Genomic DNA, 57,127 nt, shown 5'->3' with positions numbered 1-57,127 from the left:
TCGTGTCCGGCGAGCATGTCCGCGTGGTGCTCGGTGCCGTCCTTCAGCCGGACGGTGACGTCCTTCGCCTCGCCGTGCGGATACGACCAGTCCAGCTCCACGGTGGCGGGCACCCCGCCGGCCGAGCGCAGCTCCACCCGTGCCTGCCGGTCGACGCCCTCCCCGTCGCGTACGACCTCGGCGGACTCGACCGTCAGCTCGCCGAGGAACAGCCGCACGACGTCGAAGGCGTTGGGGCCGTTGTCGGCGACACAGCCGCCGCCGCAGCGCTCGGGGTCCAGGTACCAGCGGTCCTGGCCGACGTGCTCCTCGATCTTCTCCAGATAGCGCACCGTCACCGACTCCACCGCCGCCGCGTCGGGGAGCGAACGCAGCAGCCCGAGCACGTTGTCGTTGTAGCGCCGGTGGAACGCCGTGAACAGCACCGAGCCGCCGCCGACGGCCAGTTCGGTGAGCGCGCGGCCGTCGGCCAGGTCCAGCGCGAGCGGCTTCTCCACGCAGACCGCGACGCCCGCTTCGAGCGCGTCGCGGCACACCGCCGCGTGCGCGTCGTTGGGGACGTTGACGACGATCGCGTCGAGTTCGGTCTCGGCCAGCATCCGCCGGTGGTCCGGGAAGCAGGGCAGCCCCGCCGCGCGGTGCGGGGCCAGCGCGTCCTCGCGCAGGTCGCAGACCGCGACCAGGTCGAGCGTGGGCAGGCCGGGGAAGGCGTCGAGGTAGAACCGGGAGATGACCCCGAGCCCCACCACGCCTATCCGCAGGGGTTTCATTTTCTGTGTCCTCCTTGGACGCGATTGCCGGTGTCCGGGTGGTGGGTGTCCTCAACCGCCGGACGGGCTGGTTCTGTGTCCTCAGTCGCCGGACGGGCTCTCCTCGAGCGACTTCGGCGCCGTCAGGCCCCGTTCCGCCGCCACCGTCACCAGCTCCTCGAACAGGGCCGCCGACAGCGGGACCCCGCTCTTGCCGTGCTCCGTCGCGCGCTCCGCCTCGAACCAGCCGGGGTAGCGGACCGGACGGTCCTCGTCCACCGCCGGGGAGCCGACCAGTGCGTCGAACATCCCGGCCGTCTGCGCCTCGAAGTCCTCCTGCGGGCGCAGCTCCGCCGGGGCGACGACCAGCACCGTGAAGCCGATGTTGTCGTCCTGGCCGCTGGGGCTGCCGCTGCCGGACCAGGCTTCGGTCGCCGGGCCGAGGCCGGCGCCCGGCAGGAGCGCGCCGAGGACCTCGACGAGCAGGCCGAGCCCGTACCCCTTGAACGCCCCGGTGGCCGGATCGCCGCCCAGCCACTTCAGATAGCCGTCGCCCCGGTCCAGCGCGTGCGGGTCGGTCACCGGCAGGCCGTCCTTGTCCTCCAGCCAGCCCTCCGGGATCGGCTGTCCGGCCCGCGCCGCGCCCCGGACGCGCCCGGTCGGGACGACGGTGGTGCTCATGTCGAGGACGAGCGGCGGGCGCGCCCCGGCGGGCGCGGCGAACGCGAGCGGGTTGGTGCCGAGCAGGGCGGCCTGTCCGCCGGGCGGCCGGATGATGCGCTGCTGACCGCAGTTGGAGACGAGCAGGCAGATCATCCCGCGGTCCGCCGCGCGCTTGGCGTGCGCGCCCGCGCAGCCGAGGTGGGTGGCGTCGCGTACGGAGACGAGCCCGACGCCGTACTGGAGGGCGCGCTCGGCGGCCAGGTCCACGGCCTCGCTCGCCGACCAGAGGCCGAGGGCGCGGTGCGCGTCGAGCAGGACGGCCGCGCCCCGGTCGGCCAGCACCTCGGGCTCGGCGGCCGGGTCGCAGCGCCCGTCCTCGAAGAGCTTCAGATACAGCCGGGTGAGGTTGGTGAGGCCGTGCGAGGTGATGCCGGTCAGGTCGCCGTGGACCAGGGCCTGCGCGGCGGTCAGGGCCCGCTCGGCGGGCAGGCCGTGGTGCCGGAACACGGCGGCGGTGAACTCCACCAGTTCGGTGAGGTCGACGCGCGGTGTCGCGGAGGCGGAGGCGGCGGTCGTGGTCGTCGTGGTCGTCGTGCTCGTCGTCATGAGGTCAGTTCCCCTGGTCCAGCCGATTGCGTGCGAAGGAGATGAGCAGGCGCTCGATGTGCCGCGCGTACCGGTCGAGGTCGGCCAGATCGGCGAACTCACCTTCCGCGTGAGCCTGGTTGGCGCCGAGATCGCCGGGGCCGAAGACCACCGTCGAGGTGTCGGGTACGCCGGCCAGCCAGATCGCGTCACAGGTGAACGCGGGCAGTTCGGCGGGCCACGGCGCGAGTCCCGCCCGGTCCAGCAGCAGTTCACCGACCCACGCGTCGTCGGCGTACAGGGCGGGCAGTCCGCGCTTGAGCCAGTCCAGATGGGTCACGCGGGCGGCGTCGCGGGCGGTGGTGGCGAAGGTCGGGCTGTCGGCGAAGCGTTCGCGGAACCGCTCCACGCCGGTCCGCAGTACGTCGTCCAGCGCGGCTTCCAGCTTGCGCCCGGTGTCCTGGGAGCCGTACGACAGATTGATCAGCAACTGGCCCGTGCCATAGACCTTGTTGTGCATGGAGCCGGTGTTCATGCCGGCGACGCAGACCTGTCCGTCGACCGCGTACGGCGGCAGTTCCGACGCGAGGTGCTGGGCGAGATAGCCCAGTAACACCGTCGCGTTGTGGCCCGCGCCCGGCTCGTCGTCGATGCCGTCGCGGCCGTCGACGCGCAGGCGCGCGGTCATGGAGGCGGTGGCCCTGCTCAGTACGCGGAAGCCGGTCGGCTCGCAGAAGACGTTGAGCCGTCCCACGTACCCCTGCTCGACCAGCGGCTTCGTGCCGAACACCCCCATGGCGCCGCCCTCTTCGCCCGCGACGAGCTGGATCAGCACGCCCACCTCGGTGCCGAGCGCGGGGGAGGCGGCGAGGGCGGCCCGCAGTCCGGCGAGGAGTCCGACGGCGGGGCCCTTGGCGTCGATGGAACCGCGGCCGTGGAACCGCGAACCGCTGAAGGAGACCGGGCCGCCGCCCGCGACGGTGTCCATGTGCACGTTGAACATCACCGTTGCGGCGCGCGGCAGTTCGGGGCCGAGACGCAGGACCATGTTCGGCTGGCAGTCGAGGAATCCGGGCGCGGTGTCGGCCGCCTGGCTCACCGCCCGGGGCACGTCCGAGCCGGTGACGGCGTCGGGGCCGGCGGGGGCGTGGTGGACGACCCGGAAGCCGAGCCGGCCCGCCGCCTCGGCGTACGCGCTCTGCGCCTCCCAGAGCTCCACCGGCTCCTTGCCGCCGGTCTCCAGCGGTCCGGCGGTGCGCAGGGCGAGGAGATGCAGGAGCAGTTCCCGGTCGGACTCGGTCAGCCCGGCGGCGGCGCCCGGATTGGTCCGCCGGGTCGGCAGGTCGTAGGCCGGACGCTGGTCGTAGGTCATGCGGGTCGGTTCCCCTCTCTCTTCCGGCGGCCTGTCAGATGACGCTGTCCGTGACCGTGGCCGGACCCAGCTCGCGCACGAGCTTCTCGAGCCGCTGCCCGTACGCCACGAACTCGTCCACGTAGTCCCCGGACGGGTCCGACCAGCCCTCGTGGGGACGGATGTTGATGTGCGGCTCGATCGAGACGGTGCCGGAGTAGCCCCGGTCGAACAGCAGGCGCAGCGAGTCCGCGACCCGGCAGTCCCCGTCGCCGGGCAGCGAGTAGAACTGCGCGCTCGTGTCGCCCGTGCCGTCCTTCACATGCACGTGGGCGACGTACGGCGCGATGTGCGCGAGATGGTCGTACGCCTCGTAGCCGTACGCGATGCCGTTGCCGACGTCGAAGAGCAGCCGCAGGGCGGGGCTGTCGGCGGCCTCCAGGAGCCGAAGCATGCGCGCCGGGTCGGTGGCGGCCCAGCCGGCGCAGTTCTCGTGCACCAGCACCAGGCCGGCGTCCTCGGCGCGCACGGTGAGCCGTCGTATCCGGTCGAGCACTTCGCGCTCCCAACCGGCTTCCGAGAGACCGGCGTTGGGGTAGGACATGATGCGTACGTAGCGGGTGCCGAGGCGGTCGCAGCGGTCGGCCAGCCGCGCCAGCTCGTCGAGGTCGTCGGTGAACGGCGAGGCGATCGTACGGGCCCAGTTGCCGATCCGGGAGTCGACGCAGGAGACGCCGAGCCCGGCCTCGGCGATCGACCCGGCCACCCGGTCGAAGGCCGGGCCGTCGAGTTCGGCGAGGGGCACACCGTCGACCGAGCGCAGCTCCACGCTGTCCCAGCCGAGCCGCCGTACCGCCTCGATCTGCCGGTCGAGACCCGGGGCGGCCTCGTCGCCGATACCGCTGAGACGGATGTCAGCCCTCATGGTCGGCACCGCCCTGGAGCGCGGGGGAGACACCGGTCAGCGGTGGCCGGACGGGGGCCGTCGAGTCCCCGCGGGCGTTCTGCGCGGCGGCCAACAGACGTGCCTCCTGAAGGAGTTGGACCACCCGTCGCGCGATCGCGTAGTCGTCCATGTCGTCCACGCCGTCCGAAGCGCCACCGCCCGAGCCGCTGCCGCCCGAACCACCGGAGCCCGCATCGCCCACGTCCGCCGCCCGGTACTCCCGGTAGGCGTGGTCCACGTAACTGGTCAGCGCGTCGTCGAAGAGGAGCCGCGGCGTCGCCGCACCGCCGCCCGCGTCGTCGTGGACGGTCAGGCTGGCGTGGTGGTCGACGTCGCTGATCGGGTAGTGGCCGACGACATGGCCGGTGTCGAACCGCAGCCCGACACGGCGTTCGCGGATCGGCGAGGTGAGGTCGGAGGCTATCTCCGTGGTGACGCCGTTGTGGTGCTGGAGCGTCAGCCGGGCGCCGCCCATGTCGGGGATGACGGTGTCGCCGATCCGCATGTCCGTCAGCGCCGCGTCGGTGATCCGTGCGTCCCCCGCGAGACGCAGGGCGACACCGAGCGAGTGCGGCAGCTCCACGTCGAAGGCGGTGGTGTGGTTGTTGGAGCGCAGGGTGCGCGTCCAGCGCGGCTTGAACTGGGTGAAGGAGAGCGAACGCAGCTCGCCCAGCGTGCCGTAGCGCGTCAGCTCCGCCAGTTCCCGGGTCAGCGCGCTGGCCAGCCACGGCGAGACGACCCGCAGCCGCAGACCGCGCACCCGCGCCAGCATGTCGATGGCCTCCAGGCCGGCGATGTCGTCGGCCATCGGCTTCTCGACCACGATGCGCGTGTAGCCGAGATCGGCCAGCTCCTGGAGCGTGGCGAACCGGTCGGCCGGCGGCGTGCACAGATGGACGACCGTGGTGGCGGGGTCCGCCAGCTCCGCCGCGTGGGCCAGTGAGTCCGCCGGCACCAGGCCCTCGGCCAGGGCCTGTTCGCGGATGTCCTGGACGTCCCACACCACGGGCGGGTCCGGTGACCACAGACCGCTTTCGTCCGGCAGGGCGCGCAGCTTGCGCAGCACCGGCCAGTGCAGCCCGAGGCCGGCTCGCCCGCCGCCGACGATGAACGTGTTCAGCATGACGTGACCTTCGCTCTTGAGGAGATCTGGCGTCTGGCGGAAGGGGAACGGGCTGCGGGATCAGTGGTCGCGGTAGGCCACGGACGTGGCCATGTCGGCGAGTTCGCGCTTCCACTCCTCGCTGATGGGAGCCGCCGACAGCGCCTCGTGCGCCTGCACCACCAACTCGTCGATCCGGCGCTCCACTTCTGCGCGTACGCCGCTGCTGGTCAGCGCCTCGGCGAGCGCTGCGCCGTCCCACTCGGCGGCCTGGACCAGCTCGCCCACGCGCGGGTCGCGCAGCGCGGCGAGGCTCACCAGGAGCGTCATCTTGTGCTGTTCGGCGTCCAGACCGACCGGTTTGCCGACCGCGTCGGCGTCGCCGTAGGTGTCGATGAGGTCGTCGCGCAGCTGGAACGCCTCGCCCAGCGCGGTGCCGTACGCCTCGAAGGCGGCGGCCGACGTGGTGTCGCCCGCGATGGCCGCGCCGAGTTCCAGCGGCCGGTGGATGCTGTAGTGACCGGACTTGGCGTTGGCGATGTACCGGGCCAGCTTCGGGTCCGGGAGGGATTCCGCGGCGACCGTCACGTCGAGGTGCTGGCCGATGATCATCTCGCTGACGAGCCGGCCCCAGACCAGCCGGGCCTCGGCGGGCAGATCCTGGATGAGCTGCCCGGCGTAGGAGAAGGCCAGGTCACCCGCGAGTACGGCGATGCCCTCGCCGTAACGGCGGGCCTCGCCCTGCCAGCCCCGAGCCTGGTGCAGCTCGATGTGCCGGACATGGACCGTGGGCTTGCCGCGGCGCAGATGGGAGTCGTCGATGACGTCGTCGTGGATGAGCGCGAACGCGTGCAGCATCTCGATGGCCGCCGCCGCGTCCACCACGCGCGAGTCGGACAGCTCACCGCCCGCCGCCAGGAAGCCGGCCGCGCAGAACGCGGGGCGCAGGCGTTTGCCGCCGGCGCGGATCAGTTCGCCGATGGCGTCGACGGGGACCGCGGCGCGCGCGTCGACCGCCGCCCAGCGGGAGTGCTCCGCGGCGAGCATGGCGTCGAGCCGCTCCTCGGTGCGGTCCAGGACGGCCGCGCGGGACTGCGCGGCGAGCCCTGCGAGGTGCTCGACGGCCGGTGCGGGCGGTGAGACGGTCATGAGCGTTCTCCTGTCGTGTCGGCGGTCGTGCCGGCGATCTGGTCCTCGGGGCGCCGGGCCCGTGTTTTCAGGCGTACGGCTCCGAGGCGTGGGGCTCCGGGCTCGCGGCGCCGGCGCCGGTACCCGAGCGGCGCGAGCCGTACGGCTCCTGTCGGAGGGCTGACGGATCGGGCCGACGGATCAGGCGGACGGATCAGGCGGACGGACGTGCCTGGCCGAGGCCCGACGGCAGCTGGAAGACGATGTCCTCCTTGGTCGTGACGGACAGCTCCACGTCGTGGTAGCCCAACTGGTCCAGTCGCTCCAGCAGTTGGTCGACCAGGAGCTCCGGCGCGCTGGCGCCGGCGCTCACGCCGATCGTCCCCACCCCGTCCAGCCAGCTCACGTCGAGTTCGGTGACGTCCGGCACCAGATAGGCGGCGGTCCCTTCGAGGAGGGCGACCTCCACCATCCGTACCGAGTTGCTGGAGTTGCGCGATCCGACGACCAGGACGAGATCGCTGCGCGCGGCGATCTGCTTCACCGCGACCTGCCGGTTGGTGCTCGCGTAACAGATATCGCCGTCGGCCGGGCTGCGCAGATCGTCGAAGCGCTCGCCCAGCACGGCGACGATGCCCGCCGTCTCGTCCATCGAGAGCGTCGTCTGGGTGAGCACCGCGACCGGGGTGTCACGCGGCAGATCGAGCTGCCGCGCGCTCTCCTCGCTCTCCACGATCACCGTCCGGTCGGGGGCCTCGCCGTACGTGCCCTCGACCTCCTCGTGGTCGGCGTGGCCGACCAGCAGCAGGGTGCGGCCGTCGCGGGCGTAGCGCCGGGCCTCCTGGTGGACCTTCGACACCAGTGGGCAGGTCGCGTCGATGGTGTCGAGCCGGCGGGCCTTCGCGTTCTCGCGGACCTCGGGGGCGACCCCGTGCGCGGAGAACACACAGACCGCGCCGGGCGGCACCTCCGCCTCGGAGTCCACGAAGATCGCGCCGCGCCGCTTCAGCACCCCCACCACGTAGTGGTTGTGCACGATTTCTTTTCGCACATAGACGGGAGCGCCGTGGACCTCCAATGCCTTCTCGACGATTTCTATCGCCCGGCGTACCCCCGCACAGAATCCGCGTGGCTCGGCGAGGATCACTTTCTTGTCGGACACGATGTCGGTCACGACTGGAAACTCCTGTCGGTCCGTGGAATTGGGCTTCACCGTCGACCACAGGGAAGAGGCAAGTCAAGGTTTTTCGGACCGGCAATAAGCAAGGAGCCAGGTAATAGGCAGAGTTCTGCACGCTCTTGCCTGCACTGTCCCCCGCAACTGCCAATGGATTGCCGGGTGATTGCTATCGAAGGGGTGTCGGCGCGCGGTCTACGTTCGATCGGACGTAACGAGCAGAACCGCGGAGTTCCGGACGAGCAGTTCAGACAAGCAGAACCGTGGATTCCGCCCAGCACCGCCGAGACGAGTGGAGTGAAATGGACAGCAAGGCGATGCCGGCTCCGGCGAGCACCGTCCCGTTCTTCACGCAGGCGGAATCCTTCGAGCGTTTGTGGCCCCGGCTCAGCGCGTATCTCGACGAGGTCTGCGAGTCGGGGACGTACTCCAACGGGCCGAAGACCGCCGAGCTGGAGGCCGCGCTGCGCGACTACACCGGTGCCCGGCACGCGATAGCCGTCGGCAACGGCACCGACGCGCTGGTCCTGCTGCTGCGCGCGGCGGGGATCGGCCCCGGCGACGAGGTGATCGTGCCGGCCTTCAGCTTCTTCGCGTCGGCCAGCTCCGTGGCGCTCGTCGGGGCGGTGCCCGTCTTCGCCGACGTCGATCCGCTCACGTACAACATCGACCCGGCCGCCCTCGAAGCGCTGATCACACCGCGCACCAAGGCCGTCATGCCGGTGCATCTGTTCTGCCAGCCCGCCGACATGACCGCGGTGCTCGCCGTCGCCGAACGCCACGGCCTGCTCGTCCTGGAGGACAGCGCCGAGGGCATCGGGATGCGGCTGAACGGACGCCACACCGGTCTGATCGGGGCGGGCGGCGTGCTGTCGTTCTTCCCCACCAAGACGCTCGGCGCGCTCGGCGACGCCGGCATGGTGCTGACCGACGACGACGCGCTCGCCGGCGCCGTCCAGCGGCTGCGCGACCACGGCCGGCCCGCGCTGCCGCCCCCGGCCGCGGCCTCCGGCGGGAAGCCCGCCGCCGCCCCCGCCGCACGCGCCGAGTACGCGCGGCAGGGCGAACTGGCGGGCACCAACAGCAAGATGGACGAACTCCAGGCCGCGGCCCTGCTCACGAAGCTGACCACGCTGGACGACGACATCCGCCGCCGCGCCGTGCTGGCCGACGCGTACACCCGCAGGCTGCGCGGTATCCCCGGCGTCCGCGGGCTGCCGGCGGTCGTGGAACGCGGTGAGCCGGTGGATCCGGTCTTCTACGTCTATCTCATCGAGACCGACCGGCGCGACGCCCTCGTCTCGCACCTCGCCGCCGCGGGCATCGGCACCGAGACGTACTACCCGCTGCCGCTGCACCTCCAGCCGTGCTTCGCCCATCTCGGCCACCAGGAAGGCGACTTCCCGCACGCCGAGGCGGCCAGCCACCGCACCGTGGCCCTGCCGCTCTACCCCGAGCTGACCCTCGCGCAGCTCGGCCGGGTGTGCGACGCCGTCCGCTCCTTCTTCACCGGGAGTACGTCATGACCACCGAGACCTCGCCCGCACAGACCGCCCCGGCGCGCGTCGCCGCGGCCACGTCGAGCCCCGAGACCGTCCCCTACGCGCACACCCGGCTCCCCGACGCGGATCGTGAACTGCTGCGCGAGGTGCTGTACGAGGTCGGAACCGACCCCGAGCAGAAGTTCATACTCGGCCGCCGCACCGCCGAACTGGAGCGGCGGCTGGCCGACCGCGCGGGTGTGCGCGACGTCGTCGCCTGCGCCAGCGGCACCGGCGCCCTCGTCCTCGCCCTGCGGGCCGTCGGGGTCGTCCCCGGTGACGAGGTGATCGTGCCCGCCTTCGGTGCGGAGCCGCTGGCCGCGACGGTGCTCGGTGTCGGCGCGGTGCCGGTCTTCGCCGACGTCGACCCGGTGACGATGGTCATGGACCCGGTCGACGCGGAGAGCCGGGTGACGGACCGCACCCGCGCGGTCGTCCCCGCCCACACCTTCACGACGATGGCCGACATGCCCGCGATCATGGCCTTCGCGCGGCGGCGCGGCATCGCGGTCATCGAGGACGCGGCGGTGGCGCAGGGCGCGACCCTGGGCGGCCGGGCGGCCGGTACCTGGGGGGACATCGGGCTCTACTCGTTCTTCCCGGTCAAGCCGTTCGGGATGCCCGGCGAAGGCGCGGTGGTCCTCTCCGACAACCCCGAACTCGCGACGCTCGTACGGCGGTTGCGCAACCACGGGCAGGACGGTGTGCAGCGCTTCGTGCACCACGAGGTCGGTCTCAACAGCCGCTTCGACGAGGTGCTGGCCGGTTTCCAGCTCGCCCGGCTGGACCGCGCCGACGACATGGTCGCCCGGCGCGCCGCGATCGCCGCGCACTACAACTCACGGTTCGCGGCGCTGCGCGGGAGCGGTCTGCTCGCCCCCACCACCGGCGCCGACGGCCAGTGCCACTACGTCTACGCCGTCCAGACCATCTGCCGGGACTCGCTGGCGGCGCACCTCGCCGCGCACGGCATCGGCAGCCGCGTGTACTACCCGGTGCCGCTGCCCAGGCTGTCCGCCTTCGCCGCGTACGCGGGGGAGGGCGCGGACGGCCGGCGTCCCGGTACGGAACTGGCGAGCGCGCGCCATCTCGCGCTGCCGCTGAATCTCAATCTGACGGACAGTCAGGTCGAGCGTACGGCCGACGTGGTCTGCGCCTTCTTCGACTGACCACCGGCGCGGCCCCCCCCACGCGCGCGCTCGGCCGCTCAAGCCCGACCGCTGTCGCCCGACCCTGACCAACTGACCAATCTTCTCCGACGGGAGCAACCGTGAAAAGCAAGGTCGTCGTTGTCGGGCAGGGGTACGTGGGCCTGCCACTGGCCGTCCGGGCCGCACAGGCCGGCCACCAAGTGGTCGGCTACGACGTGGACACCGACCGCGTCAAACGGCTCGTCAGCGGTGAGTCCTACGTCGAGGACATCCCCGACGCACAGCTCGCCGTCCTGCTCGACCGGGGCACCTACCTGCCCACCACCGACCCCTCGGACCTCGACGGCTTCGACATAGCCGTCGTCACCGTGCCCACCCCGCTGCGGGACGGCGCCCCCGACCTCTCGTACATCGAGTCGGCCGCCCACACCCTCGCCGGCCGGCTGCGCCCCGGCGCGACCGTGGTCCTGGAGTCGACCACCTACCCCGGCACCACCGTCGAACTGCTCGTCCCGCTGCTGGAGGAGGGCTCGGGCCTCGTCGCCGGCCAGGACTTCCACCTCGGCTACAGCCCCGAGCGCATCGACCCCGGCAACCCCACCTGGCGGCTGGAGAACACGCCCAAGGTGGTGTCCGGCATCGACCCGGCGTCGCTCACCGCCGTACAGGCCTTCTACGACACGATCACCAGCAACACCGTGCCGGTACGCACGACCGAGGTCGCCGAGCTGTCCAAACTGATCGAGAACACGTTCAGGCACGTCAACATCGCCCTGGTCAACGAGATGGCGATGTACGCGCACGAACTCGGCGTCGACGTCTGGGAGGCGCTGGACGCCGCCGCCTCCAAGCCCTTCGGCTTCATGCGCTTCACCCCCGGCCCCGGGGTCGGCGGGCACTGTCTGCCGGTCGACCCCGAGTACCTGTCCTGGCGGGTCAGGCGCACGCTCGGCCGCAGCTTCCAGTTCGTCGAACTCGCCAACGAGATCAACGGACACATGCCCGACCACGTGGTCCAGCGGCTGCTGCTCGCCTTCAACGCCCGCCGCAGGCCGCTGGCCGGATCGCGGGTCCTGCTCCTGGGCCTCGCGTACAAGCCGAACACCGGCGACGCGCGCGAGTCGCCCGCGCTGCGCGTGGCGGAGCTGCTGCTCGGTCTCGGCGCCGAGGTACGCGCGGCCGACCCGTACGTGGTCGAGGCGGTCACCGTGAACAGCAGGCTGACCCGCTGCGACTTCACCGAGGAGGAGCTGGCGGCGGCCGACGCGGTGGTGCTGCTGACCGACCACGACGCCTTCGACTACGAACTCGTCGCCCGCGCCTCGGACTTCGTCCTGGACTGCCGGCACCGGCTGGAGACCGGCCCCACCGTCGAAGTCCTCTGAAGCCCTGCGCAGTCCTCCAAGCGGTGATCAGGCGAGCGAGAGACCGGCCGCTAACCAGGCCGTCCAACGGGAGACGGAGACACACGTGAGTGACGGACATCTGGAGGTCTGCATCGTCGGCGCCGGGCCTCGTGGGCTCTCGGTGCTGGAGCGGCTCTGCGTCAACGCGCGCCGGCGCCTGCCGGAAGGCTCCACCCTCACGGTGCACGTCGTGGACCCGCACCGCCCCGGCGCCGGCGGGGTGTGGCGCACCGACCAGTCCCACCATCTGCTGATGAACACCGTCGCCTCCCAGGTCACGCTGTTCACCGACGAGAGCGTGGAGATCGACGGCGAACTCGCCCCCGGCCCCAGCCTGTACGACTGGGCGGTCCGGACGGCGGCGGCGCCGGGGGAGGGGCCCGGAGAGGCGTACGACGACCAGGTGCGTGCCGAGGCCCGCGACCTCACCCCGGACTCCTACCCGACCCGCGCCTTCTACGGCCACTACCTGGAGTGGGTCTTCCGGCACGTCGTCCGCACCGCGCCCGCGCACGTCCGCGTCGTCGTCCACCCGTGGCGGGCGGTCCGGCTGGACGAAGCCCCGGACGGCCCGGACGGCCCGCAGAGCGTGTTCCTCGCCGACGGCTCCCGCGTCGACGGCCTGGACGCGGTCGTCCTGGCCCAGGGCCACCTCCCCGTCCGCGGCGGCCCCGGCGAGCGCGAACTCGCCGACTTCGCGCGGACCCACGCGCTGACCTACGTCCCGCCGGCCAACCCCGCCGACACCGACCTGTCCGCCGTCCGGCCGGGCGAGGCCGTCGCCCTGCGCGGACTCGGGCTCAACTTCTTCGACCATCTGACGCTGTTCACGCTCGGCCGCGGCGGCACGTACACCCGCCGGGACGGCCGGCTCGTCTACGGCCCGTCCGGACGCGAACCACGCCTGTACGCCGCCTCCCGGCGCGGCATCCCGTACCACTCACGGGGCCGCAACCAGAAGGGCGCGCACGGCCGGCACATCCCACGGGTCCTCACCCCCGAGGCGCTGGAGCGGCTGCGCACCGCCGCCCGGCTCGGCGGCGGCCTCGACTTCGGCCGCGACCTGTGGCCGCTGATCGCCAAGGAGGTCGAGACCGTCTACTACACGGCGCTGCTCGCCCGGCGCGTCGGCGAGCACGAGGCCGGCCGGTTCGGCGACCGGTATCTGAAACCGGCCTGGGGATCGGCCGAGGAGTCCGACCTGCTCGACGCGTACGGCATCGGCCCCGAGGCCCACTGGGACTGGAAGCACCTCTCCCTGCCCCACGCCGACCAGGGCTTCCGGAGCGTCGGCGACCACCGCGACTGGCTGCTGGACATTCTGCGCCGGGACCTCGCCGAGTCCGAGGCGGGCAATGTCGAAGGCCCGCTCAAGGCCGCCCTCGACGTGCTGCGGGACCTGCGCAACGAGATCCGGCTGGTGGTCGACCACGGCGGACTCACCGGCCGCTCGCACCGCGACGACCTGGAGCGCTGGTACACCCCGCTGAACGCCTTCCTGTCCATCGGCCCGCCGGCCGCCCGGATCGAGCAGATGATCGCCCTCGTCGAGGCCGGGGTGCTGGACGTCCTCGGCCCCGACATGCGCGTCGGCACCGACCCCGACCAGGGCGTCTTCACCGTCGAGGCACCCGCCGTGCCCGGCTCCGCGACCAGTGTCACCACCCTCGTCGAGGCCCGGCTGCCCGAGCCCGACCTGCGCCGCACGACCGATCCGCTGCTGACGGACCTGCTGGCCGGCGGGCGGTGCCGCCCCTATGCCATAGCGGACCCGGAACTCGGCGCGTACGAGACCGGCGGCCTGGCCGTCACGCCCCGGCCCTACCGGCTGGTCGACACCGAGGGCCGCGCCCACCCCCGGCGCTTCGCCTACGGCGTGCCGACCGAGTCCGTGCACTGGGCGACCGCCGCCGGGGTCCGCCCCGGCGTCAACTCGGTGACCCTGGGCGACTCCGACGCGATCGCCCTGGCCGTCCTGGCCCTGCCCGCCGGCCCGCCCCGGCCTCCGGTGGCGGACCACCAGAAGTCCAGGACCACGTGAAACCATCGCAGCCGAACGCGAGTTGACGAGGATTCAGATATGACGAGCAGTCAGCCCACGGCCGACACGGGACTTTTCTCCCCCGTCCGGTCGGGCACCCCGGCCGAGGCCGCCACCACCGACGCCGCGTGTCTCCAGGCCATGCTCGACACCGAGGCGGCCCTGGCACGGGTGCAGGCCCGGCTCGGCACCGTACCCGAGTCCGCCGCCCGCGCCATCGGCGAGGCCGCGCGGGCCGAGAACTTCGACCTGTACGAGCTGGCGGTCCAGGCGCGCGGCGCCGCCAACCCGGTCGTCCCCCTCGTACGGCGGCTGACCGCGCTGGTCGCCGCCGAGGACGCCGACGCCGCGCACAGCGTCCACCAGGGCTCCACCAGCCAGGACATCCTCGACACCGGTCTCATGCTGGTCGCGGCGCGCACCCTGGACCTCGTCCTGGCCGACCTGGACCGCACCGCCGCCGCGCTGGCCCGCCTCGCCGCCCGGCACCGCGACACCCCCATGGCCGCCCGCACCCTCGGCCAGCACGCCGTCCCGACCACCTTCGGCCTCAAGGCGGCCGGCTGGCTCCAGGGCGTGCTCGACGCACGGGACCGGCTGCGCCGGGTCCGCGAGGACGGGCTGCCGGTCCAACTCGGCGGCGCGGCGGGCACGATGGCGGGATATCTGGAGTACGCGCTCCTGCACGCACCGGACGCCACCGGCGACGGCGGCCAGCGGTACATCCGGGAGCTGCCCGCCGCGCTCGCCACGGAGCTGGGCCTCACCGAACCGCTCGTGCCCTGGCACACCGTCCGTACGCCCCTCGCCGACCTCGGGGCGGCGCTCGCCCTGCTGACGGGCGCCCTCGGCGGTATCGCGGCGGACGTCCAACTCCTGTCCCGCACCGAGTCGGGCGAGCTGGCGGAACCGGCCGCCGAGGGCCGGGGCACGTCCTCCGCCATGCCGCACAAACGCAACCCCGCGCTCTCGGCGCTGATCCGCTCCGCCTCCTACCAGGTGCCCTCCCTCGTCGGCACCCTCATGCAGGTGTCGGTCCACGACGACGAGCGGCCCTCCGGCGCCTGGCACGCCGAATGGCTGCCGCTGCGCGACTGTCTGCGCCTGGCGGGCGGCGCGGCGCACACCGCCGCGGAACTGACCGAGGGTCTGACAGTCCACGAGGACCGGATGCTGGCCAATCTGGACCTGACGGGCGGTCTGGTCGTCTCCGAACGGCTCGCGGCCCTGCTCTCCGTCGAACTCGGCAGGGCAGAGGCCAAGGCGCTGCTCGGCCGGGCGTCGGCGGAGGCCGCCACCTCCGGCAGGCACCTCGCGGACGTCCTGGCAGAAGCCCCCGACCTGGCAGGACGCCGATCGGCCGACGACCTCCGCAAGCTGTCGGATCCGGCGCACTACACGGGGGCGGCGGGCCAGTTGGTCGACCGCGTGCTCGGCCGCTTCCGCCTCGAACGGCCCGCGGACTGACCCGGCAGGTCCGCCGATCAAGGACAGGCGAGTGGCCCGGGACGCCGATCACGGCGCCTGCCGGGCATTTCGGCTCGCTCGTCAAGATCGAGCCCTGTGTAAGGATGAGACCGCCGCCCGGCAATGGGCCGCGCGGCCCATTGCGACTCCCTTTCCCTGGATGGTCTTGGATGCAGAGCTCTCAGCGTCGTATCGTCCGAACCGCGCCTCTTCCCGCCGCAGATGAGTCCGTTTCGCGTCCGCAGCACAGCGACCTCTTCCTGGAGGCGCAGTACACGATCGACCTCCCCCCGCTCGACGAGGAGGAGGAAGCCGACCCCAGCACCGTCACCACCCCCTACCGGGGAAGGCACCCGCATGCCGCCGGGTGAGGACGTCGAGAAGGTCCTCCTCGACGGGCTGACGGTCGACGACCGGGACCCCCAGCAGCCCGTCCTGCTCGACAAGTCCGGCCGCCCCGTCCGGACATGGCGGCAGAACTACCCGTACGACAAGAAGATGCGCCGCCGCGAGTACGAGCGGACGAAGCGCACGCTCCAGATCGAACTGCTCAAGTTGCAGCGCTGGGTGAAGGACACCGGCCAGCGGGTGGTCGTGGTCTGCGAGGGCCGGGACGCGGCGGGCAAGGGCGGCACCATCCAGCGGTTCACCGAGCGGCTCAACCCGCGTGGCGCCCGCGTGGTGGCCCTGGAGAAGCCCACGGAGCGAGAAGCGGGGCAGTGGTACTTCCAGCGGTACGTCGCGCATCTGCCCTCGGCCGGGGAGATCGTCTTCTTCGACCGCTCCTGGTACAACCGGGCCGGCGTCGAGCGGGTGATGGGCTTCTGCACCCCGGCCGAGAACGAGCACTTCCTCCACCAGGCGCCCCAGTTCGAGCGGATGCTCACCGACGACGGCGTCCTGCTGGTCAAGTTCTGGTTCTCGGTCTCGCACGACGAGCAGCGCACCCGCTTCGCGATCCGGCAGATCGATCCCGTACGGCAGTGGAAGCTCTCGCCCACCGACCTCGCGTCGCTCGACCTCTGGGACGCGTACACCGCCGCCAAGGTCGACATGTTCCGGGCCACGGACACCACGTACGCGCCCTGGACCGTGGTCAAGAACAACGACAAGAAGCGGGGACGGCTGGAGGCCATGCGCAGCCTGCTGTGGCGGGTGGACTACGCGCTGAAGGACGAGTCGGTCGTCGGCGAACCCGACCCGCTCATCGTGGGCGCCGCCGACACCCTGCTCGAAGAGGGCGAGGAGAGCACCGACCTGTCCCCGACCCCGCTCGCCTCCCGCCCCCACGGCCCCGGTGACCACCCGCCGAAGCCGGAGCGGAAGGGCTGATCGGCCGGGACCGGCCGGTGATCACCGGGACCGCTCACAGATAGCGGCGGATCGGGACCACGGCCGCCTCCTGGGCCCGCCGCACCAGCGAGCGCCGCTTCCAGCGGCGCGGACAGATCGGCTCGCTCAGCGTCAGATCCTCTTCGAAGTGCTCGTCCAGCGTGGCCGTGAAGGCAGGGTCCAGCACGGCGAGCATGACCTCCTCGTCGTGGTCCAGCGAACGCCGGTTGAAGTTCGTCGACCCGATCAGCGAGGCGATCGAGTCGACGGTGATGATCTTCGCGTGCATCATCGTCGGCCGGTACTGGTGGATCTTCACGCCGCACGCCGTCAACTGCTCGTAGTACCGCTGGCCGGCCAGCAGACAGACCCGCTTGTCCGTGTGCGGCCCCGGCAGCAGGATCTCCACCGAGACCCCGCGCCGGGCCGTCGCGCACAGCAGCTCGATGAAGTACTCGTCCGGCGCGAAGTACGCCGTGGCCAGCCGTACGCGCTCCTCCGCCGACTCCAGCATCACCCGGATCAGGGTCTGCATGTCCTGCCAGCCGAAGCTGGCCGACCCGCGGACCACCTGCACGATCGCGTCGCCGTGGGAGTCCTGCGCGACGAACCGGTCCCGCTCGTCGAACATCTCGTCGTGGCACTCCGCCCAGTTCTGGGTGAACGCGGCGGCGATCCCGTCCACCGCGGCCCCCCGGACCCGTACATGCGTGTCGCGCCACTCGTTCTCGTTCCGCGCGTCGCCGCACCACTCCTCGGCGATGCCCACACCGCCCGTGAACGCGGTCGTCTCGTCCACGACGAGCACCTTGCGGTGGCAGCGGTGATTCTGCTTCAGCGGCGAGAGATACAGCGGCTTGCGGAACCAGGCCACCTGCACCCCGGCCCGTTCCATCGCCGCCAACTGGTCCTTCTCGATCAGCCGGCTGCCGAAGCCGTCGAGCAGCAGTCGCACCCGCACCCCGGCACCGGCCCGCTCGCTCAGCGCCCGCGCGAACTCGTGGGCGATGTCGCCGCGCCAGTAGACGAAGGTCATCATGTCGACGGTGTGCTCGGCGCCACGGATGCTCTCCAGCATCGACGCGAAGATCTCGTCGCCGTTCCGCAGGGGGACCAGGGCGTTGCCCTCGGTCATGGCGATACCGATCAGCCGCTCCAGCCGCCGCCGTATGCGCTGGATCTTCTCGGTCGTGGCCGTCTCGGCCGCGACCTTCCGGGCCGCGACCGGGGCGGCGGGCCGTGCGGCCGTCATCGGGTCACCGTTCTGTGCGTCGGGCAGGACAAGGGGCACCCCTTCCAAGTCGGGTCGGTACCTGTCCCGGATTCCCCCGCCGCGCCCTGTCACGCAGAGTTCGGCGTCACATGTTCAGGTACGGAATCCGTCGGCCGCCCTGAGGAACTTCTCGATCAGGCCCACGTCCTTCACACCCCGGCTGCTCTCCACCCCGCTCGACACGTCGACGCCCCACGGCCGCAGCGCCGTCACGGCGTCCACCACGTTGTCCGGGGAGAGTCCGCCCGACAGCACCCACGCACCCGTGGGCTGTTCCGGCAGCGAGTCCGGGGACCAGCGTTCGCCGGAGCCCGGCCGCGGCGAGTCGATGATCAGCATGTCCTCGCCGTACGCGCCCGCCGTCAGCGGATCGCCCGATTCCGGCGAGGTGGCGCGGATGAGGCGGTATCCGTCGGCGCGCAGCGCGGCGAAAGCCTCGGGCGGTTCGCCGCCGTGCAGCTGGACGGTGTCCGCGCCCGCCTCGGCCGCCGCCCTGCGCACCTCGTCCAGCGGCTCACCGCGGAAGACCGCGACCTTGGCGACACCGGGCGGTACGAGCGCGGCGAGCGGGCGGGCCTCGGCGGGCGACAGCCGGCGGGGGCTCGTCGTCAGGATGAACCCGACGGCGGAGGCCCCGCCTGCCACGGCGGCCTCGACCTCGGCGGGCTTTCGCAGACCGCAGACCTTGACGTACAAGTTGTGCAACAGGAGCTCCTCGCTCGATGGACTCGACTCGAGAGTACGAAGAAAGCGAGACGTACGTGCCGCACACCGCCGCCCTGACCGCACCCGGTGCGCCTTTCGAGGTCGTACGCGCCGAGAACGGCTCGCTCATGTACGCGGACGGGCCGCGCACCCTGCGGGAGTTCGTGGAGACGACGTGGGCGTACGGGGAGCGGCCCTTCCTCGTGGGCGGCGACGGGGCCGTCCTCCTTACGTACGGTGAGTTCTTCGCCGCCGCGACCGCGCTGGCCAACCGCTTCGTGGATGTCCACGGCCTGCGGCCGGGCGACCGCGCGGCCGTCCTGATGGGCGACCGCCCCGACTGGCAGACCGCCTTCTGGGCCACGCAGCTCGCCGGGCTGGTCGCCGTACCGCTCGACGCCGCGTGGAGTAGGGAGGAGGCGGCCCGCGTACTGGACCACTGCGCGCCCCGCGTGCTGCTCGTGGACGACGAGCGGCTGCCGGACGTCGCGGGGCGGGCGGGGGAGCGGATGGTGGTCTTCGGCTCCGGGGGCTCTGGGAGCTCCGGGGGCTCCGGGGGGTCCGCGCGGGCGGCGGCTTCGGTCGGGCTGATGGAGCGGTACGAGGAGCTGCCCGCCCCCGATCCGTACGCGGCCCCGCCCGACATCGAGATCCGCGCCGAGGACGGCGCCACGATCCTCTACACGTCACCGGCGGATCCCCTCCGGGGGGCCGTCGCCACTCAGCTCGCGCAGGCGGGGGCCGCGATGGACGCCCGTTTCCGCGCGGCGGCGGACGCGCTCGGACGCGGCGAGCTGCCGGGTCTCGGCCCGGCCCCCGTCACGCGGCTGACGAGCCCCTTCTCCGGCCCCGCCGCGCTGTTCGACGTGTACGGCGCCATGGCGGCGGGCGGCACGCTCGTCCTGGACGGGGCGGAGCGGCCGGAGCGGCCGTGGAGATGGTCGGCCGACGTGGCCGAAGGGACTCCCGCCGTGGAGTCGCGCGTGTCGGAGGAGACCGGCGAGCTCTGGCTGCGGGGTCAGTCGCTCCCGTACGCCTACTGGCGCGACGAGGAGGCCACCGCCGAGGCGTTCACGCCCGACGGCTGGTTCAGGACCGGCTGATGCGGACGCGGTACCCGCCGTCGCCGTCCGTGCCGAGCACCGCGACGCTGACACCGCTGTCCCGGTCCCGGAACGTCTCACCGGGCCCGTACGGCGCGTCGGACAGCTCCGCGTGCACGTTGGGACGCCGCGTACAGCCTCCGCTGCGCTCCTCGCTGTCGGAGACGGTCACCGGACCGCGCCCCGTGTCGACGTCGGTCTCGATCCGGTAGATCAGCACGCCGGGCTTGCAGACGGCCTCGTCGTTGCCCGCGCGGGTGCGGACCTCGACGGCGAAACCGGACTCCTCGGAGACCGGCACGAACGCCAGTTTGTGACCGCCCTCGGTGGCCAGCGGAGTGAGGTCGTGCTCGCTCTCGCCGGGCGCGGACGCGCAGCTGATCTGGGCGTTGTCGAGCCAGCCGAGCTTCCACTTGTGCCAGCCCAGCAGATCGTTGTTGGCCCCCCAGTCCTCGGACATGATGTCCCAGTGCCCGACCGTGCCGCCGCCGTCCATCGTGTAGAGGTCGGGGAGGCCGAAGACATGGCCGTTCTCGTGCGGCAGGACGCGGTAACCGGTGCGTGAGTACGACCCCGAGCCGTCGTCCTGCCTGCTGTAGACGAAGGACGTGTTGGAGAGCGGGACGCCGTCCGCCCTCGGGGCCTCGCCGTTGCCGGAGAACGTCACGGACAGCACGGTGTCGAGGGCCGAGGGGCCGGCGTTGGGCGTGACGAGGATGTTGACCAGGTCGTACTCACTGAAGTCCACCTCGGGGTCGGCCACCGTCACGATGTCCTGGACGAGCCGCCGGTAGCCGGGTTCGTAGGGGGCGCCGCGCTCTATCCCGTAGTCGGCGAACGGCAGCGGCATCCGCAGCCAGTCCTTCAGGGGGGCCTCGGGCCGGTAGTCGAGCCGCCCGTACGAGCTGGTGCGAAACCACTGCGAGGTCTGGGGGAAGAACTCACCGAGCCGGTCGGCGGCGCTGCCGGGACCCGGCGCGTCCGAGAAGTCGACCATCAGGTTGAGCGCGCGCACGGTGCCGGTCGAGCGGGTGTAGCCGGCGGGGGTGGGCACGCCCTCGGACATCTGTACGCCCGCGGCGGGGGCGATACGGCACGGGGTGAGCGTCGAGTCGTGCGCGGTGGATGCGGGGCCGGCGGAGGCGCGGATGGGCAGCGGGAGGGTGGCGCTGGCGGTGGCGAGGGCGGCGAGGGTCAGCGTGGCGACGGCGGCGAGCGTGCCGAGCCGGCGGGGTCTGGCGTGGCGGCCGTGACCTGCGGGTCCGCGTATCCGACGGGTGTCCTTCATCGGCCGCCTTCGGGTCAGCGGCAGTCGTCCGTGCTGACTGCTCTCGGTCCGCTCACCCTGCGACGGTCGGCGTGTCGGCGCTCGCTGGGTGCGCCGATCGTGGGGTTTTCCATCGCCGTACGGGCGTAAAAGCCCGGTCCGGCGATTGAGGACAGGAGACAGAGCCCGGTCGGGCGACTGAGGACAGAGCACGAAGCCCGGTCCGGCGATCGAGGACGAGCGGGCCCACAGCCCGCGCGACCCCTCCCGCACGCCAGTGACCCAGCTCACACGTTCCGCCGAAATAACCGGGGACGTCTTCCCCGTTTGCACCCGTGTCAAGGAAAACGGGGACGCGCTCCCCACTTGCGTGAACCGAGGGAAGGGCCCGACGTGACCACCGCTGCCGAATCCGAAACGCGTCGCATTCCGCGTCCGCGAGCGGACGCTCTGCGCAACAGGGAGCGCATCGTGGCGGCGGCCCGCGAGATCCTCGTGGAGTCGGGCCCCGACGTGCCGCTCGACGAGATCGCGCGACGCGCCGGCGTCGGCAACGCGACCCTCTACCGACACTTCCCCGACCGCTCCGCGCTCATCCTGGACGTGGTGCACTCCGTCATGGCGCGCACCGCGGACCAGGCCGAGCGGATGGCGGCCGAGGAGAGGGACCCGTTCGTGGCGCTCAGCCGCTTCGTCCACGCGGCGGCCGACGAGCGGATCGGCGCCCTGTGCCCGCTTCTCTCGGGCAGCTTCAACGGAGACCTTCCCCATTTGCACGCGGAACGCGAACGCCTCGAAGCGGCTGTGGAAGACCTCATGGAGAAGGCGCGTGCGGCGGGCAGGCTGCGCACCGACGTCGCGGTCGGTGACCTGATGGTCGCGCTCTCCCAGCTCACCCGTCCGCTGCCCGGTACCGGTTGCCTGAACATCGACCGTTTCACCCACCGGCATCTACAGCTGTTCCTCGACGGCCTGGAGGCGCCCGCGCGCTCCGAGCTGCCGGGCGCGGCGGCGACTCTGGAGGACCTGCGCCACGGTCGATGACGACGTGTGACGCGCCCCCGGACCAAGAACTTCCGGACCCGTAACTTCCGGACCCAAGAACTTCTGTCGACCACGTACACCGCGTAGACCACGCGTCTCATCTACACCGGCGACCACGATCACGACCACGTCGGCCGGATTCTCCCGAACCAGTAACCCGTAACCAGCGCGTAGGGCCGACCAGTGCGTCCCCGCGTCCGTTATGAACTCTTCGTACGCATAGGCGGACTCACCCATGTCAAAAACAGCCGAGACCCGGGTCCCGGACCCCCAGGTCCCCGATTCGGTCCCTGATCCCAATCGCTGGAAAGCCCTGGTGTTCATCGCCCTGGCCCAGCTGATGGTCGTGCTCGACGCGACCATCGTGAACATCGCGCTGCCCTCCGCCCAGCAGGACCTGGGCATATCGGACGGCAACCGCCAGTGGGTCATCACCGCGTACGCGCTCGCCTTCGGCGGTCTGCTGCTCTTCGGCGGACGCATCGCCGACCTGTGGGGACGTAAGCGCACCTTCACCGTCGGCCTGCTCGGCTTCGCCGCCGCGTCCGCCATCGGCGGCGCCGCCACCAGCGAGGCCATGCTGCTCGGCTCGCGCGCCCTCCAGGGTGCGTTCGGCGCGCTCCTCGCGCCGGCCGCGCTCTCCCTGCTCGCCGTGACGTTCGGCGATCCCAAGGAGCGCGCCAAGGCGTTCGGCATCTTCGGTGCGATCGCCGGTGGCGGTGGCGCCGTCGGTCTGATCCTCGGCGGATTCCTCACCGAGTACCTGGACTGGCGCTGGACCTTCTTCGTCAACATCCCGTTCGCGATCGTGGCCGCCGTCGGCGCCTACTTCGTGATCCGGGAGCCCGCGGGCGGCCGTAACCGCAACCCGCTCGACGTCCCCGGTGTCGTCCTGTCCACGCTGGGCCTGGTGGCGCTGGTGTACGGCTTCACACGCGCCGAGTCCGAGGGCTGGTCCGACCCGACGACGATCGGCATGTTCGTCGCCTCGGCCGTACTGCTGGCCACGTTCGTCGCGGTGGAGGCACGGGTGAAGTCCCCGCTGCTGCCGCTGCGCGTCCTGATGGAGCGCAACCGCGGTGGTGTCTACCTCTCGCTGGGTCTGGCCATCATCGGCATGTTCGGTCTGTTCCTCTTCCTGACCTACTACCTCCAGGTCGTGAAGGGTTACTCGCCGGTCCAGACCGGCTTCGCGTTCCTGCCGATGATCGTCGGCATGGTCACGGGCTCCACCCAGATCGGCGCCCGGCTGATGACCCGCGTGCCGCCGAGGCTGCTGATGGGCCCCGGCTTCCTGGTCGGCGCGACCGGCATGCTGCTGCTGACGCAGCTGTCGCTGGACACCTCGTACGCCGGTCTGATCCTGCCGGCGCTGGTGCTGCTCGGTCTCGGCATGGGTACGGCGTTCATGCCGGCCATGTCCCTCGCCACGCACGGCATCGAGCCGCGTGACGCGGGTGTCGCCTCGGCGATGGTCAACACCTCGCAGCAGGTCGGAGGCGCGATCGGTACGGCGCTGCTGAACACCGTGGCCGCCTCCGCCACCACCGCGTACGTCGCGGCCAACGCGGCGGGTGCGAACAACCCGAAGCTCCTGGAGCTCCAGGCGATGGTCCACGGATACGCGAGCGCCATCTGGTGGGCGGTCGGCATCCTGGTGATCGCCGCCGGTATCGCTTTCACCTTCATCAACACCGGCCGTCCGGGAAGCACCCAGGTGGCCAAGGGGGAGGGCGCCGAAGCTCCGGCGGAGGACGTCCAGATCCCGGTGGCCATGCACTGAGTCGTCGGCACCGGCTTCCGGTGCTCACGGCGAAGGACTGCCCTGGCGTCGCTGTTTCTCAGCGGCGCCAGGGCAGATCCGCGTCCGAACCGTCCGGCTGGAGCCCCTCCGCCATCACCCGCATGATCTCCCCGAGCTGGGTCACCTGCTCGGGGTCGAGCCGGTCGAAGATCGCCTGCCGTACGGCGGTGACATGGCCGGGCGCCGACCGCCGCAGCACCTCTTCGCCCTCGTCCGTGAGGATCGCGTTCTGCCCGCGCTTGTCGGAGGGGCAGTCCTCGCGGCGTACCCAGCCGTTCCGTTCCAGGCGGGCTATCGCGTGCGAGAGCCGGGACCGGGTGATCTTGGCGTTCTGGGCGAGGCGGGTCATCCGCAGCCGGTGGTGGGGGGCGCGGGCCAGATGCACGAGCAGCGCGTAGTAGATGTGCGGCATCCCCGCGTCGCGCTGCAACTGGCGGTCGAGATGGTCCTCCAGCAGCGTGGTGGCCTGGAGGTACGCCTGCCAGACGCCCTGCTCCTCGGCGTTGAGCCAGCGTGGCCTGCCTTCGCTCCCCATACTCTCCACCGTACGCGCTCCTTGAAAGTTGAACTAGATGGACGTAAAGTCCGTCTCAGAAAGTGCTTTAAAGTTCAAGCAAATCACCGGCAACCGGCAGGGAGACGCCATGACCAGCACAGCGGAGCGCATGCCCGCCCTCTATCTCTCCCACGGCGCCCCTCCCCTCGCCGACGACCCGGTGTGGCCCGGACAACTCGCCGCCTGGTCCGCCGAACTGCCGCGGCCCAGGGCGATCCTGATGGTCTCAGCCCACTGGGAGGAGGCGCCCCTCGCCCTCGGCGCCACCGAGACCCTGCCGCTGGTCTACGACTTCTGGGGCTTCCCCGAGCACTACTACCGGGTCCGGTACGCCGCCCCGGGCGCCCCCGCCCTCGCCGACTCCGTCGAGAAACTGCTGCGCGGCCCCGGCACCCCCGTACAACGCGTCCCCGACCGCGGGCTCGACCACGGCGCGTACGTCCCGCTGGTCGAGATGTTTCCCGGCGCCGACATCCCCGTACTCCAGATCTCCATGCCGACGCTCGACCCGAGCGAACTCCTCGCGATCGGCCGCAAGCTCGCCCCGCTGCGGGACGAGGGCGTCCTCGTCGTCGGCAGCGGCTTCTTCACCCACAACCTCGCCGCGCTGCGCCACGTGGGTCCCGGAGTGCCGGGCTGGTCGGCCGAGTTCGACGCCTGGGGCCGCGAGGCGCTGCTCGCGCGGGACATCGACGGGCTGCTCGACTTCACGCACAAGTCCCCGGCGGGGCAGCTCGCCCACCCGCGAACGGAGCACTTCGCGCCGCTGTTCGTGACGCTCGGCGCCGCCGAGGAGGAGCTGGACACCGTACGGAACGTCATCGACGGATTCTGGATGGGCCTGGCCAAACGGTCGGTGCAGTTCGGCTGACCCGCGCGCGATACTCCGCCAGTGGTCGGCCCAATGGCAGACGGGTTCAGATAGGCAACGGTTCGACATCCCCTGGCCAATGGCACTTGACCGGGCAATCGGGGCTCCGTACGTTCCTGTGGTCTAGACATCCTGTTAGGGAGCGGCCATGCGGAAACATGTCATCGGGGCCTTTGTCGTCACCATGGCGCTCGGACTCTCTGCCTGTGGCAGTGGGGACTCGGGCGGGGACGGCGGCGAAACGTCGGGCAAGGGCAAGACCCTGACCGTATGGATCATGGAGGGGACCAACCCGGACCCCAAGCCCTTCTTCAACGAGGTCGCCGCGGCCTTCAAGAAGAAGACGGGCGCCACGGTCAAGGTCGAGTACCAGCAGTGGGCCACCGCGCAGAAGAAGTTCACCACCGCGATCGAGGGCGGACCGAGCCAGGTCCCCGACGTCGCCGAGGTGGGCACCACCTGGATCCCGCAGTTCGCCGAGACCGGCGGCCTCGTTGACGTGACCGACAAGGTGAAGGACTCCGGACTCAACGACGACCTGGTCGAGGGCCTGGCCGACGCGGGCACGCTGGACGGCAAGCAGTACGGCATGCCCTGGTACGCCGGCGTCCGCGGACTCCTCTACCGCAAGGACATCTTCGAGAAGCACAACCTCAAGGCCCCGACCACCTGGAAGGAACTGCGCGACACCGCGCTGGTCCTGAAGGAGAAGGAGCCGGGCATGATCTCCTTCCCGGTCGCGGGCGGCGCGGAGATGTTCGCGACCCCGTTCGTCTGGGGCGCCGGCGGCGAACTGGCCGTCGAGGAGGGCGGCAAGTGGAAGTCCGGCATCAACTCCCCGGAGTCGGTCAAGGGCATCACGTACTACACCGACCTCGCGAAGAAGGACAAGCTGTCCCCGGCGAAGGTCACCACCTGGACCGAGAAGGAGGTGGCGACCGACTTCCAGAAGGGGAAGATCGCCATGTCCCTCTCCGGCAACTGGACGCCCAAGGCGTTCGTCCAGGCGGCCCCCGACCTCGAGGGCAAGCTCGCCGCGGCGCCCATCCCGGGTGAGACCGGCGGCATGAGCAAGTCCTTCCTCGGCGGCTCCTACCTCTCCACCTTCAAGGGCGAGAACCAGGACCTGGCCTGGGAGTACGTCAAGCTGGTCACCACCGGTGAGTTCGCCACCAAGTGGGCCGAGCAGACGAACTACTTCCCCGGACAGAACTCCCTCCTCAAGGAGGTCCAGGCGAAGAACGACCCGCTCGTCGCACCGTTCGCCCAGCAGATGACCGAGGCCGGCGCGACCGTGCCCAAGACGCCCGCGTACGGCCAGATCCAGGCCACCCAGGTCGTCACGAAGATGGTGCAGTCCATCCTCACCGGCAAGCAGACCGTGCAGGAGGCCGCGGACCAGGCCGCCGAGGAGATGGACAAGATCTTTGCCTCCTGAGTCGCTCATCGAAGACTCGGCGCACGACGACGTGGCCGCGGCGACCTCCCCCGTGAAGTCGCCGCGGCCGCGCGGGCAGCGCCCGAGCCCGACGCTGCGCCGCAAGCAGCTCGGTCGCACCACCCGCCCCTGGCTGCTGCTCCTGCCGTCCCTCGTGGTGCTGGCCGGTCTGCTCCTGTGGCCGCTGGTCAAGGTCGGCATCCTGTCGGTCCAGGACTACGAGGTGAAGTTCGGCGGCGGAGTCGGCACGTACACCGGCTTCGACCACTACAAGGACCTGCTCAGCGACAGCGCCCTGTGGCGCACGGTCCTGCCCAACACCGTGTTCTTCGCGGTCGCCTGTGTGGCGCTGACCGTCGCGCTCGGCACCCTCGCCGCCCTGCTGCTCCAGCGGCTCGGCACCACCTGGCGGGTCATCTGCTCCACCGCGATCATGGCGGCCTGGGCGATGCCCGCCGTCACCGGCACCTATGTCTGGGTCTGGCTGTTCTCGGCGGGCGACGGAATGATGAGCCAGCTCGCCGGCTCGCTCGGACTGATCGACCCCGAGACCACGAACTGGTTCACCGAGCGGCTGTCCTTCTACGCCATCGCCACCCTCAACGTGGTGCACCACGGCTTCCCGTTCGTCGCCATCACCGTGCTCGCGGGGCTGCTGACCATCCCCAAGGAGCTGTACGAGGCGGGGATGATCGACGGCGCGAACGCCTGGCAGCGGTTCTGGAAGATCACCGTGCCCACCATCAAGCCGATCTTCCTCGTCGTCACCATCCTGTCGACCATCTGGGACTTCAAGGTCTTCACCCAGATCTATCTGATGCCGGGCGGCGCGGGCAGCAACGAAGAGGTCCTCAACCTGGGCGTGTGGTCCTACCAGCAGGCGTTCGCCCTGAACGACTACGGCGCGGGCGCGGCCACCGCTGTACTCCTCACGCTGCTCCTGCTGCTGATCACGATCGTCTACATCCGAACCCTCTTCAAGGAGAGTGACGAGCTGTGACCCGCACGACGACCGCCGGGCGGATCGGGCTCGCTGTCGCGGTGTTCGCGCTGCTGGTCTTCACGCTGTTCCCGGTGTACTGGATGGTCAGCACCGCGCTCGACCCGAACGCGATCACCCGTGGCTCCGACGTCCTGCCGAGCGGGATCAGCGGCGAGCACTTCAGCTACATCTTCGACCGCGGCAACTTCGGCCAGTTCCTGACCAATTCGCTGATCGTCGGACTGGGCACGATCCTGGTGTCCGGGCTGCTGGCGCTGTTCGCCGCCGTGGCCGTCGCGCGCTTCCGGTTCCGGTTCCGCACCTCGGTGCTGATCATGGTGCTGATCGTGCAGATGGTCCCGCTGGAGGCGCTCGTCATCCCGCTCTTCCTACAGATGCGGGACTACGAACTGCTGAACAGCCTCATCGGGCTGACCGTCGTCTACATCGCGCTGTCGCTGCCGTTCGCGATCTGGACACTGCGCGGCTTCGTCGCGACCGTGCCCAAGGAGGTCGAGGAGGCCGCGTATCTGGACGGCTGCTCCTGGCCGCGGATGTTCTGGTCCGTCCTGCTGCCGCTGGTCGCGCCGGGCCTCGTCGCCACCAGTGTGTTCGCCTTCATCACCGCGTGGAACGAGTTCGTCTTCGCGTACACCTTCATGAAGGACGGCTCCAAGTACACGGCGGCCGTCGGGCTGTTCCAGTTCTTCGGTGAGAACTCCACGTCCTGGGGCCCGGTCATGGCCGGCTCCACCCTCATCACACTGCCGGTGCTGATCTTCTTCATCATCGTGCAGCGGCGCCTGGCCTCCGGGCTGGCGGCCGGGGCGGTGAAGGGGTGAGCACCGGTAATACGCGGGACGAGGCGCTGCACCTGGTCAACTCCGTCCTGCTGCCCGGCTTCCACGGCACCGAGCCGCCCCCGTGGCTGCTCGGCGCCGTGGACGAGGGACTCGCGGGCGTCGTGTACTTCGCGCACAACGTGCCCGACCCCAGGACGGCCGCCGCGCTCTCGGCCGCCCTGCACGCCCGCCGCGGCGACCTGATCGTCGCGAGCGACGAGGAGGGCGGCGACGTCACCCGCCTGGAGGCGGCGACCGGCTCCTCGTACCCCGGCAACGGCGCGCTCGGTGAGGTCGACGACACCGACGTCACCGAACGGATCGCCCGCGCCATCGGCCACGACCTGCGCGCGGCCGGCATCGACCTGAACCTCGCACCGGACGTCGACGTCAACGCGAACCCGGACAACCCGGTGATCGGCATCCGGTCCTTCGGCGCCGACGCCGCCCACGTGGCCAGGCACTCCGCCGCGTACGTCACGGGCCTCCAGTCCGCCGGTGTCGCGGCCTGCGCCAAGCACTTCCCCGGCCACGGCGACACGGCGGTCGACTCGCATCTGCGGGTTCCCCTGCTGGACGCCGACCTCGACCTGCTCCGACGGCGCGACCTGCTGCCGTTCACCGCCGCGATCGAGGCGGGCAGCCGCTGTCTGATGACCGGGCACATCATGGCCCGCCCGTTCGGCGACGCACCCGCCTCACTGAACCCCGAGGCCGCCCGGCTGGCCCGCGAGGAGCTGGGCTTCACCGGCGCCATCGTCACGGACGCGCTCGACATGGGCGCCGTCCTGGCCGACCCGGGCTTCGGCCCCGCCTGCGTCCGGGCCGTCCTCGGCGGCGCCGACCTGCTCTGCCTGGGCAACCCGGACAGCGCGGAGGCCGCCGAGAGCGCCTACGCGACGGCGCGCGACGCGCTCCTCGACGCCGTGGCCACCGGCGAGCTGCCCACACAGCGGCTCGCGGAGGCCGGACAGCGGGCCCGGGAGCTGGCGGAGTGGATCGGCCGCGCCCGCGCCACACCGCCGCCTCCCAAGGAGGACGCGCTGCCGCTCGCCGTGGCCCGCGCCGCCCTGCGGGTACGGGGCAATGCCGCCCTCGGCTCGCCGCCGTACGTGATCGACCTGCGACAGCGCGTCAACCACGCGTCAGGCAGCCGCGCACCCCATCTGAACCGGCTGCTCGCCGAGGCCCTGCCGGGCCTGACCACCACCGGCGTACCCGCCGAAGGCCCGACCTCGGCCCGCGCGGACACCGCCCTCCAGGGCGCCGGCGACCGCCCCGTGGTCGTCCTCGCGAGGGAGCCGCACCGGGACGCGGAGGAGACCGCGCTGCTGCGCGAACTGGTCGCCCGCCGCCCGGACGCCGTCGTCGTCCTCACGGGCTGGCCGCACGCCGTGGACGCGCTGGCGGCCAACACCGTGGTGACGTACGGCTCGGCCCGCGTCAACGCGCGGGCGGCCGTGGAGCGTCTCCTGGGCGGCACACCGCACGGAGGCCGGAGCGCCACGCCCGACAGGGCCTAGAGCTCCTTCTCGTACCAGGCGACGTCCCAGTACCTGCCGAATTTACGGCCGACCTCGCCGTACGTACCGACGTGCCGGAAGCCGAAGCGCTCGTGCAGCCGCTCCGACGCCGCGTTCGGCTGCGCGATGCCCGCGTACGCGCGATGCACGTCCTCGCCCTCCAGGGTCTTGAACAGCGCCTCGTAAAGAAGCGTGCCGACTCCCCTGCCCGCCGCCTCGGCCGCGCAGTACACCGTGACCTCCACAGAGGTGGAGTACGCCGCCTTCGCGCGGAAGGGGCTGCTGGTCGCGTAACCGAGGACTCGCCCAGAACGGACATCCTGAGCAACCTTGAGGCGGTGTGGGCCGTCTTCGGGGTAGGAGCACAGCCACGGGCGGCGTTCCTCGGGAGTGAAGGTGGTGGTGTCGAAGGTGATCGGGGTCTCGCGGACGTAATGGTTGTAAATCTCCGTGAGCGCCGTCAGATCGTCCTCGGTTCCGCTTCTGACCTGCACTTCCGCCCAGCTTGGCACCATGCGTCCCTCCTCGGTGGCGGGACAGGGTACTGCATGATCACAAAAATGAGTGCACGCCTTGGGAATTCTGTCCGGATTCCAGTCGTTGTTTCCAACGGATGCAGGGCACCCGGAAGGGTGTCGCGACCGACTCAGTAAGGGAGCTCGCATGGCAACCCGTGCCGTCGCCCGTCGCACCGCCACCGGCGGTTCGAAAGCGGCAAGCAGTGTTCGCGCCGTAGGCGGGGAGATCGCCGACCGCGACCTGGTCGGCATGTACCTCGACGAGATCGCGCGTACGCCGCTGCTCGACGCCGCCAAGGAAGTCGAGCTGTCCCAGACCATCGAAGCGGGTGTGTTCGCTCAGCAGATCCTCGACGGATCGGTGGAGAGCGAGGGTGCCGGCGCGCAGCACGAGGAGCTGGAAGCCCTCGTCGCCGCCGGTGAGCGCGCGAAGGACGTCTTCATACGCTCGAATCTCCGTCTCGTCGTCGCCGTGGCCCGGCGCTACCCGCGCAGTGGACTGCCCCTGCTCGACCTCATCCAGGAAGGCAACGCCGGCCTGGTGCGCGCGGTCGAGAAGTTCGACTATGCCAAGGGATTCAAGTTCTCCACCTATGCGACCTGGTGGATCCGCCAGGCCATCACCCGGTCCATCGCGGACCAGTCACGCACGATCAGGCTGCCCGTCCACCTCGTGGAGGAGCTCGGCCGCATCCGCAGGGTGCAGCGCGAGTTCAACCGTGAGCACGGGCGCGACCCGGAGCCCTCCGAGGTCGCCGCCGAGCTCGACTCCAACGCCGCGCGTGTCGTCGACGTCCTGGACTGGGCCCGTGACCCGGTCAGTCTGAACATGTCGGTGGACGACAACGGGGACACCCAGTTCGGCGATCTGCTGGAGGACACCTCGGCGATCTCGCCCGAGCAGTCCGTCCTCACGCTGCTGCGCAGCGAGGAGCTGGAAGACCTGATCGGCAGGCTCGACCACCGCACGGCCTCCATCATCAAGATGCGTTACGGCATCGAGGACGGCCGGGAGCGGACGCTCACCGAGGTGGGCAAGCAGCACGGCCTGACCCGGGAGCGGATCAGGCAGATCGAGAAGCACGCCCTTCTCGAACTGAAGAAGATGGCGCACGACGTGGGCTTCGACGCCGCGGCGTGACCCAGGGCGTGCCCCATGAGCGGAGTCCCGGTATCCACCCCCCCCGGTGCCGGGACTCCTTACGTACTCACGCCTCGCCCGGCGCGCCCCCGTCCACCGCACGGGTCAGCCGGCCGCCCAGCTCACCGATGTGCTCGACCAGCCGCGTGGGCCCGTGGACCGTGAACTCGCAGTCCACCAGCGCCAGTCGAAGCGCCAGCCACTCCAGCGAATCGCCCGCCTCGGCCCGTAGCCGGCAACTGTCAGGACCGGTCGGCTCCGGCACCCCGAACGAGGGCGGCAGCCGCGCCGCCACGAAGTCCGCGGGCGCCGCGAAGCTCACGTCCACCTCCCACGGCTGCTGCGCGCCCCGCATCGAACTGGTCAGGAACTCCGCCGCGTCACCCGTCGGCAGCTCACGCGGAGTGAAGCGCGCCCCGGTCGGGAACGGATCGCCGACCCGGTCGACCCGGAACGTACGCCAGTCCTCCCGCGCCAGGTCGTACGCGACGAGATACCAGCGCCGGGCCGTCGACACCAGACGGTACGGCTCGACCTGCCGCTTGGTCCGCGCGCCGTCGCCCGCGCGGTAGTCGAACCTCAGCCGCTCCGTACCGGTGATCGCGGAGGCGATGACCGTCAGCGTCCTCGGGTCCACGCTCGCCGCGTCGCCCCGGATCAGCAGCGGCACCGTCGCGGCCTGGAGGGTGGAGACCCGGCGCCGCAGCCGGGAGGGCAGCACCTGCTCCAGCTTCGCCAACGCCCTTACGGACGCCTCCTCGACGCCCTCGATGGCATGCCCCGCCCCGGCCCGCAGCCCCACCGCGATGGCCACCGCCTCCTCGTCGTCCAGCAGCAGCGGTGGCATCGCGGCGCCCGCCACCAGCCGGTACCCACCGACCGCGCCCCTGCTGGCCTCGACCGGATAGCCGAGATCGCGCAGCCGGTCGATGTCCCGGCGAATCGTGCGCGGGCTGACGTCGAGACGCGTCGCCAGCTCACTGCCCGGCCACTCGCGCGGCGTCTGGAGAAGCGACAACAGATTCAGGAGTCGTGCCGGAGTGTCCGTCATGCGTTCCAGGGTGCCAGCCATCTAGGACATGAACTGGCCTACATGCTGCATAGATTTCTCCCATGACTTCTCCAGCGACCGCACCGGTCGCCGTACCGGATACCACCCTCGACCCCGTCACGACCTCGGAGCCCGGCGACCGCCGGCGCTGGCTGGCGCTGGCCGTGGTCATGACCGCGGCCTTCATGGACCTGGTCGACGTCACCATCGTCAACATCGCCATCCCCAGCATCGAGCGGGACCTGTCGGCGACCTTCGGCTCCATCCAGTGGATCACCGCCGGCTACGCGCTGGCCTTCGCCGCCGGACTGATCACGGGCGGCAGGCTCGGCGACATCTACGGCCGCAAGCGGCTCTTCCTCCTCGGAATCACCGGCTTCACCCTCGCCTCCGCGCTCTGCGGCTTCGCGGTGAACTCCGAGATGCTCGTCGCCTCCCGGCTCCTCCAGGGCGCGATGGCCGCGCTGATGGTGCCCCAGGTGCTCGCGATCATCCACGTCACCTTCCCGGCGCACGAACGCGGCAAGGTCTTCGGGATGTTCGGCGCGATCGTCGGCCTCGGCGCCGTATCGGGACCGCTGCTCGGCGCGCTGCTCACCCAGTGGAACCTCTTCGGGCTCGAATGGCGCCCGATCTTCCTGATCAACCTGCCCGTCGGTATCGCCGGAGTGATCCTCGGCCGCAAGTTCATCACCGAGTCCAAGGCGCCGAAGGCCCTGCGGCTCGACGTGGTCGGCGTCGTCCTGGTGACCGGCGCGCTGCTGATGCTGATCTACCCGCTCACCCGCGGCCGTGAGCTGGGCTGGCCGCTCTGGGGGCACCTGTGCATGGCGGGCAGCGTGCTGGTGTTCGCGGCGTTCGTGGCGTACGAGAAGGTGAAGACCCGCAAGGACGGGTCGCCGCTGGTGGAGCTGTCCCTGTTCAAGGTCAAGAGCTTCGCCGCGGGCATCGCCGTACAGCTCACCTTCGGCGTCAGCCTGGGCATCTTCTTCCTGGTCTGGACGCTCTACATGCAGATCGGCCTCGGCTGGAGCCCGCTGCACGCGGGTCTGACCGGCCTGCCGTTCTCGCTCGCGGTGTCCACGGCCGCCGCGCTCTCCGTGCAGAAGCTGGTGCCGCGGTTCGGCCGCAAGGTCCTCCAGACCGGCGCGCTGACGATGGCGGCGGGCGTCCTGCTCTACCTCTGGGAGGCCGGGCGTTACGGGGCGGACATCAGCTCCTGGCAGATGGTGCCGCCGCTGGTCGTGATGGGCCTGGGGATGGGCCTGATCGTGGCGCCGCTGACGGACGCGGTGCTGTCGGACGTGCCGCGCGAGCACTCGGGCTCGGCGTCCGGCCTGATCAACACGGTGCAGCAGATGGGCAACGCGCTGGGGCTCGGGCTGGTGTCGGTGGTCTTCTTCGGGGTGGTCGACGACCACCGGGCGACGACGCCCACGGGGGTGGCGTCGGCGTTCGAGGACGGGTTCCAGAACGCGCTGTGGTGGGTGGTGGCGGTGCTGGTGGCCATCTTCCTGCTGATGTTCGCGCTGCCGAAGCACAAGTCGCCGGAGCCGGTGCTGGCGGCCTGACGCTGCCGGGTCCGCGTCCGCGGGCCGGGTCGTCCACGCGCCACAAATCAGCCTGAGTGTCCGGCCACGACCCCTGCGCGTCCCCCTTCCGGCCTGCGGACCGGTTGGGGGTGTGAACAGCGCCACGTGGCGGCGTGAGGGGGGCGGGGGCGCAGGAGGGGTGTGTTCGGACACTTGGGCTGATTTGTGGTGCGTGAACAAGATGGGTCGTCGGGTCCAACGAGCCCTGCACGCACCGTAAATCACGCCGTCCGGACATACCCGTCCGGAGGCCCCGATCCCCGACCGGAACCCGACAACCGCAACCCGGACACCGAACCCTGTCGCCCGACCACACGCCCACATGTGTTTACTTCCAAGGAACCCCACCGTAACGTGACCCCGAAACCACAGACTCGGGCATCGAACGGACGTAAACCCACATGTACGCACCGGAGCGGCAGCAAGAGATCCTGCGTCTCGCCCGCGAGGGAGGCCGCGTCGACGTGCTGTCGCTCGCCGAGGAGTTCCAGGTCACCGCCGAGACCGTACGGCGCGACCTCAAGGCCCTCGACCGCGCCGGTCTCGTCCGCCGGGTGCACGGCGGCGCCATCCCCGCCGGCCGCCTCGACTTCGAGCCCGACCTCGCCGAGCGCGAGTCCACCGCCGCGGACGAGAAGGACCGCATCGCGCACGCCGCGCTCGCCGAACTGCCCCGGACCGGCAGCGTGATCCTCGACGCGGGCTCGACCGTCGCGAGGCTCGCCGCCGCGCTCCCGCTGGAGAGCGGACTCACCGTCGTCACCCACGCGCTGCCCGTCGCCGCGCGCCTCGCCGACCACCCCGGCATCGATCTGCACCTCGTCGGCGGCCGGGTCCGCCACCGTACGCGCGCCGCCGTCGACGCCTGGGCGCTGCGCGCGTACGGCGAGATCCGCGCCGACGTCGTGTTCCTCGGCACCAACGGCTTCTCCCCGGACGGCGGCCTCACCACGCCCGACCTCGCCGAGGCGGCCGTCAAGCGCGCACTGATCGCGGCGGCCCGCCGCGTCGTGCTGCTCGCGGACTCCGCCAAACACGCCCAGGAGCACTTCGCCCGCTTCGGCGCCCTCGCCGACGTCGACCTGCTGGTCACCGACACCGCCCTCGCCCCCGCCGCCCGCGCCGCGATCGAGACCGCCGGCACCGAGGTGCTCAGTGTCTAGGCCCTGTCCGGCGGATCTTCGGAGTGCCAGGCGTCGCGGGCCAGGCGGGACTTTGAAGACACGACCTAGGCCCACCATCCCCCAAAGGGGCCCCGCGTGATACTCACCGTCACCCCGAACCCGAGCCTGGACCGTACGTACGAGATCCCCGCCCTCGACCGCGGCGAGGTCCTGCGCGCGACCGTCGAGCGGATGGACCCCGGCGGCAAGGGCGTCAACGTGTCACGGGCGGTCGCGGCGGCCGGGCACCGCACCGTCGCCGTGCTGCCCCTCGGCGGCGCACCTGGCGCGCTCGTCGCCCAACTCCTTGCCGAGCAGGGCATCGACGTCGCCCCCGTACCGATCGCCGGCGCGACCCGCTCCAACATCGCCCTCGCGGAACCCGACGGCACGCTGACGAAGATCAACGCGCCCGGCCCCGAACTGACCCCCGCCGAGTCGGAGTCCCTGCTGTCCGCCCTCGGCGACCACGCCGTGCGCGCCGAGGACGATTGGATCGCCTGCTGCGGCAGCCTGCCGCGCGGGCTCGGCCCCCAGTGGTACGCCGAACTCGTCGCCCGCGCGCACGCCGCCGGAGCCCGGATCGCGCTCGACACCTCCGGCGCCTCGCTCCTGGCCGCGCTCAAGGAACGCCCGGACGTCGTGAAGCCCAACGCCGACGAGCTCGCCACCGCCGTGGGCCGCCCGCTGGCCACCGTCGGCGACGCGCTGAAGGCGGCGGAGGAGCTGCGTACGTACGGCGCCAGGTCCGTCCTCGCCAGCCTCGGCGCCGACGGCCAGCTCCTGGTGTCCGACGCGGGCGCGTACTTCGGCTCGGCCGCCGTCGCGGCCGTCCGCAGCAACGTCGGCGCCGGTGACGCCTCGCTCGCCGGCTTCCTCGCGGCCGGCGGCACCGGCCCGGCCGCGCTGGCCTCGGCCGTCGCCCACGGCGCGGCGGCCGTCCAACTGCCGGGCAGCGTCATGCCGTCGCCCGCCGACCTCGACCCGCGGGCGGTCACCGTGTCCGCGGACATCCCCCTGGACCGTCCCCTCTCGGAGCCCGCCTCATGACCTCCCCCCGTACGTCCCCGAGTACGTCCCCGAACCGTTCCCCACGAAGGAGCCCGCGATGAGCGACATGATCACCGCGGACCTGGTCGACCTCGACCTGGCCGCAGAGACGAAGGAAGCCGCGGCCCGCTCGCTGGCCGAACGCATGGTGGCTCTGGGCCGCGTCACCGACCTGGAGGGCTTCCTGGCCGATGTGGCCGCCCGCGAGGCGCAGATGCCGACCGGGCTCGACGGCGGGATCGGCATACCGCACTGCCGCAGCGAACACGTCACGGAGCCGACGCTGGCGTTCGGCCGCCCCGCCGAGGGCATCGACTTCGGGGCACCGGACGGCCCGGCGGACCTGATCTTCCTGATCGCGGCCCCGGCAGGCGCCGACGACGCGCATCTGACGATCCTCTCCGCCCTGGCCCGTCGCCTGATGGACCCGGACTTCACGGCGGCGCTGCGCGCGGCGACGGACCCGGCGGCGACCGCGAGCCTGATCAGCGGCGAGACACCGCCCGTGACACCCGCCCCGGCGGAAGCGGCGGCCGGCGCGGCCGAACCCGAACCGGCCCCCGCGCCCGAGACCCCGCCCGCCGTCTTCCGCGTCGTCGCCGTCACCTCCTGCCCCACCGGCATCGCGCACACCTACATGGCCGCCGAGGCCCTGGAACAGGCCGGACAGGCCGAAGGCGTCGAGGTCGTCGTCGAACCGCAGGGCTCCGCCGGGTTCACCCGGATCGACCCCGCCGTCATCGCCGCCGCGGACGGCGTGATCTTCGCGCACGACGTGCCGGTACGGGAGAAGGAACGCTTCGCCGGCAAACCGACCGTCGACGTCGGCGTCAAGGCGGGCATCAACCGCCCCGCCGAACTGATCGCCGAAGTACGCGCCAAGGCCGCCCGAGGTGAGACCACGGCCGCCGCAACGGGCTCACCCGTCGACGAGGCGGGCGACCCCGGCGAGGGCTACGGCACCAAGCTGCGCAAGTGGCTGATGTCCGGCGTCAGTTACATGGTCCCGTTCGTCGCGGCCGGTGGACTCCTCATCGCCCTCGGCTTCGCCATCGGCGGCTACACCATCGACAAGGCACCCTCCGTCGCCGAACACTTCGTCTGGACGGACTCCACCAGCTGGGCGGCGCTGCTGTTCCAGGTCGGCGGCCTCGCGTTCAGCTTCCTGGTACCGGTCCTCGCGGGCTATATCGCGTACGGGATGGCCGACCGCCCCGGTCTGGTCCCCGGTTTCGTCGGCGGCTCCATCGCGCTCACCATCAACGCGGGATTCCTCGGCGGTCTCGCCGCCGGTCTGATCGCCGGCGGCACGGTCATGGCCATCCAGCGGATCAAGGTGCCCGCCGCGCTGCGCGGCATCATGCCGGTCGTCGTCATCCCGCTGATCTCCTCCGCGGTCGTCGGTTTCCTGATGTTCCTGGTGGTCGGCAAGCCGATCGCCGAGCTCCAGAAGGCCCTGACGGACTGGCTGTCGGGGCTGTCCGGCGCCAACGCGATCATCCTCGGCGTCGTCCTCGGCCTGATGATGTGCTTCGACCTGGGCGGGCCGCTGAACAAGGTCGCCTACGCCTTCGCGGTCGGCGGCCTCGCCAACCCGAACGAGGGCAGCCTGAAGGTGATGGCGGCCGTGATGGCGGCGGGCATGGTCCCGCCGCTCGCGATGGCGCTGGCCACCGTGGTGCGCGGCGCCCTCTTCACCCGCACCGAGCGCGAGAACGGCAAGGCCGCGTGGGTGCTCGGCGGCTCGTTCATCACCGAGGGCGCGATTCCGTTCGCCGCGGCCGACCCGCTGCGGGTCATCCCGTCGGCCATGGCGGGCGGCGCGGTCACGGGAGCGCTGTCGATGCTCTTCGAGTGCACCCTGCGTGCCCCGCACGGCGGGATCTTCGTGCTGCCGCTGATCGGCAATCCGGTGCTCTACCTGATCGCGATCCTGGCCGGTACGGCGGTCAGTGCCGCTCTGGTCATCCTGCTGAAGGGCATGGGCGGGCGCGGCGAGAAGAACCTCGGCCGGGACGGCGTCCCGGGCGCGGAGTCCGGGACCGCGCCCAAGGTGCCGGTGTCCGTCTGAGCCGTCTCACCCGCTCATCTGACCCGCGCGCGAAGCTCCATGGCTTCGCGCGCGGCGCTCTGTGCGGCGTACACCTCACACATATGACGGCCGTCGGGCGTCGCCGTGTGCTCGACCTCCCACAGGCTCGTCTCCGTGCCGTCGAGCAGCAGGAACGCGTGCTCGTACAGCGTGAACCCCGCGTCCTTGCCCTCGACATGGCCGTGCCGGCCGAAGACCTGGGTGATCTGGTGGGCGAAGGCGGCCCGCAGCGGTCCCGCGATCTCCTCGCCCGGCCGGTCGATGTTCTCCGCGCGGCGCAGCACCCGGCGTGCGTGGTCGGCGGAGTTGTCCGGGTGGTAGACCCGCGGCAGGGGCGTCTGTGGCGCTGTCAGCAGGCCGCTGAGCAGTTCGAGATCGGCCGCGAGGTCGGACTCGAAGCTCGGGTCGAGACTCCCGCCGAGGCCCGGCTCGAAACGGGACTCGAAGAGCGAATCGGAATCGGCGGTGGGATCGAGGTGGTCGATGGAGGTGACGGGGGCCTTGCCGGCACCGCCCGCGCCACCGGGGCGGCGCAGTCGGGAGGCGGCGAGGCGCACCTCGTGCTCGTCGGTGTAGAGCTCGTGCTGTTCGGCGCCGTCGCGCCCGGTGTTGTGGACCAGCTCCCAAAGGGTGAGGGCGGTGCTGTCGGCAAGCAGGTAGGTATGCCGGTAGGTCTCGCGGTGCAGTCCCGCACTGTGGTGCGAGGAACGCATTGAACTGGCGTGCGCCAGAGCGGAGTCGAGCCGCTCGATCACGGCGTCGGGCAGATCGAAGGAGTTGAGTGCCCGACCCAGGAGACGCTCAAGATGCGTCTCGCTTGTCTCATACGGATCGTTCAAGGTGGGTCTCCAGGCCGTCGCCACATGTCACTTGGTGATTGCATAACGTAGCCCCTGGGACTGACATTGCGTCCCAAGTTCGGTAAAACGATTGGGGGCGCGCAAGAAGTTCCCTCAAGCCCCCCTCAACTCCCTTGCGCCGTGGGTCAGTCCGTGCCGTACAGATCGCAATACGCGGGGAACGTACCGCCGGGTCCGTCGACCCCCTCCACCGACACCATCGCCCGCACGATTGCCCTGGTCACGGCGTCGGCGCCGGCCGCCAGCAGCTCGTTGAGCGCCAGCGGATCCCCAGCTTCGAGCGGGCGTTCCCCCGTGACGAGCGCGAAGACCGTGTCGCCGTCGTTGAGCAGATGTACAGGACGGACGGCGCGCGCGATGCCGTCGTGCGCCGTCCCCGCGAGCTTCTGCGCCTGCGCCTTGGAGAGGTCGGCGTCGGTCGCCACGACGGCGAGTGTGGTGTTCAGCGGAGGCCGCCCGTCACGCTCACGGATCCCGGCGAGCCGCGCGAGGGCCGCCTCGTGCGTACCGGCCGACGGATAGCCGGGACGGCCCTCGAAGTACCGCCCGTACAGCACGCCCGTCACCGGATCGACCGCGGAGCCGGCCGCGTTAGCGACGACCAGCGCCGCGACGGTGATCCCGGACGGCAGCAGCACGCTCGCCGTACCGACCCCTCCCTTCAGCTGCCCCACCACGGCTCCGGTCCCGGCGCCCACCGCCCCCTCGCCTACCGGTGCCCCTGATTCCGTACGGGCCGCAGCCTCCACCGCCGCGCGGCCGGTCGAGGCGTCCGGGCGGGCCCGCCAGTCGCCGCCACGCCCCAGGTCGAAGACGCAGGCGGCCGGGACGACCGGCACCACCTGGGACGGATCCGGTCCGACCCGCACACCCCGCCCCTGCTCCTCCAGCCACGTCATCACTCCGGTGGCGGAGTCGAGCCCGTACGCGCTGCCGCCGGTCAGCACGACGGCCTCCACCCGCTGGACCAGATTGCGCGGATCCAGCGCGTCGGTCTCCCGGGTGCCTGGCCCACCGCCCCGTACGTCCACGCCCGCGACCGCCCCGCCCTCGGGCGCGAGGACGACCGTCGTACCGGTGAGCGCCCGGTCCCCGGCCACCCGCGCGTGGCCGACCCGAATCCCCGCCACATCCGTCAGTGCGTCATTGATTGCCATGGGCCCCATGCGTACCACGAGGTCAGACCCGTCGACGGCGGATCCCCCCGTCCGCCGCGCCCACCGCCGTACCCTGGACGTATGAGTACCGCACGCACTCCCGGACCCCGTGACACCGCGACGGAGCCGCCCCGACCGGCCCCGCCGAAGCCGTCACCCCCGAAGCCGGGCCCGCCCAGGCCGCCGCTCGTCTTCGACGACCCGCTGGACCGTCAGTCCTCGGACGACACGGACGCCGGCTGGGGTGACCGGCCGGCCACCAGCGGCAACAGCGCCGCCGACCTGGCCCGCTTCCTGGACGAGAAGCCGCCCCACCACATCTGAGCGCCGTGAGCCCGACGAGCGCTATGGAGCGCTCCGCCCCGGTCCCCGCTGCTGAGCCACCAGAGCGTCCCTGATCTCCTTCAGGACCTCCAGCTCGCTCACCTCCAGCACTTCCTCCACCCGCTCCCTGGCGGCCTGCTGCCTTGCGCGCCTGGCCAGGTACTTCGCCATCGGCAGGACCATCAGGAAGTACACGACCGCGGCGGTGATCAGGAAGCTGAGTGTCGAGCTCAGCACCGTCCCCCACATGATCGGGATACCCGACACCACCTCGCCCGCCGCGTTCGTCTCGCAGGGGGCCTGCAGGCACGACGTGTAGCGGTCCAGGTCCTTGGTGCCGAACGCGCCGACGACCGGATTGATGACGCCCTTCACCAGGGAGTTCACCACGTTGGTGAACGCGGCGCCGATGACCACCGCGACCGCGAGGTCGATCACGTTGCCACGCGTCAGGAAGGCTTTGAAGCCTTCCAGCACGCTCTCCTTCTCCTTGCTCACCAGTGAGCCCTTCTTCGTATCTGCCGTGGGGACAGCGACGGGGACAGCCAATCGCTCTGACACCTTGGGCAACTCGCGCCCCAGCTGTCCAATCCGCCCATGCTTTCGTGTGACCAGTGTGCTCATCAGTACGACGGCGATGAGCGGGGGCCGACAGCGGGCGGCTCAGCACAGCGTCACCGCCAGCCGGGAGTTCGTGCTCGCCCCCGCCAACTCCGCCGCCACATCACGCGCGACGGTCAGCAGCACCAGCGCCCCACTGTCGGTGGCGCTCGCCAGAGCCCGTGGGACGGATTCCACCAGCGCCCCCGTCGCGATCACCCGGGCGTCCGACTCCTCGCCCATGGGGGAGTGGGCGGCGGCGATCACATCGACCCGGTCGCCCGGTCGCAGCAGCCGGACCGTCGCCACATCCGCGATCCGCACCGGAGCCGTCACCAACCGGGCCTTCTGCGCGCCTGGTTGGGCGGCGGCGCCCGCACCTGACGCGCCACCACCATTGCCACCACGCGCCGCCGCGCGGGACGCGGCTCGCTCCTCGGCTTCTGCCGCGACACCGGGACCGCCCGCGCCCGACGCCGCCAACGCGGCCGCCGTCACCGCCAGCCCCGCCGTCATCGCGCGTCGCCGCCGGAGCAGGGCCCTGCGCAGCCGATGCCCACGGCCGCGCACCCGCAACGGATCGAAAGCGGGCACCCCGCACGGCGCGGGCGCGGCGGCCACGGGCGCGGGCACCGGCACGGGCGGGAAGAGGGGCGGATCCGAGGGACGGGCGGAGAGGGAGCGGGAGAGCGAACGGGAAAGGGACATGGCAACCACCACCTGGCGTGAGGAGTTCTCGCTGACCGCCCCTCACGATCCACGTCCCGCCGGAATCCCGCCGAAGCCTGTGGACAACTACCCGGATGTGAATAACTCGCTCACCCGAACGAGGTCCGTCCCGAGCGTTTACGGCAGCTCAAGCCCCGTATCAATGCCGTCCAGCGCATGCGAGCACAGGCAGTCCCGCGTCTCGCCCGCCTGCAATCCGCCCACGGTGTCGAACAGCACCGTCCGCAGCCGGTCGACGTTGGAGGCGAAGACCTTCAGCACTTCCTCGTGCGAGACGCCCTCGCCGGTCTCGGCCCCGGCGTCCAGATCGGTCACGAGCGTCAACGACGTGTAGCAGAGCCCCAGTTCACGGGCGAGCACGGCCTCGGGGTGACCCGTCATACCGACCACCGACCAGCCCATCGCCGCGTGCCACCGCGATTCGGCGCGGGTCGAGAAGCGCGGTCCCTCGACGACCACCAGCGTCCCGCCGTCCACCGGCTCCCACTCGCGCCCGCGCGCCGCGGCGAGCGCCGCCTTGCGCCCCTCGGGGCAGTAGGGATCGGCCAGCGAGATGTGCACGACCTTGGAAGCGCCCCCACCGGGCAGCGGCACCCCGTCGTAGTACGTCTGGGTGCGTGCCTTCGTACGGTCCACCAACTGATCCGGCACGAGCAGCGTCCCCGGGCCGAACTCCTCACGCAGCCCGCCCACGGCGCACGGGCCGAGCACCTGCCGTGCGCCGACGGACCGCAGCGCCCACAGATTGGCGCGGTAGTTGATGCGGTGCGGCGCGATGTCGTGCGCGCGCCCGTGGCGGGGCAGGAACGCGACGCGCCTGCCCTCGACGTCGCCGAGGAACAGCGAGTCGCTGGGCGGTCCGTAGGGGGTGTCGACGGTGACCTCGGTCACATCGTCGAGGAATGAGTACAGACCCGAGCCGCCGATGACGCCGATCTCCGCGGTCTCCGAGCCCTCTGCGTTCGCCTTGGTCGCCATGACGATCACCCTAGCGGGGCTCGCCGGAGGGCACGCGGGGGTGTGCGGGTGCGTGGGAGCGCGGGTACGCCGAGGACCCCGCCGTACCGAACGGCGGGGTCCCGGAGAAGGTTTCGGACGATCAGGCGGCGGAGGAGCCGCTGGAGCTCGAGCTGCCGCTCGAAGCGCTCGACTTCGAGCCGGAGGAACCCGAGCCGGACGAGCCCGAGCCCGAGCCCGACGAGGACGACGACGATCCGGTCGACGACGACGAGGACGTGGACTTGGAGTCCGACGACGAGCCCGACGACTTGTCGCTCGAACCGCCCGACTCACCCGAGCCGTTCGAGGCGCCCGCCTTGGCCGGCGTGCTGCTCGACGACGATCCGCGGCTGTCGTTCCGGTAGAAACCGGAGCCCTTGAAGACGATGCCGACCGCGGAGAACACCTTCTTCAGGCGTCCTTCGCACGCGGGGCACACGGTGAGGGAATCGTCGGTGAATTTCTGCACCGCCTCAAGGCCCTCGCCACATTCGGTGCACTGGTACTGATAGGTCGGCACTTGTTCCTCCTGGCACTCTCACTCAATGAGTGCTAACGACGCTCCATAGTGACTCATTCCGCTGGATCAGTCCACTGCCACCGGCACGCGGTGACCCATTCCACGCGCGGCGACCCGGCCCGACGCCTTCGGCGTGAGCCGCGAGCGCAGTGCGACGAGCGTGACCAGGGCCAGTGCGGTGCCCACCAGGGGCACCACGAATCCGGCGCTCGCGCCGTGCGCGTCCGCCAGCTGTCCGGCAGCCGTGACCGCGCCGGCCTGGCCCAGTGCGACCGAGCCCGTCAGCCAGGTGAAGGCCTCCGTACGGGCCCCGGCGGGGACCAACGGCTCGATCAGGGTGTAGCCGCTGATCAGCGCGGGCGCGATGAAGAGCCCGACCAGCAGGCCGAGTGCGGCGAGCGCGGGTACCGAGTGCACGGCCCACAGCCCGGAGGCGGCCAGTGTCAGGCCCGCGTAACCGGCGACGAGCCGGCGGCGGGGCCCGGTCTTCCAGGCGACGGCGCCGCACGCGATACCGGCGAGCATGTTGCCGGCGGCGAAGACTCCGTACAGAAGGCCGTTCGCGCCGGGGTTGCCGATCTCCTCGGCGAAGGCCGTGAGCGAGACCTGCATCCCGCCGAAGACCGAACCGATGCCGAGGAAGGCCACGGCCAGGACGCGTACACCGGGTACGGACAGCGCCGAGACGCGCGCCCCGGCCGGATGGCCGGAACCGCCCGCCCGCTGCGAGCCGCCCGCCCGCTTCGAGCCGTCCGCACGTCGTCCCGCGGGCTTCGGCTGGGTGCCCCGCTGCGCGGCGAACAGCAGCCCGCCCGCCAGGGTCAGCACCCCCTCGGCGATCAGTCCGGCCGCCGGGTGCACACCGGTGCACAGCGCGGTCGCCAGGACCGGCCCGATGACGAAGGTGAACTCGTCCGTGACGGACTCGAAGGCGGCGGCCGTCGGCAACAGCCGCGCCCGCTCGTCGGAGGAGCCGAGCACGGCCGCCCAGCGGGCCCGGACCATCGGCCCCACCTGCGGGACGGAAGCGCCCGTCGGTACGGCGGCGACGAACAGCGCCCACAGGGGCGCGCCCGCCAGCGCGAGCACCGTCAGGGCGGTGACGGAAGCCGTGTGCAGCAGCACTCCGGGCACCAGGACCGCGCGCTGGCCGAACCGGTCGGCGAGCTTGCCGTTCTGCGGCGCGAAGAGCGCCATGGAGACACCGGTGACGGCGGCGACGATGCCCGCGCTGCCGTACGAACCGGAGGTGTGCTGGACGAGCAGGACGATGCCGATCGTCAGCATCGCGAAGGGCTGCCGCGCGGCGAAACCGGGGAGCAGGAACGTCCAGGCGCCGGGTGTACGCAGCAACTGCCCGTAACCCGGACGGGTCGGGGCCGTCCCCTCGGAGGCACCGGCGGTGGTGTCGACCGTGTTGACCACGGTCCTTGCCTTTCTGCCGCCTGGTGGCGTCCCCGGACGTGCGGGGGCCGCCGAGAGCTGTCCTCTTGCGCGGAACTGCGGTAGATACCCAGGGTCCACTGAAGGGGACGCCACGGCCGCCATACGGTCGCGCCAGCTCTGCGTCAGGCAGAGTTGGTCGATCAAGTCCGTGCCGTCACATCGGTACGTCGGAGACATTCCTCGATGTGGCAGGCACGGGCCTCATCCTACCTGGGAAACACCCGGAAGATCCCGGCCCGTACCTGTGATTGACGCCTCCGGGCCGGGCTGCCTTCGATTCCCAGCCCAGCCCAGCCCAGCCCAGCCCAGCCCAGCCCAGCCCAGCCCGCCGGCCCGGCCGTCAGCCGGACCCTCGTCCGACCCCGCTCCCGGGCTTCCCGTGCGCCCCCGGCTTCCTGCCCGGTCCGCCCGTGCCACCCCCGCCCTTCCCGTTCGTCCCCAGCCAGTCGGCCAGCTTGCCGCCCTGCCCGACGGCCCGCAGCCGCCGCTCGGCCGCGTCCCGTACCGGATCCGTCGCCACCACCAGCAGCTCGTCGCCCCGCCGCAGCACGGTGGACGGCCCCGGTACGAAGCTCTTGTCCTCCCGTACGACCAGCGTGACCGCCGACCCCGGGGGCAGCCGCAGCTCGCCGACCTCCACGCCGTGCATCTTCGACCGGTCCGGGATGGCCACGGACAGCAGATGACCGCGCAGCCGCTCCAGCGGCGCCGACTCGACACCGAGGTCGGCCGCCTCGGCGGGGTCGCCGAGGTGCAGCTTCCCGGCGACCCAGGGCAGCGTGGGCCCCTGTACGAGCGTGTACACGACGACCAGCACGAAGACGATGTTGAAGATCCGGTGGCTGCCCTCGATCCCCGAGACCATCGGGATGGTCGCCATGACGATGGGCACGGCGCCACGCAGCCCCGCCCACGACATCAGCGCCTTCTCCTGCCAGGCGATGCGGAACGGCGCGAGGCTGACCAGTACGGACAGGGGCCGCGCCACCGCGGTCAGCACCAGACCCACTATCACCGCGGGCCAGAAGTCGTCGCCCAGTTCGTGCGGCGTCACCAGCAGTCCGAGCAGGACGAACATGCCGATCTGCGCGAGCCAGCCCAGTCCCTCCGCGAAGCCGCGGGTCGCGGGCGCGTGCGGGAGCTTGGAGTTCCCGAGCAGCATGGAGGCCAGATACACGGCGAGGAATCCGCTGCCGTGGGCCATGGCTCCCGCCGCGTAGGCGACGACGGCGATGGCCATCACGGCGATCGGGTACAGGCCGGAGGCCGGCAGGGCCACGCGCCGGAGCCCGAAGGCGCCCAGCCAGCCCACCGCGATGCCGATGGCGGCGCCGATGGCCAGCTCCAGGGCGATCTCTCCCACGAGTACGTACCAGTGCTCCACCGGTCCGACCGTCGACAGCGCCACCACCATGATCACGACGGGGGCGTCGTTGAAGCCCGACTCCGCCTCCAGGGCGCCCGTCACCCTCGACGGCAGCGGGATCTTCCTCAGTACGGAGAAGACGGCGGCGGCGTCCGTGGACGAGACGACGGCTCCGATGATCAACGCCTGACGCCAGTCAAGGCCGACGAGGTAGTGCGCGGCGGTGGCGGTGACGCCCACGCTCACCGCGACACCGACGGTCGACAGCGCGACGGCGGCCGGCAGCGCGGGTCTGGCCTCTTTCCACTTGGCACCGAGACCACCCTCGGCGAGGATCACGACCAGGGCGGCGTACCCGATCACCTGCGTCAGCTCGGCGTTGTCGAACTTGACGTTGAAGATGCCGTCCTGCCCTATGACGACGCCGATCCCGAGGTAGAGCAGCAGGCTGGGAAGCCCGCTGCGGGACGAGATCCGTACCGCGGCGACGGCGATCAGCAGCACGAGCGAGCAGATGAGCAGGAGTTCATTGAGCTGGTGGACAGTCAGCGGCCGATCCTTCCCCTCGCGCGCACCGGATCGTTTCCCCGGGTCGGCACTTCGTTACCTTACCTAATCTTTAACGTTTTCTTGACGCGATCGATCGTTCGTGCGATCGATCTCGTGATTTCCTGTGTGATCGTCCGAGGAGTCCCGCCAGGTCGTACTCCGGGTCGTACTAGTGACACCGCGTCGGGGCGAGTGAACGGCTGCGCCTATGGTTGCTGCAGCATTCCAGGACCACCCTGCCCCTCGAAGGACAGCGATGCCCGCCAACTCAACGCCCCCTGCCACCAAAAAGAAGGGGCGACGCGCCCGCTTTGTCGTGATCGTCCTGGTCCTGGCTCTGGTAGCAGGCGTTGGCTACGGCGCCTACTGGGGCGTCAGCACCGTGCGTGCCTCGCTCCCGCAGACCACCGGCACGATCAAGGTGCCGGGACTCGACGGCCAGGTCGAGGTCAAGCGCGACAGTTACGGCATCCCGCAGATCTACGCCAACACCGACCGGGACCTCTTCCGCGCGCAGGGCTACGTCCAGGCCCAGGACCGCTTCTGGGAGATGGACGTCCGGCGCCACATGACCTCGGGCCGGCTCTCCGAGATGTTCGGCAAGGGACAGGTCGCGACGGACGAATTCCTGCGCACGCTCGGCTGGCGGCGGGTGGCCCAGGAGGAGTACGACACCAAGCTGTCGGACGAGACGAAGAAGAACCTCCAGTCGTACGCGGACGGCGTCAACGACTACCTCGAGGGGCGCGACGGCAAGGACATCTCCGTCGAGTACGCGGCCCTGAACTTCACCAACGACTACAAGCCCGCGAAGTGGACCCCCGTCGACTCGGTGGCCTGGCTCAAGGCGATGGCGTGGGACCTGCGCTCCAACATGCAGGACGAGATCGACCGTTCGCTGCTCACGAGCAGGATGGACGAGAAGCAGATCAAGGACCTGTACCCGTCGTATCCGTACAGCCGGAACCAGCCGATCGTCACCGAGGGCGCGGTCGATCCGCTCACGGAGCAGTACGACCCCAAGGCCGAGCCGGGCGACGCGACGGGTGACGGCACGGGGACAGGCACCGGTACGGGGACAGGTACGGGAACGGGGACAGGTACGGGGACCGGCACAGGCACCGGCACCGGCACCGGCACAGGCACCGGCACCGGTACGGACCCGGCCGGCGCCACCCAGGGCCTGGAGTCCCAGCTCGACGCCCTCTCAGGCACCCTCGACGAGATCCCCGCCCTCCTCGGCCCCAGCGGCAGCGGCATCGGGTCCAACTCGTGGGTCGTCTCGGGCGACTACACGACAACGGGCAAGCCGCTGCTCGCCAACGACCCGCACCTCGCGCCCCAGCTGCCCTCCGTCTGGTACCAGATGGGCCTGCACTGCCGCAGTTTCACCAAGGACTGCCAGTACGACGTGGCCGGCTACACCTTCGCCGGAATGCCGGGCGTCATAATCGGCCACAACAAGGACATCGCCTGGGGCATGACCAACCTGGGCGCCGACGTGACCGACCTCTATCTGGAGAAGGTCAACGGCGACACCTACCAGTACGGGAACGAGCAGAAGAAGTTCACGACCCGTCAGGAAACGATCAAGATCGCCGGGGCCAAGAGCCAGACCATCACGGTCCGCTCCACCGGACGCGGCCCGGTGGTCTCCGACCGCAACGCGGAGCTGCGCAGAGTCGGCGACAAGGCCCCCGTCAACAACGCGGCCCCCGACCGCGGTGAGGGATACGCGGTCTCGCTCCAGTGGACCGCCCTCCAGCCCGGCAAGTCCATGGACGCGGTCTTCCAGCTCAACAAGGCCAAGGACTTCCCCGAGTTCCGCAAGGCCGCCGAGTTCTTCGAGGTCCCCTCGCAGAATCTGATCTACGCCGACACCAAGGGCACCATCGGCTACCAGGCGCCCGGCCGGATCCCGATCCGCGCCGAGGGCGACGGCTCGATGCCCGCCCCCGGCTGGGACCCGAAGTACCGCTGGGAGGGCTACGTCCCCTTCGACGAGCTTCCTTACGAGGAGAACCCGAAGCGCGGCTACATCGTCACCGCCAACCAGGCCGTCATCGACAAGGACGACTATCCGTACCCGCTGACCGGGGACTGGGGCTACGGCGCGCGCAGCCAGCGGATCAACGACCTCATCAAGTCGAAGATCAAGGACGGCGGCAAGATCTCCACCGACGACATGCGCACCATGCAGACCGACAACCGCAGCGAGATCGCCACGCTGCTCATGCCGTATCTGCTGAAGATCGATGTCGCGGACCCCTCCGTACGCGAGGCCCAGAAGCTCCTCGAAGGCTGGGACTACACCCAGGAGCCGGACTCGGCGGCCGCCGCGTACTTCAACGGCGTCTGGCGCAACGTCCTCAAGCTCGCCTTCGGCAACAAGCTTCCCAAGGAGATGCGCGTCAAGGGCGAGTGCCTCGCCGTGCGCCCCGCCGACAGCACGGGGCCGGTCGACGACCTGGCGGCGCTGGTGCAGGAGTGCGGCAAGCGCTCCTCGGACTCGGCGCAGCCAGACGGCGGCGACCGCTGGTTCGAGATCACCCGCAAGATCCTCAAGGACGAGGACAACGAGTGGTGGCAGGCCCCGAAGACGCGTACGGAGAAGCCCACCAAGACCCGCGACGAACTCCTGCTGCGCGCCCTCACGGACGCGCGCTGGGAGCTGACCGCCAAGCTCGGCAAGGACGTCTCCACCTGGAGCTGGGGCCGGCTGCACCAGCTGACCCTGGAGAACCAGACCCTCGGTACGGAGGGTCCCGGCATCGTGCAGACCCTGCTCAACCGGGGCCCGTGGAACCTGGGCGGCGGCGAGGCCGCGGTCAACGCCACGGGCTGGAACGCGGCCGGCGGCTACGAAGTCATGTGGGTGCCGTCGATGCGGATGGTGGTCAACGTCGGTGACTGGGACAAGTCCCGCTGGATCAACCTGACGGGCGCCTCGGGGCACGCGTACAGCGCGAACTACACCGACCAGACGGACAAGTGGGTCAAGGGCGAGCTGCTCGACTGGTCGTTCAGCAGCAGAGCCGTGGAGGAGAGCACGGGGGACACCCTCACGCTCGCGCCGTAAGGCGCGGGACGCGAGGACCCGCCCCGGCCGGGAGCACCGGCCGGGCGGGCCGCTCAGCCGCCGGTGAAGTGCCGTGTCCCGCCCGGAGTCACCACCACGTGCACGGGTCGGTCGTGCGGCTCCTCCGGGACCCGCTCGACCACCTCGTGGTCGTACAGAAGCACCGCGAGAGCGGGCCCCGCGTCCACACGGCCGCCCGTCGCCGCCTCCTCCAGCCGTGCCAGGACCCGGTCGTACGACCCGCCGCCCCGCCCCAGCCGCATCCCGCGTCCGTCCACGGCGAGCCCGGGCAGCAGCACCACCCGCGCCTCCAGCACCGCGCGTACGCCGAGCCGCGCACCGTCCGGCTCCAGCAGCCCACGCCCCGCGCGCACCAGATGCTCCGGCCCGTCGTACGCCGCCCAGTCCAGATCGTTGTCCGGCAGCAGCACCGGCAGGAGGACGCGCACCCCCCGCTCCCGCAGCGCGTCGAGCAGCGCGCGCGTGCCGGGCTCGCGTCCCACGGAGACGTACGCGGCGACGGTCCCGGCCGCCGCGAGTTCGGGAAGGTCCAGCGCCCGCCCGGCGAGAACCGCGGAGGCGTCCCGGACGTCCTCCTCCGACAGGAGGCGCCGCGCGGCGAGGAGTTCCCGCCGTAGGGCTGACTTTCCCGACATGTCAGTGTTCAACGGACTTCGCAAATCTCTCGTATGTGTATGTATGGAGAGAAAGTTAACCGGAGCCACATCTTCCCCTCATCCGTGACGGATATGGTGCTCGGCATGACTCAGTCGCCCCCCAGGATCAGCAAGGCTGTCATCCCCGCCGCAGGTCTCGGAACACGCTTCCTTCCTGTCACCAAGGCCACTCCCAAAGAGATGCTGCCTGTCGTCGACAAGCCCGCGATCCAGTACGTGGTCGAGGAAGCCGTGATGGCCGGGCTCTCCGACGTTCTCATGGTCACCGGACGCAACAAGCGTCCGCTGGAAGACCACTTCGACCGTAACTACGAGCTGGAGGAGGCGCTCACCCGAAAGGGAGACACCGAACGCCTCGCCAAGGTGCAGGAGTCCAGCGACCTGGCCACCATGCACTACGTCCGGCAGGGCGACCCCAAGGGCCTCGGCCACGCCGTGCTGTGCGCCGCCCCGCACGTCGGCGACCAGCCCTTCGCGGTGCTCCTCGGCGACGACCTGATCGACCCGCGCGACCCGCTGCTGTCCCGCATGGTCGAGATCCAGGAGAGCGAGGGCGGCAGCGTCATCGCGCTGATGGAGGTCGAGCCCGACCAGATCCACCTCTACGGATGCGCCGCCGTCGAGCCCACCGCCTACGGCGACGTGGTCAAGGTGCACGACCTGGTCGAGAAGCCCGACCGGGCCGACGCGCCCAGCAACTACGCCATCATCGGCCGCTACGTCCTCGACCCCGCCGTCTTCGAGATACTGCGCAAGACCGAGCCCGGCCGCGGCGGCGAGATCCAGCTCACCGACGCACTCCAGCAGCTCTCCGCCGACGAGAAGGTCGGCGGCCCGGTCCACGGCGTCGTCTTCAAGGGACGCCGCTATGACACGGGTGACCGCGGTGACTATCTGCGTGCCATTGTCAGACTCGCGTGCGAACGTGAAGACCTGGGACCGGACTTCCGGACCTGGCTCCGCAGTTACGTCACCGAGGAGATGTAGCAACTTGAGCAGTACGGCGACACCGGCACCCGCACCTGTCTCCGGGCAAGGACGGCTCTGGACGGTCGACGAGCACCTGGCGGACATCCTCGCCACGGTCCGCCCGCTGGACCCGATCGAGCTGCAACTGCCCGACGCCCAGGGCTGCGTCCTCGTCGAGGACGTCACGGTGCCGGTGGCGCTGCCGCCCTTCGACAACAGTTCCATGGACGGCTACGCGGTCCGTACGGCCGACGTGTCGGGCGCCGACGAGGAGTTCCCGGCCGTCCTGACGGTCATCGGCGACGTCGCGGCGGGGGGCGGCTCCCCGCCCCGCGTCGGTCCCGGCCAGGCCGCCCGGATCATGACCGGCGCACCGCTGCCGCCGGGCGCCGAGGCCGTCGTCCCCGTCGAATGGACCGACGGCGGTACGGGCGGCGGAGCCGCCACCTCCATGCGCCCGGCCGGCTCCGCGCCCGAGGGCGCGAGCGGCGAGGTCCGGGTGTACCGACCGGTCGAGGCCCGCGCCCATGTCCGCGCGCGCGGCAGCGACGTACAGGCCGGAGACCTCGCCCTGGAGGCCGGCACGATCCTGGGGCCGCCGCAGATCGGTCTGTTGTCCGCCATCGGCCGTGCGACCGTCCGGGTCCACCCGCGCCCGCGCGTCGTGGTCCTGTCGACCGGCAGCGAACTGGTCCAGCCCGGCGAGGCGTTGGGCGAGGGCCAGATCTACGACTCCAACAGCTTCGCGCTCACCGCCGCCGCGCGGGACGCCGGCGCCATCGCCTACCGGGTCGGCGCGGTCACCGACGACGCGGACACCCTCCGGGCCACCATCGAGGACCAGCTGATCCGCGCGGACATGATCGTGACGACCGGCGGTGTCAGCGTCGGGGCGTACGACGTGGTCAAGGAGGCGCTGTCCTCCGTAGGAGACGAGGACGAGCCGGGCAGCGGCATCGACTTCCGCAAGCTCGCGATGCAGCCGGGCAAGCCCCAGGGCTTCGGCTCGATCGGCCCCGAGCACACCCCGCTGCTCGCCCTCCCCGGCAATCCCGTCTCCTCCTACGTGTCCTTCGAGCTGTTCGTACGCCCCGCGATCCGCGCGCTCATGGGCCGCCGGGACGTCCACCGCCCGACGGTCCGCGCGACGCTGAAGGCCGACGCGCCGCTGACGTCCCCGGCCGGCCGGCGCCAGTTCCTGCGCGGTACGTACGACGCCGAGGCGGGCACGGCCGTCCCCGTCGGCGGCGCCGGCTCCCATCTCGTCGCCGCCCTCGCCCACGCCGACGCGCTCATCGTGGTCCCCGAGAAGGCGACGTCGATGGAGCCCGGAAGCGAGGTCGACGTGGTGCTGCTCGGCTGAGGGGCGCGCGGTGGCGGTAGCGTGTCTGCCCAGACAGGCCCCGCCGGGCCCGGACCGGGAGCGCCACAGCGATGACTGCGTTTTCCCGGGGGGAGACCCCCGGACCTTCTCGACCAGGCCGACTGACGCATATCGACGAGGCGGGCGCGGCCCGCATGGTCGACGTCTCCGCCAAGGAGGTCACCGCGCGCACCGCCAGCGCGAGCGGCCGGGTGCTGGTGTCGCCGCGCGTTGTCGAACTGCTGCGGGGTGAGGGCGTTCCCAAGGGTGACGCCCTGGCCACCGCCCGGATCGCGGGCATCATGGGCGCCAAGCGGACCCCGGACCTGATCCCCCTCTGCCATCCGCTGGCCGTCTCCGGAGTCACGCTCGACCTCGCCGTCGCCGACGACGCGGTGGAGATCCTGGCGACGGTGCGGACCACCGACCGCACGGGCGTGGAGATGGAGGCCCTGACCGCGGTCTCGGTCGCGGCTCTGACGGTGGTCGACATGGTGAAGGCCGTCGACAAGGGCGCGGTGATCACGGACGTACGGGTCGAGGAGAAGACCGGCGGAAAGTCGGGCCACTGGTCACGCCGGGCACCGGAACCGGAAGCACAGCCGGAATCACGGCCCGGCACCCCGCTGAAGCCGAACGGGACCCCGGAGAGGGGCACGGTATGACTCCCGCCGAGAGCGGCGCCGCGACCCCCGCACCGCGGGCGAGGCAGCCGTACCGCGCCCTCGTCGTCACCGCCTCCAACCGCGCGGCGGCCGGCGTGTACGCGGACACCGGAGGCCCGATCATCGCCAACGCCCTCGCGGAGCTGGGCTTCTCGGTCCAGGGCCCGCTGGTCGTGCCCGACGGCGACCCGGTCGAGCAGGCCCTGCGCGACGGGGTCGCCGCCTCGTACGCCGTCATCCTGACCACCGGCGGCACCGGCGTCTCGCCCACCGACCGCACCCCCGAGGCCACCCGCCGCGTGCTGGACCACGAGATCCCCGGCATCCCCGAGGCGATCCGTGCCGAAGGCGCCCGGAAGGTGCCCACGGCCGCGCTCTCGCGGGGCCTCGCGGGCGTCGCGGGCCGGACCCTGATCGTGAATCTGCCGGGTTCCTCCGGCGGCGTACGGGACGGGCTCGCCGTCCTCGGCCGGCTGCTCGTCCACGCCGTCGACCAGATCCACGGCGGCGATCACCCGCGTACCGACGGATGAACCACCCCTTCTGGCCGGTGGCGCTGGTGGACGGCGACGTCGTCCTGCGCCCCATAAAGTCGCGCGATCAACGGGCCTGGCGCGAGGTCAACCGACGCAACCGCGAGTGGCTGCGGCCGTGGGAGGCGACGATCCCGCCGCCGCCACCCGGCGCTCCGGTCGCCCAGCGCCCGACGTACCGGCAGATGGTCCGTCATCTGCGCGCCGAGGCGAACGCGGGGCGGATGCTGCCGTTCGTCATCGAGTACCAGGGGCGTCTCGTCGGCCAGTTGACCGTGGCCGGGATCACCTGGGGCTCGATGTGCTCGGGTCATGTCGGCTACTGGGTGGACCGCGACGTCGCGGGACGCGGCGTCATGCCGACGGCCGTGGCCCTCGCCGTCGACCACTGTTTCCGGATGGCGGGGATGCACCGTATCGAGGTGTGCATTCGCCCCGAGAACGGGCCGAGCCGCCGGGTCGTGGAGAAACTCGGATTCCGCGAGGAAGGGACCCGGCCCCGCTATCTGCACATCGACGGGGCCTGGCGGGACCATCTGGTCTTCGCGCTCACGGCCGAGGAAGTACCGGACGGACTTCTCCGCCGCTGGCACCAGGCGCGACCTGGAACAAGCACAGAAATGAAATAAGTGTTCGAAAATAGTCGCCATCCGACCATCAAGTGATCCGAACAATCACAAAAAAAGTCCGTGATATCAGCCAGATCGTGCGACACACCGGCTCAATTGGCGGATCCCCTCGCGCGTAGACCTCTACGGTGTGAACCGTGAGCAGCAGCGGCCTCATCTACGCAGTCATCGTCGGGGCCTGGGCCGCCTACTTGGTACCGATGTGGCTCCGCAGGCAGGACGAGCTCAACGAAGCCCGTCCGACGGAACGCTTCAGCACCGCCATCCGGCTGCTGTCCGGACGGGCGGGAATGGAGCGCCGGTACGCCAAGGAGTTGCAGGACCGCACCACCGAGGAGGCCGGGCCCGACGATGAACCGGACGTCCCGGCGGAGCCGACGAGCTCTGTCGACGTCCGGTCCTTCTCCGCGCCCGCGGCCCGTACGGAAGCCCGGCTGGAGATCCCGGCACCGTCACCGAAACGCCCGGCGCCCGCACCGGCCGTCGCGTCCGACCCGGAGCGCGCCCCCATCCCCGCGCCGGCCCGTCCGGCGCCCGAACGGCGCGCACGCCCCTCCGGCGACGCGGCCGAACGTGCCCGCCGCGCCCAGCGCTCGCAGGTCCTGGCCCGCCGCCGGCGCACCACCGTGGTGCTCTTCCTCGCCTTCACGATCGGCGCGATCGTCGCCGGCGTCCAAGGGCTCGCCTTCCTGTGGGCGCCGGGTGTCCCCGCCGTACTCCTCAGCGTCTACATCGTGCATCTGCGCGCCCAGGAGCGGCGCCGCTTCGTCTTCACCATGGACCGCCGCAGGGCCGAGATCGCCGCGCAGCGACTGCGCGAGAACCGCCCGCGCCGGCAACACCAGGCCTCGGCCCCGGCCGAGCCGGACGAGGAGCCCGAACCCTGCCCGGCGCCGGAACCGGCCCCTTCGGTCTCCCCGCAGGAGGCGGGCCGCCGCGCCCTGGTCGAGCAGACGGACCACGCCGAATGGGTCGACCAGCAGCGCGATCGCGGCCCGGCCCGCGGCGACAGCTGGGAGCCGGTCCCGGTCCCGCTCCCGACGTATGTGACGGCGCCCGTCGCCCCGCGGGCGTCGAGCGGCGTGAACGTCAGCGACCCGGAGACCTGGAGCGCGGCCCGCTCCTCCACGGCCGAACCGGCCCCCGCGGAACCGGCGACCCCCGAACCCCCCGCCCAGCGCCGCACCCCCCCAATCCAGCGCCGCACCCGCGACCGCGGCCGGACCCCCCTGTTCGACCAGTACGACGACGGCGACCGCCCCCGCGCCGCCAACGAGTGAACAGCACGGAACTGATTTCCAAGCAGCCCGACGGGGGTGCTAAAGTTTCACTCGTCGCAAGGGCCTGTGGCGCAGTCTGGTAGCGCACCTCGTTCGCATCGAGGGGGTCTGGGGTTCAAATCCCCACAGGTCCACGGCAAGTGAAAAGCCCCTACCGGGGAAATCCGGTGGGGGCTTTTCGGTGTGCGGCAGAGATGGGTGAGGTATTGGTCTAGGCCAGCCGCTCCCGTCCCAGTATCCTCACCCGTAGCCAGTGGCACACCACCCCCCACCCAGGTTGCGTGCTGGCGCGGGCGACCGCCGACTCAACTCCGCCCGAAGCAGCCGGGTCCCCCCACTCGCCGCCTCTAGGAGTCACGGTGAAATTTCGCACCAGAAGCTCGGCGATCATCGGCACCATCTGCCTTGCCACTTCCCTCGCCTTCGCCACGGCGTACGCCGACGAGCCCGCCGCCCCGCCCAAGGCGGCGGCGGCCGATGTGGCGCTCACGGAAGTGGCCACGGCCCAGAACCCCATCGCCGGCGCCGCCGGACCCGACGGCACCGTGTGGATCGCCGAACGCGCCGGAACCGTACGGGTCCTGGGCGACCAGGGGCTCGGCGAGCCCGTTCTCGACATCTCCGACGAGACCACCACCGACGGTGAACGCGGCCTGCTGGGAGTCGCGTTCGACAACGAGCTCGCGCACTTCTACATCTCGTACACGGACCTCGAAGGCACCAGCACG

50 protein-coding genes, 1 tRNA gene and 1 pseudogene (2 of these 52 running past the window's edge) are annotated in these 57,127 nt (G+C 71.2%); 30 read left to right on the top strand and 22 right to left on the bottom strand.

What is annotated here, in order from left to right:
• The 7 genes from ACFWHU_RS23555 to ACFWHU_RS23525 all read right to left on the bottom strand — a co-directional run.
• Positions 1–770, bottom strand: the 5' portion of a protein-coding gene (locus ACFWHU_RS23555; RefSeq protein WP_385793741.1) for a Gfo/Idh/MocA family protein. The gene continues 187 nt to the left of window position 1, outside the view; the window shows 770 of its 957 coding nt (coding positions 1–770); its start codon is at positions 768–770; the stop codon falls past the left edge of the window.
• A gap of 81 nt (positions 771–851) precedes the next feature.
• A complete protein-coding gene (locus tag ACFWHU_RS23550) occupies positions 852–2,018 on the bottom strand; it encodes an Ldh family oxidoreductase (protein ID WP_387226902.1) in 1,167 nt (388 codons plus the stop codon).
• Positions 2,019–2,022: 4 nt separating this feature from the next.
• Entirely contained in the window at positions 2,023–3,369 is a 1,347-nt protein-coding gene (locus ACFWHU_RS23545) for a M20/M25/M40 family metallo-hydrolase (protein WP_387226900.1), read from the bottom strand.
• A gap of 34 nt (positions 3,370–3,403) precedes the next feature.
• Positions 3,404–4,273 (bottom strand): sugar phosphate isomerase/epimerase family protein, encoded by an 870-nt coding sequence (locus ACFWHU_RS23540; protein ID WP_387226898.1) that lies wholly within the window; start codon positions 4,271–4,273, stop codon positions 3,404–3,406.
• Positions 4,263–5,417 (bottom strand): Gfo/Idh/MocA family oxidoreductase, encoded by a 1,155-nt coding sequence (locus ACFWHU_RS23535; RefSeq protein WP_387226896.1) that lies wholly within the window; start codon positions 5,415–5,417, stop codon positions 4,263–4,265. The genes ACFWHU_RS23540 and ACFWHU_RS23535 overlap by 11 nt, the downstream gene beginning before the upstream one ends.
• A 60-nt stretch (positions 5,418–5,477) precedes the next feature.
• Positions 5,478–6,545: a polyprenyl synthetase family protein gene (locus ACFWHU_RS23530; protein WP_387226894.1), complete on the bottom strand. Its 1,068-nt coding sequence runs from the start codon at positions 6,543–6,545 to the stop codon at positions 5,478–5,480.
• Between the two features lie 193 nt (positions 6,546–6,738).
• A complete protein-coding gene (locus ACFWHU_RS23525) occupies positions 6,739–7,698 on the bottom strand; it encodes a 4-hydroxy-3-methylbut-2-enyl diphosphate reductase (RefSeq protein WP_385793727.1) in 960 nt (319 codons plus the stop codon).
• A gap of 305 nt (positions 7,699–8,003) precedes the next feature.
• On the opposite strand from ACFWHU_RS23525, the gene ACFWHU_RS23520 reads away from it, so the two are divergent.
• From ACFWHU_RS23520 to ppk2, 7 genes are all read left to right on the top strand, one after another.
• Positions 8,004–9,227: a DegT/DnrJ/EryC1/StrS family aminotransferase gene (locus ACFWHU_RS23520; protein ID WP_387226892.1), complete on the top strand. Its 1,224-nt coding sequence runs from the start codon at positions 8,004–8,006 to the stop codon at positions 9,225–9,227.
• The gene (locus tag ACFWHU_RS23515) at positions 9,224–10,411 is read left to right on the top strand and encodes a DegT/DnrJ/EryC1/StrS family aminotransferase (RefSeq protein ID WP_385793723.1); all 1,188 of its coding nucleotides are present in this window, start codon (positions 9,224–9,226) and stop codon (positions 10,409–10,411) included. Before ACFWHU_RS23520 ends, ACFWHU_RS23515 begins: the two co-directional genes overlap by 4 nt.
• A 101-nt stretch (positions 10,412–10,512) precedes the next feature.
• Positions 10,513–11,778, top strand: coding sequence for a nucleotide sugar dehydrogenase (locus ACFWHU_RS23510; protein WP_387226890.1), 1,266 nt, complete (start codon positions 10,513–10,515; stop codon positions 11,776–11,778).
• A gap of 85 nt (positions 11,779–11,863) precedes the next feature.
• Positions 11,864–13,840, top strand: a complete 1,977-nt coding sequence (locus ACFWHU_RS23505) for an FAD/NAD(P)-binding protein (RefSeq protein ID WP_387226888.1) — start codon at positions 11,864–11,866, stop codon at positions 13,838–13,840.
• Positions 13,841–13,879: 39 nt separating this feature from the next.
• Entirely contained in the window at positions 13,880–15,307 is a 1,428-nt protein-coding gene (gene pcaB / locus ACFWHU_RS23500) for a 3-carboxy-cis,cis-muconate cycloisomerase (RefSeq protein WP_387226885.1), read from the top strand.
• 170 nt (positions 15,308–15,477) lie between these two features.
• A complete protein-coding gene (locus ACFWHU_RS23495) occupies positions 15,478–15,678 on the top strand; it encodes a hypothetical protein (protein ID WP_385793712.1) in 201 nt (66 codons plus the stop codon).
• On the top strand, positions 15,665–16,639 hold the full coding sequence (gene ppk2 / locus ACFWHU_RS23490) for a polyphosphate kinase 2 (protein ID WP_385793710.1): 975 nt from the start codon (positions 15,665–15,667) through the stop codon (positions 16,637–16,639). The genes ACFWHU_RS23495 and ppk2 overlap by 14 nt, the downstream gene beginning before the upstream one ends.
• A gap of 34 nt (positions 16,640–16,673) precedes the next feature.
• Here the strand turns inward: ppk2 and ACFWHU_RS23485 are convergent, their stop codons facing one another.
• Entirely contained in the window at positions 16,674–17,891 is a 1,218-nt protein-coding gene (locus tag ACFWHU_RS23485) for a phosphatidylserine/phosphatidylglycerophosphate/cardiolipin synthase family protein (RefSeq protein ID WP_387226882.1), read from the bottom strand.
• A gap of 114 nt (positions 17,892–18,005) precedes the next feature.
• Entirely contained in the window at positions 18,006–18,617 is a 612-nt protein-coding gene (locus ACFWHU_RS23480; protein WP_385793707.1) for a phosphoribosylanthranilate isomerase, read from the bottom strand.
• Positions 18,618–18,634: 17 nt separating this feature from the next.
• Between ACFWHU_RS23480 and ACFWHU_RS23475 the strand changes: the two genes are divergently transcribed.
• On the top strand, positions 18,635–19,720 hold the full coding sequence (locus tag ACFWHU_RS23475; RefSeq protein WP_387226878.1) for an AMP-binding protein: 1,086 nt from the start codon (positions 18,635–18,637) through the stop codon (positions 19,718–19,720).
• Here the strand turns inward: ACFWHU_RS23475 and ACFWHU_RS23470 are convergent.
• Positions 19,707–21,008, bottom strand: coding sequence for a M6 family metalloprotease domain-containing protein (locus tag ACFWHU_RS23470; RefSeq protein ID WP_385793701.1), 1,302 nt, complete (start codon positions 21,006–21,008; stop codon positions 19,707–19,709). The two genes, ACFWHU_RS23475 and ACFWHU_RS23470, sit on opposite strands and share 14 nt — an antisense overlap.
• A 372-nt stretch (positions 21,009–21,380) precedes the next feature.
• On the opposite strand from ACFWHU_RS23470, the gene ACFWHU_RS23465 reads away from it, so the two are divergent.
• A complete protein-coding gene (locus ACFWHU_RS23465; RefSeq protein ID WP_387226875.1) occupies positions 21,381–22,031 on the top strand; it encodes a TetR/AcrR family transcriptional regulator in 651 nt (216 codons plus the stop codon).
• 235 nt (positions 22,032–22,266) lie between these two features.
• On the top strand, positions 22,267–23,814 hold the full coding sequence (locus tag ACFWHU_RS23460) for an MFS transporter (protein WP_387226873.1): 1,548 nt from the start codon (positions 22,267–22,269) through the stop codon (positions 23,812–23,814).
• Positions 23,815–23,872: 58 nt separating this feature from the next.
• On the opposite strand, the gene ACFWHU_RS23455 is transcribed toward ACFWHU_RS23460, so the two are convergent.
• A complete protein-coding gene (locus tag ACFWHU_RS23455; protein ID WP_385793904.1) occupies positions 23,873–24,370 on the bottom strand; it encodes a MarR family winged helix-turn-helix transcriptional regulator in 498 nt (165 codons plus the stop codon).
• A 109-nt stretch (positions 24,371–24,479) separates the two neighbouring features.
• Here ACFWHU_RS23455 and ACFWHU_RS23450 point away from each other — a divergent pair, with 109 nt between their 5' ends.
• The 5 genes from ACFWHU_RS23450 to ACFWHU_RS23430 all read left to right on the top strand — a co-directional run bounded on the left by ACFWHU_RS23450 (position 24,480) and on the right by ACFWHU_RS23430 (position 30,047).
• Positions 24,480–25,262, top strand: coding sequence for a dioxygenase (locus tag ACFWHU_RS23450; protein ID WP_385793693.1), 783 nt, complete (start codon positions 24,480–24,482; stop codon positions 25,260–25,262).
• 148 nt (positions 25,263–25,410) lie between these two features.
• Positions 25,411–26,700: a sugar ABC transporter substrate-binding protein gene (locus tag ACFWHU_RS23445; protein WP_385793691.1), complete on the top strand. Its 1,290-nt coding sequence runs from the start codon at positions 25,411–25,413 to the stop codon at positions 26,698–26,700.
• Positions 26,690–27,700 (top strand): carbohydrate ABC transporter permease, encoded by a 1,011-nt coding sequence (locus ACFWHU_RS23440; RefSeq protein ID WP_385793689.1) that lies wholly within the window; start codon positions 26,690–26,692, stop codon positions 27,698–27,700. Before ACFWHU_RS23445 ends, ACFWHU_RS23440 begins: the two co-directional genes overlap by 11 nt.
• Positions 27,697–28,524: a carbohydrate ABC transporter permease gene (locus ACFWHU_RS23435; RefSeq protein ID WP_385793687.1), complete on the top strand. Its 828-nt coding sequence runs from the start codon at positions 27,697–27,699 to the stop codon at positions 28,522–28,524. The genes ACFWHU_RS23440 and ACFWHU_RS23435 overlap by 4 nt, the downstream gene beginning before the upstream one ends.
• Positions 28,521–30,047, top strand: a complete 1,527-nt coding sequence (locus tag ACFWHU_RS23430; RefSeq protein WP_387226870.1) for a glycoside hydrolase family 3 N-terminal domain-containing protein — start codon at positions 28,521–28,523, stop codon at positions 30,045–30,047. The genes ACFWHU_RS23435 and ACFWHU_RS23430 overlap by 4 nt, the downstream gene beginning before the upstream one ends.
• Here the strand turns inward: ACFWHU_RS23430 and ACFWHU_RS23425 are convergent.
• Positions 30,044–30,562 (bottom strand): GNAT family N-acetyltransferase, encoded by a 519-nt coding sequence (locus tag ACFWHU_RS23425; RefSeq protein ID WP_385793681.1) that lies wholly within the window; start codon positions 30,560–30,562, stop codon positions 30,044–30,046. The two genes, ACFWHU_RS23430 and ACFWHU_RS23425, sit on opposite strands and share 4 nt — an antisense overlap.
• A gap of 148 nt (positions 30,563–30,710) precedes the next feature.
• Here ACFWHU_RS23425 and ACFWHU_RS23420 point away from each other — a divergent pair, with 148 nt between their 5' ends.
• On the top strand, positions 30,711–31,706 hold the full coding sequence (locus ACFWHU_RS23420) for an RNA polymerase sigma factor RpoD/SigA (RefSeq protein WP_385793679.1): 996 nt from the start codon (positions 30,711–30,713) through the stop codon (positions 31,704–31,706).
• Between the two features lie 67 nt (positions 31,707–31,773).
• On the opposite strand, the gene ACFWHU_RS23415 is transcribed toward ACFWHU_RS23420, so the two are convergent.
• On the bottom strand, positions 31,774–32,757 hold the full coding sequence (locus tag ACFWHU_RS23415; protein ID WP_387226867.1) for a helix-turn-helix transcriptional regulator: 984 nt from the start codon (positions 32,755–32,757) through the stop codon (positions 31,774–31,776).
• 170 nt (positions 32,758–32,927) lie between these two features.
• On the opposite strand from ACFWHU_RS23415, the gene ACFWHU_RS23410 reads away from it, so the two are divergent.
• The 4 genes from ACFWHU_RS23410 to ACFWHU_RS23395 all read left to right on the top strand — a co-directional run bounded on the left by ACFWHU_RS23410 (position 32,928) and on the right by ACFWHU_RS23395 (position 38,633).
• Complete coding sequence (locus ACFWHU_RS23410) at positions 32,928–34,328, top strand: MFS transporter (protein ID WP_385793899.1); 1,401 nt, start codon at positions 32,928–32,930, stop codon at positions 34,326–34,328.
• Positions 34,329–34,750: 422 nt separating this feature from the next.
• On the top strand, positions 34,751–35,512 hold the full coding sequence (locus tag ACFWHU_RS23405; protein WP_387226865.1) for a DeoR/GlpR family DNA-binding transcription regulator: 762 nt from the start codon (positions 34,751–34,753) through the stop codon (positions 35,510–35,512).
• A 96-nt stretch (positions 35,513–35,608) separates the two neighbouring features.
• A complete protein-coding gene (gene pfkB, locus ACFWHU_RS23400) occupies positions 35,609–36,562 on the top strand; it encodes a 1-phosphofructokinase (RefSeq protein ID WP_385793674.1) in 954 nt (317 codons plus the stop codon).
• Between the two features lie 58 nt (positions 36,563–36,620).
• Entirely contained in the window at positions 36,621–38,633 is a 2,013-nt protein-coding gene (locus tag ACFWHU_RS23395) for a fructose-specific PTS transporter subunit EIIC (protein WP_387226863.1), read from the top strand.
• A gap of 14 nt (positions 38,634–38,647) precedes the next feature.
• On the opposite strand, the gene ACFWHU_RS23390 is transcribed toward ACFWHU_RS23395, so the two are convergent.
• Positions 38,648–39,493, bottom strand: a complete 846-nt coding sequence (locus tag ACFWHU_RS23390) for a DUF6227 family protein (protein ID WP_387226861.1) — start codon at positions 39,491–39,493, stop codon at positions 38,648–38,650.
• 146 nt (positions 39,494–39,639) lie between these two features.
• Positions 39,640–40,671: a P1 family peptidase gene (locus ACFWHU_RS23385; protein ID WP_387226859.1), complete on the bottom strand. Its 1,032-nt coding sequence runs from the start codon at positions 40,669–40,671 to the stop codon at positions 39,640–39,642.
• A gap of 81 nt (positions 40,672–40,752) precedes the next feature.
• Between ACFWHU_RS23385 and ACFWHU_RS23380 the strand changes: the two genes are divergently transcribed.
• On the top strand, positions 40,753–40,995 hold the full coding sequence (locus ACFWHU_RS23380) for a hypothetical protein (RefSeq protein WP_385793667.1): 243 nt from the start codon (positions 40,753–40,755) through the stop codon (positions 40,993–40,995).
• A gap of 21 nt (positions 40,996–41,016) precedes the next feature.
• Here the strand turns inward: ACFWHU_RS23380 and ACFWHU_RS23375 are convergent, their stop codons facing one another.
• The 6 genes from ACFWHU_RS23375 to ACFWHU_RS23350 all read right to left on the bottom strand — a co-directional run bounded on the left by ACFWHU_RS23375 (position 41,017) and on the right by ACFWHU_RS23350 (position 47,177).
• Positions 41,017–41,493, bottom strand: a complete 477-nt coding sequence (locus ACFWHU_RS23375; protein ID WP_385793897.1) for an MscL family protein — start codon at positions 41,491–41,493, stop codon at positions 41,017–41,019.
• A gap of 165 nt (positions 41,494–41,658) precedes the next feature.
• Positions 41,659–42,303, bottom strand: a complete 645-nt coding sequence (locus ACFWHU_RS23370; RefSeq protein ID WP_387226856.1) for a hypothetical protein — start codon at positions 42,301–42,303, stop codon at positions 41,659–41,661.
• 138 nt (positions 42,304–42,441) lie between these two features.
• Positions 42,442–43,302 (bottom strand): S-methyl-5'-thioadenosine phosphorylase, encoded by an 861-nt coding sequence (locus tag ACFWHU_RS23365; RefSeq protein WP_385793662.1) that lies wholly within the window; start codon positions 43,300–43,302, stop codon positions 42,442–42,444.
• A 121-nt stretch (positions 43,303–43,423) separates the two neighbouring features.
• Positions 43,424–43,843: an FmdB family zinc ribbon protein gene (locus ACFWHU_RS23360; RefSeq protein ID WP_387226854.1), complete on the bottom strand. Its 420-nt coding sequence runs from the start codon at positions 43,841–43,843 to the stop codon at positions 43,424–43,426.
• A gap of 66 nt (positions 43,844–43,909) precedes the next feature.
• Entirely contained in the window at positions 43,910–45,268 is a 1,359-nt protein-coding gene (locus tag ACFWHU_RS23355) for an MFS transporter (protein WP_387226852.1), read from the bottom strand.
• A 361-nt stretch (positions 45,269–45,629) separates the two neighbouring features.
• Positions 45,630–47,177, bottom strand: a complete 1,548-nt coding sequence (locus tag ACFWHU_RS23350; protein WP_387226929.1) for a potassium/proton antiporter — start codon at positions 47,175–47,177, stop codon at positions 45,630–45,632.
• A 283-nt stretch (positions 47,178–47,460) separates the two neighbouring features.
• Here ACFWHU_RS23350 and ACFWHU_RS23345 point away from each other — a divergent pair, with 283 nt between their 5' ends.
• Positions 47,461–50,283 (top strand): penicillin acylase family protein, encoded by a 2,823-nt coding sequence (locus tag ACFWHU_RS23345; RefSeq protein ID WP_387226850.1) that lies wholly within the window; start codon positions 47,461–47,463, stop codon positions 50,281–50,283.
• Between the two features lie 53 nt (positions 50,284–50,336).
• Here ACFWHU_RS23345 and ACFWHU_RS23340 read toward each other — a convergent pair whose 3' ends face one another.
• A complete protein-coding gene (locus ACFWHU_RS23340; RefSeq protein WP_385793652.1) occupies positions 50,337–50,951 on the bottom strand; it encodes a 5-formyltetrahydrofolate cyclo-ligase in 615 nt (204 codons plus the stop codon).
• 93 nt (positions 50,952–51,044) lie between these two features.
• Between ACFWHU_RS23340 and galU the strand changes: the two genes are divergently transcribed.
• From galU to ACFWHU_RS23300, 8 genes and pseudogenes are all read left to right on the top strand, one after another.
• Complete coding sequence (gene galU / locus ACFWHU_RS23335) at positions 51,045–51,947, top strand: UTP--glucose-1-phosphate uridylyltransferase GalU (RefSeq protein WP_385793649.1); 903 nt, start codon at positions 51,045–51,047, stop codon at positions 51,945–51,947.
• Positions 51,948–51,951: 4 nt separating this feature from the next.
• On the top strand, positions 51,952–53,292 hold the full coding sequence (gene glp, locus ACFWHU_RS23330; RefSeq protein ID WP_387226847.1) for a gephyrin-like molybdotransferase Glp: 1,341 nt from the start codon (positions 51,952–51,954) through the stop codon (positions 53,290–53,292).
• A gap of 71 nt (positions 53,293–53,363) precedes the next feature.
• Positions 53,364–53,870: pseudogene (gene moaC / locus ACFWHU_RS23325) on the top strand (cyclic pyranopterin monophosphate synthase MoaC); the annotation flags it as partial.
• Between the two features lie 83 nt (positions 53,871–53,953).
• Positions 53,954–54,490 carry a molybdenum cofactor biosynthesis protein B gene (locus ACFWHU_RS23320; RefSeq protein ID WP_385793644.1) on the top strand — a complete coding sequence of 179 codons (537 nt, stop codon included), beginning with the start codon at positions 53,954–53,956 and terminating at the stop codon, positions 54,488–54,490.
• Positions 54,487–55,119, top strand: a complete 633-nt coding sequence (locus ACFWHU_RS23315) for a GNAT family N-acetyltransferase (RefSeq protein ID WP_385793642.1) — start codon at positions 54,487–54,489, stop codon at positions 55,117–55,119. Before ACFWHU_RS23320 ends, ACFWHU_RS23315 begins: the two co-directional genes overlap by 4 nt.
• A 137-nt stretch (positions 55,120–55,256) precedes the next feature.
• Entirely contained in the window at positions 55,257–56,399 is a 1,143-nt protein-coding gene (glpR, locus tag ACFWHU_RS23310) for a gephyrin-like molybdotransferase receptor GlpR (RefSeq protein ID WP_387226844.1), read from the top strand.
• Positions 56,400–56,459: 60 nt separating this feature from the next.
• Positions 56,460–56,533 (top strand) — tRNA-Ala (locus tag ACFWHU_RS23305).
• Between the two features lie 225 nt (positions 56,534–56,758).
• On the top strand, positions 56,759–57,127 hold the 5' end (the start) of the coding sequence (locus tag ACFWHU_RS23300) for a PQQ-dependent sugar dehydrogenase (RefSeq protein WP_387226842.1). 774 nt of this gene lie beyond the right edge of the window; 369 of the gene's 1,143 nt are visible here — the first part of the coding sequence; it begins with the start codon at positions 56,759–56,761; its stop codon lies beyond the right edge, outside the window.

Origin of the sequence: Streptomyces sp. NPDC060366 (assembly GCF_042725135.1) — a bacterium.
GTDB lineage: Bacteria > Actinomycetota > Actinomycetes > Streptomycetales > Streptomycetaceae > Streptomyces.
This window is presented reverse-complemented; position numbering and strand designations above follow the sequence as displayed.

What these genes read in the sequence shown, in the direction of transcription:
- ACFWHU_RS23535 (WP_387226896.1), bottom strand. Translation starts at nt 5,417, where the DNA reads ATGCTGAACACGTTCATCGTCGGCGGCGGGCGAGCCGGCCTCGGGCTG.
- pcaB (WP_387226885.1), top strand. Translation starts at nt 13,880, where the DNA reads ATGACGAGCAGTCAGCCCACGGCCGACACGGGACTTTTCTCCCCCGTC.
- ACFWHU_RS23315 (WP_385793642.1), top strand. Translation starts at nt 54,487, where the DNA reads ATGAACCACCCCTTCTGGCCGGTGGCGCTGGTGGACGGCGACGTCGTC.
- ACFWHU_RS23520 (WP_387226892.1), top strand. Translation starts at nt 8,004, where the DNA reads ATGGACAGCAAGGCGATGCCGGCTCCGGCGAGCACCGTCCCGTTCTTC.
- ACFWHU_RS23495 (WP_385793712.1), top strand. Translation starts at nt 15,478, where the DNA reads ATGCAGAGCTCTCAGCGTCGTATCGTCCGAACCGCGCCTCTTCCCGCC.
- ACFWHU_RS23540 (WP_387226898.1), bottom strand. Translation starts at nt 4,273, where the DNA reads ATGAGGGCTGACATCCGTCTCAGCGGTATCGGCGACGAGGCCGCCCCG.
- ACFWHU_RS23475 (WP_387226878.1), top strand. Translation starts at nt 18,635, where the DNA reads ATGGACTCGACTCGAGAGTACGAAGAAAGCGAGACGTACGTGCCGCAC.
- ACFWHU_RS23550 (WP_387226902.1), bottom strand. Translation starts at nt 2,018, where the DNA reads ATGACGACGAGCACGACGACCACGACGACCACGACCGCCGCCTCCGCC.
- ACFWHU_RS23460 (WP_387226873.1), top strand. Translation starts at nt 22,267, where the DNA reads ATGTCAAAAACAGCCGAGACCCGGGTCCCGGACCCCCAGGTCCCCGAT.
- galU (WP_385793649.1), top strand. Translation starts at nt 51,045, where the DNA reads ATGACTCAGTCGCCCCCCAGGATCAGCAAGGCTGTCATCCCCGCCGCA.
- ACFWHU_RS23485 (WP_387226882.1), bottom strand. Translation starts at nt 17,891, where the DNA reads ATGACGGCCGCACGGCCCGCCGCCCCGGTCGCGGCCCGGAAGGTCGCG.
- ACFWHU_RS23370 (WP_387226856.1), bottom strand. Translation starts at nt 42,303, where the DNA reads ATGTCCCTTTCCCGTTCGCTCTCCCGCTCCCTCTCCGCCCGTCCCTCG.
- ACFWHU_RS23530 (WP_387226894.1), bottom strand. Translation starts at nt 6,545, where the DNA reads ATGACCGTCTCACCGCCCGCACCGGCCGTCGAGCACCTCGCAGGGCTC.
- ACFWHU_RS23380 (WP_385793667.1), top strand. Translation starts at nt 40,753, where the DNA reads ATGAGTACCGCACGCACTCCCGGACCCCGTGACACCGCGACGGAGCCG.
- ACFWHU_RS23410 (WP_385793899.1), top strand. Translation starts at nt 32,928, where the DNA reads ATGACCGCGGCCTTCATGGACCTGGTCGACGTCACCATCGTCAACATC.
- ACFWHU_RS23470 (WP_385793701.1), bottom strand. Translation starts at nt 21,008, where the DNA reads ATGAAGGACACCCGTCGGATACGCGGACCCGCAGGTCACGGCCGCCAC.
- ppk2 (WP_385793710.1), top strand. Translation starts at nt 15,665, where the DNA reads ATGCCGCCGGGTGAGGACGTCGAGAAGGTCCTCCTCGACGGGCTGACG.
- ACFWHU_RS23455 (WP_385793904.1), bottom strand. Translation starts at nt 24,370, where the DNA reads ATGGGGAGCGAAGGCAGGCCACGCTGGCTCAACGCCGAGGAGCAGGGC.
- ACFWHU_RS23385 (WP_387226859.1), bottom strand. Translation starts at nt 40,671, where the DNA reads ATGGCAATCAATGACGCACTGACGGATGTGGCGGGGATTCGGGTCGGC.
- ACFWHU_RS23365 (WP_385793662.1), bottom strand. Translation starts at nt 43,302, where the DNA reads ATGGCGACCAAGGCGAACGCAGAGGGCTCGGAGACCGCGGAGATCGGC.
- ACFWHU_RS23415 (WP_387226867.1), bottom strand. Translation starts at nt 32,757, where the DNA reads ATGACGGACACTCCGGCACGACTCCTGAATCTGTTGTCGCTTCTCCAG.
- ACFWHU_RS23515 (WP_385793723.1), top strand. Translation starts at nt 9,224, where the DNA reads ATGACCACCGAGACCTCGCCCGCACAGACCGCCCCGGCGCGCGTCGCC.
- ACFWHU_RS23405 (WP_387226865.1), top strand. Translation starts at nt 34,751, where the DNA reads ATGTACGCACCGGAGCGGCAGCAAGAGATCCTGCGTCTCGCCCGCGAG.
- ACFWHU_RS23420 (WP_385793679.1), top strand. Translation starts at nt 30,711, where the DNA reads ATGGCAACCCGTGCCGTCGCCCGTCGCACCGCCACCGGCGGTTCGAAA.
- ACFWHU_RS23345 (WP_387226850.1), top strand. Translation starts at nt 47,461, where the DNA reads ATGCCCGCCAACTCAACGCCCCCTGCCACCAAAAAGAAGGGGCGACGC.
- ACFWHU_RS23545 (WP_387226900.1), bottom strand. Translation starts at nt 3,369, where the DNA reads ATGACCTACGACCAGCGTCCGGCCTACGACCTGCCGACCCGGCGGACC.
- ACFWHU_RS23425 (WP_385793681.1), bottom strand. Translation starts at nt 30,562, where the DNA reads ATGGTGCCAAGCTGGGCGGAAGTGCAGGTCAGAAGCGGAACCGAGGAC.
- ACFWHU_RS23450 (WP_385793693.1), top strand. Translation starts at nt 24,480, where the DNA reads ATGACCAGCACAGCGGAGCGCATGCCCGCCCTCTATCTCTCCCACGGC.
- ACFWHU_RS23320 (WP_385793644.1), top strand. Translation starts at nt 53,954, where the DNA reads ATGACTCCCGCCGAGAGCGGCGCCGCGACCCCCGCACCGCGGGCGAGG.
- ACFWHU_RS23445 (WP_385793691.1), top strand. Translation starts at nt 25,411, where the DNA reads ATGCGGAAACATGTCATCGGGGCCTTTGTCGTCACCATGGCGCTCGGA.
- ACFWHU_RS23395 (WP_387226863.1), top strand. Translation starts at nt 36,621, where the DNA reads ATGAGCGACATGATCACCGCGGACCTGGTCGACCTCGACCTGGCCGCA.